58 protein-coding genes and 2 tRNA genes (1 of these 60 running past the window's edge) are annotated in these 56,060 nt (G+C 64.4%); 26 read left to right on the plus strand and 34 right to left on the minus strand.

Annotated features, from left to right (window positions below; translation table 11 throughout):
• Positions 1–251: 251 nt before the first annotated feature.
• The 9 genes from rlxS (at position 252) to A7X12_RS15695 (ending at position 7,532) form a co-directional block, all read left to right on the plus strand.
• Positions 252–2,213, plus strand: a complete 1,962-nt coding sequence (gene rlxS / locus A7X12_RS15655; RefSeq protein WP_064312573.1) for a relaxase/mobilization nuclease RlxS — start codon at positions 252–254, stop codon at positions 2,211–2,213.
• A 75-nt stretch (positions 2,214–2,288) separates the two neighbouring features.
• Entirely contained in the window at positions 2,289–2,714 is a 426-nt protein-coding gene (locus tag A7X12_RS15660) for a hypothetical protein (protein ID WP_064312478.1), read from the plus strand.
• Positions 2,715–2,725: 11 nt separating this feature from the next.
• A complete protein-coding gene (locus tag A7X12_RS26725; RefSeq protein ID WP_084445581.1) occupies positions 2,726–3,145 on the plus strand; it encodes a helix-turn-helix domain-containing protein in 420 nt (139 codons plus the stop codon).
• A 386-nt stretch (positions 3,146–3,531) separates the two neighbouring features.
• Positions 3,532–4,626, plus strand: coding sequence for a hypothetical protein (locus tag A7X12_RS15670; RefSeq protein ID WP_198162049.1), 1,095 nt, complete (start codon positions 3,532–3,534; stop codon positions 4,624–4,626).
• Positions 4,623–5,204: a 3'-5' exonuclease gene (locus A7X12_RS15675; RefSeq protein WP_064312480.1), complete on the plus strand. Its 582-nt coding sequence runs from the start codon at positions 4,623–4,625 to the stop codon at positions 5,202–5,204. The genes A7X12_RS15670 and A7X12_RS15675 overlap by 4 nt, the downstream gene beginning before the upstream one ends.
• On the plus strand, positions 5,201–5,788 hold the full coding sequence (locus A7X12_RS15680) for an AAA family ATPase (protein ID WP_084445559.1): 588 nt from the start codon (positions 5,201–5,203) through the stop codon (positions 5,786–5,788). Before A7X12_RS15675 ends, A7X12_RS15680 begins: the two co-directional genes overlap by 4 nt.
• A complete protein-coding gene (locus A7X12_RS15685) occupies positions 5,785–6,723 on the plus strand; it encodes an aldo/keto reductase (RefSeq protein ID WP_084445562.1) in 939 nt (312 codons plus the stop codon). The genes A7X12_RS15680 and A7X12_RS15685 overlap by 4 nt, the downstream gene beginning before the upstream one ends.
• A 53-nt stretch (positions 6,724–6,776) precedes the next feature.
• Positions 6,777–7,193: a hypothetical protein gene (locus tag A7X12_RS15690; RefSeq protein ID WP_157105620.1), complete on the plus strand. Its 417-nt coding sequence runs from the start codon at positions 6,777–6,779 to the stop codon at positions 7,191–7,193.
• Positions 7,194–7,322: 129 nt separating this feature from the next.
• Positions 7,323–7,532, plus strand: a complete 210-nt coding sequence (locus A7X12_RS15695) for a hypothetical protein (RefSeq protein ID WP_064312482.1) — start codon at positions 7,323–7,325, stop codon at positions 7,530–7,532.
• A gap of 39 nt (positions 7,533–7,571) precedes the next feature.
• On the opposite strand, the gene tcmP is transcribed toward A7X12_RS15695, so the two are convergent.
• Together tcmP and A7X12_RS15705 are read right to left on the minus strand one after the other, a co-directional pair.
• Complete coding sequence (gene tcmP / locus A7X12_RS15700; protein WP_064312483.1) at positions 7,572–8,735, minus strand: three-Cys-motif partner protein TcmP; 1,164 nt, start codon at positions 8,733–8,735, stop codon at positions 7,572–7,574.
• Positions 8,735–9,505 carry a DUF5131 family protein gene (locus A7X12_RS15705; RefSeq protein ID WP_232318539.1) on the minus strand — a complete coding sequence of 257 codons (771 nt, stop codon included), beginning with the start codon at positions 9,503–9,505 and terminating at the stop codon, positions 8,735–8,737. The genes tcmP and A7X12_RS15705 overlap by 1 nt, the downstream gene beginning before the upstream one ends.
• A gap of 152 nt (positions 9,506–9,657) precedes the next feature.
• Between A7X12_RS15705 and A7X12_RS15710 the strand changes: the two genes are divergently transcribed.
• A complete protein-coding gene (locus A7X12_RS15710) occupies positions 9,658–10,938 on the plus strand; it encodes a three-Cys-motif partner protein TcmP (RefSeq protein ID WP_064312485.1) in 1,281 nt (426 codons plus the stop codon).
• Between the two features lie 303 nt (positions 10,939–11,241).
• Here the strand turns inward: A7X12_RS15710 and A7X12_RS15715 are convergent, their stop codons facing one another.
• The 23 genes from A7X12_RS15715 to A7X12_RS15815 all read right to left on the minus strand — a co-directional run bounded on the left by A7X12_RS15715 (position 11,242) and on the right by A7X12_RS15815 (position 35,295).
• Positions 11,242–12,189, minus strand: coding sequence for a hypothetical protein (locus tag A7X12_RS15715; RefSeq protein ID WP_157105621.1), 948 nt, complete (start codon positions 12,187–12,189; stop codon positions 11,242–11,244).
• A gap of 491 nt (positions 12,190–12,680) precedes the next feature.
• Complete coding sequence (locus A7X12_RS15720) at positions 12,681–13,853, minus strand: hypothetical protein (protein WP_064312487.1); 1,173 nt, start codon at positions 13,851–13,853, stop codon at positions 12,681–12,683.
• A gap of 325 nt (positions 13,854–14,178) precedes the next feature.
• On the minus strand, positions 14,179–15,495 hold the full coding sequence (locus A7X12_RS15725) for a hypothetical protein (RefSeq protein WP_064312488.1): 1,317 nt from the start codon (positions 15,493–15,495) through the stop codon (positions 14,179–14,181).
• Between the two features lie 334 nt (positions 15,496–15,829).
• Positions 15,830–16,321, minus strand: coding sequence for a hypothetical protein (locus tag A7X12_RS25645; RefSeq protein ID WP_157105624.1), 492 nt, complete (start codon positions 16,319–16,321; stop codon positions 15,830–15,832).
• A 600-nt stretch (positions 16,322–16,921) separates the two neighbouring features.
• Entirely contained in the window at positions 16,922–17,440 is a 519-nt protein-coding gene (locus A7X12_RS25650; RefSeq protein ID WP_157105625.1) for a hypothetical protein, read from the minus strand.
• A 120-nt stretch (positions 17,441–17,560) separates the two neighbouring features.
• The gene (gene tnpC / locus A7X12_RS15735; RefSeq protein ID WP_064312490.1) at positions 17,561–19,210 is read right to left on the minus strand and encodes an IS66 family transposase; all 1,650 of its coding nucleotides are present in this window, start codon (positions 19,208–19,210) and stop codon (positions 17,561–17,563) included.
• 64 nt (positions 19,211–19,274) lie between these two features.
• On the minus strand, positions 19,275–19,628 hold the full coding sequence (tnpB, locus tag A7X12_RS15740) for an IS66 family insertion sequence element accessory protein TnpB (protein WP_064312491.1): 354 nt from the start codon (positions 19,626–19,628) through the stop codon (positions 19,275–19,277).
• Positions 19,625–20,089 (minus strand): IS66-like element accessory protein TnpA, encoded by a 465-nt coding sequence (gene tnpA, locus A7X12_RS15745; protein ID WP_064312492.1) that lies wholly within the window; start codon positions 20,087–20,089, stop codon positions 19,625–19,627. The genes tnpB and tnpA overlap by 4 nt, the downstream gene beginning before the upstream one ends.
• A gap of 734 nt (positions 20,090–20,823) precedes the next feature.
• Complete coding sequence (locus A7X12_RS15750; RefSeq protein WP_232318540.1) at positions 20,824–22,695, minus strand: P-loop NTPase fold protein; 1,872 nt, start codon at positions 22,693–22,695, stop codon at positions 20,824–20,826.
• Positions 22,696–22,898: 203 nt separating this feature from the next.
• A tRNA-OTHER gene (locus A7X12_RS25655) sits at positions 22,899–22,965 on the minus strand.
• 61 nt (positions 22,966–23,026) lie between these two features.
• A complete protein-coding gene (locus A7X12_RS15755; RefSeq protein WP_064312494.1) occupies positions 23,027–24,880 on the minus strand; it encodes an AAA family ATPase in 1,854 nt (617 codons plus the stop codon).
• A 562-nt stretch (positions 24,881–25,442) separates the two neighbouring features.
• Positions 25,443–26,654 (minus strand): tyrosine-type recombinase/integrase, encoded by a 1,212-nt coding sequence (locus A7X12_RS15760; protein WP_064312495.1) that lies wholly within the window; start codon positions 26,652–26,654, stop codon positions 25,443–25,445.
• Between the two features lie 162 nt (positions 26,655–26,816).
• Positions 26,817–26,892 (minus strand) — tRNA-Phe (locus A7X12_RS15765).
• Between the two features lie 31 nt (positions 26,893–26,923).
• Positions 26,924–27,106: a DNA gyrase inhibitor YacG gene (locus A7X12_RS15770; protein ID WP_064312577.1), complete on the minus strand. Its 183-nt coding sequence runs from the start codon at positions 27,104–27,106 to the stop codon at positions 26,924–26,926.
• Between the two features lie 5 nt (positions 27,107–27,111).
• Positions 27,112–28,062 carry a hypothetical protein gene (locus tag A7X12_RS15775; RefSeq protein ID WP_064312496.1) on the minus strand — a complete coding sequence of 317 codons (951 nt, stop codon included), beginning with the start codon at positions 28,060–28,062 and terminating at the stop codon, positions 27,112–27,114.
• Positions 28,055–28,624, minus strand: coding sequence for a Maf family protein (locus A7X12_RS15780; RefSeq protein ID WP_064312497.1), 570 nt, complete (start codon positions 28,622–28,624; stop codon positions 28,055–28,057). The genes A7X12_RS15775 and A7X12_RS15780 overlap by 8 nt, the downstream gene beginning before the upstream one ends.
• Positions 28,625–28,637: 13 nt before the next feature.
• Positions 28,638–28,856 carry a translation initiation factor IF-1 gene (infA, locus tag A7X12_RS15785; RefSeq protein ID WP_003049127.1) on the minus strand — a complete coding sequence of 73 codons (219 nt, stop codon included), beginning with the start codon at positions 28,854–28,856 and terminating at the stop codon, positions 28,638–28,640.
• A 177-nt stretch (positions 28,857–29,033) separates the two neighbouring features.
• Positions 29,034–31,223, minus strand: a complete 2,190-nt coding sequence (locus A7X12_RS15790) for a sodium-translocating pyrophosphatase (RefSeq protein ID WP_064312498.1) — start codon at positions 31,221–31,223, stop codon at positions 29,034–29,036.
• Positions 31,224–31,411: 188 nt separating this feature from the next.
• Positions 31,412–31,897, minus strand: coding sequence for a DUF1440 domain-containing protein (locus tag A7X12_RS15795; protein WP_084445565.1), 486 nt, complete (start codon positions 31,895–31,897; stop codon positions 31,412–31,414).
• Between the two features lie 67 nt (positions 31,898–31,964).
• The gene (locus A7X12_RS15800; RefSeq protein ID WP_064312499.1) at positions 31,965–32,885 is read right to left on the minus strand and encodes a TraB/GumN family protein; all 921 of its coding nucleotides are present in this window, start codon (positions 32,883–32,885) and stop codon (positions 31,965–31,967) included.
• Between the two features lie 62 nt (positions 32,886–32,947).
• On the minus strand, positions 32,948–33,784 hold the full coding sequence (gene fghA / locus A7X12_RS15805; protein ID WP_064312500.1) for an S-formylglutathione hydrolase: 837 nt from the start codon (positions 33,782–33,784) through the stop codon (positions 32,948–32,950).
• Positions 33,784–34,170: a VOC family protein gene (locus tag A7X12_RS15810; RefSeq protein ID WP_064312501.1), complete on the minus strand. Its 387-nt coding sequence runs from the start codon at positions 34,168–34,170 to the stop codon at positions 33,784–33,786. The genes fghA and A7X12_RS15810 overlap by 1 nt, the downstream gene beginning before the upstream one ends.
• A 12-nt stretch (positions 34,171–34,182) precedes the next feature.
• On the minus strand, positions 34,183–35,295 hold the full coding sequence (locus A7X12_RS15815; protein WP_064312502.1) for an S-(hydroxymethyl)glutathione dehydrogenase/class III alcohol dehydrogenase: 1,113 nt from the start codon (positions 35,293–35,295) through the stop codon (positions 34,183–34,185).
• A 164-nt stretch (positions 35,296–35,459) separates the two neighbouring features.
• Between A7X12_RS15815 and A7X12_RS15820 the strand changes: the two genes are divergently transcribed.
• From A7X12_RS15820 to A7X12_RS15865, 10 genes are all read left to right on the plus strand, one after another.
• Positions 35,460–35,921: a DUF4126 family protein gene (locus tag A7X12_RS15820; protein WP_064312503.1), complete on the plus strand. Its 462-nt coding sequence runs from the start codon at positions 35,460–35,462 to the stop codon at positions 35,919–35,921.
• Positions 35,918–37,294, plus strand: coding sequence for an FAD-containing oxidoreductase (locus tag A7X12_RS15825; RefSeq protein ID WP_064312504.1), 1,377 nt, complete (start codon positions 35,918–35,920; stop codon positions 37,292–37,294). Before A7X12_RS15820 ends, A7X12_RS15825 begins: the two co-directional genes overlap by 4 nt.
• Before the next feature lie 15 nt (positions 37,295–37,309).
• Entirely contained in the window at positions 37,310–37,954 is a 645-nt protein-coding gene (locus A7X12_RS15830) for a sulfite oxidase-like oxidoreductase (protein ID WP_064312505.1), read from the plus strand.
• A 155-nt stretch (positions 37,955–38,109) separates the two neighbouring features.
• Positions 38,110–38,490 carry a response regulator gene (locus A7X12_RS15835; protein WP_064312506.1) on the plus strand — a complete coding sequence of 127 codons (381 nt, stop codon included), beginning with the start codon at positions 38,110–38,112 and terminating at the stop codon, positions 38,488–38,490.
• Positions 38,487–40,253: a PAS domain-containing sensor histidine kinase gene (locus A7X12_RS15840; protein WP_064312507.1), complete on the plus strand. Its 1,767-nt coding sequence runs from the start codon at positions 38,487–38,489 to the stop codon at positions 40,251–40,253. The genes A7X12_RS15835 and A7X12_RS15840 overlap by 4 nt, the downstream gene beginning before the upstream one ends.
• Positions 40,250–40,867, plus strand: a complete 618-nt coding sequence (locus A7X12_RS15845) for a response regulator transcription factor (RefSeq protein ID WP_064312508.1) — start codon at positions 40,250–40,252, stop codon at positions 40,865–40,867. Before A7X12_RS15840 ends, A7X12_RS15845 begins: the two co-directional genes overlap by 4 nt.
• A gap of 96 nt (positions 40,868–40,963) precedes the next feature.
• Entirely contained in the window at positions 40,964–41,182 is a 219-nt protein-coding gene (locus A7X12_RS15850) for a hypothetical protein (protein WP_064312509.1), read from the plus strand.
• A 50-nt stretch (positions 41,183–41,232) separates the two neighbouring features.
• A complete protein-coding gene (locus A7X12_RS15855; RefSeq protein ID WP_064312510.1) occupies positions 41,233–42,018 on the plus strand; it encodes a PhzF family phenazine biosynthesis protein in 786 nt (261 codons plus the stop codon).
• Positions 42,012–42,422, plus strand: coding sequence for a GFA family protein (locus A7X12_RS15860; protein ID WP_064312511.1), 411 nt, complete (start codon positions 42,012–42,014; stop codon positions 42,420–42,422). The genes A7X12_RS15855 and A7X12_RS15860 overlap by 7 nt, the downstream gene beginning before the upstream one ends.
• A gap of 199 nt (positions 42,423–42,621) precedes the next feature.
• The gene (locus tag A7X12_RS15865) at positions 42,622–43,182 is read left to right on the plus strand and encodes a hypothetical protein (protein ID WP_232318541.1); all 561 of its coding nucleotides are present in this window, start codon (positions 42,622–42,624) and stop codon (positions 43,180–43,182) included.
• A 150-nt stretch (positions 43,183–43,332) separates the two neighbouring features.
• Here the strand turns inward: A7X12_RS15865 and A7X12_RS15870 are convergent, their stop codons facing one another.
• From A7X12_RS15870 to A7X12_RS15885, 4 genes are all read right to left on the minus strand, one after another.
• Complete coding sequence (locus tag A7X12_RS15870) at positions 43,333–43,740, minus strand: hypothetical protein (protein ID WP_064312513.1); 408 nt, start codon at positions 43,738–43,740, stop codon at positions 43,333–43,335.
• Between the two features lie 515 nt (positions 43,741–44,255).
• Positions 44,256–44,714: a GNAT family N-acetyltransferase gene (locus A7X12_RS15875; RefSeq protein ID WP_084445567.1), complete on the minus strand. Its 459-nt coding sequence runs from the start codon at positions 44,712–44,714 to the stop codon at positions 44,256–44,258.
• Positions 44,711–45,829, minus strand: a complete 1,119-nt coding sequence (locus tag A7X12_RS15880; RefSeq protein ID WP_064312514.1) for a M14 family metallopeptidase — start codon at positions 45,827–45,829, stop codon at positions 44,711–44,713. The genes A7X12_RS15875 and A7X12_RS15880 overlap by 4 nt, the downstream gene beginning before the upstream one ends.
• Entirely contained in the window at positions 45,826–46,437 is a 612-nt protein-coding gene (locus A7X12_RS15885) for a DUF4136 domain-containing protein (RefSeq protein WP_332308551.1), read from the minus strand. The genes A7X12_RS15880 and A7X12_RS15885 overlap by 4 nt, the downstream gene beginning before the upstream one ends.
• A 207-nt stretch (positions 46,438–46,644) precedes the next feature.
• Between A7X12_RS15885 and ykgO the strand changes: the two genes are divergently transcribed.
• The 4 genes from ykgO (at position 46,645) to A7X12_RS15905 (ending at position 49,629) form a co-directional block, all read left to right on the plus strand.
• Positions 46,645–46,770 (plus strand): type B 50S ribosomal protein L36, encoded by a 126-nt coding sequence (ykgO, locus tag A7X12_RS15890; RefSeq protein ID WP_010543750.1) that lies wholly within the window; start codon positions 46,645–46,647, stop codon positions 46,768–46,770.
• Between the two features lie 8 nt (positions 46,771–46,778).
• A complete protein-coding gene (locus tag A7X12_RS15895; RefSeq protein WP_064312516.1) occupies positions 46,779–47,399 on the plus strand; it encodes an HAD family hydrolase in 621 nt (206 codons plus the stop codon).
• 222 nt (positions 47,400–47,621) lie between these two features.
• Positions 47,622–48,695: a glycosyltransferase gene (locus tag A7X12_RS15900; RefSeq protein ID WP_084445570.1), complete on the plus strand. Its 1,074-nt coding sequence runs from the start codon at positions 47,622–47,624 to the stop codon at positions 48,693–48,695.
• Positions 48,696–49,014: 319 nt separating this feature from the next.
• A complete protein-coding gene (locus A7X12_RS15905; RefSeq protein WP_064312518.1) occupies positions 49,015–49,629 on the plus strand; it encodes a PEPxxWA-CTERM sorting domain-containing protein in 615 nt (204 codons plus the stop codon).
• 249 nt (positions 49,630–49,878) lie between these two features.
• Here A7X12_RS15905 and A7X12_RS15910 read toward each other — a convergent pair whose 3' ends face one another.
• On the minus strand, positions 49,879–50,748 hold the full coding sequence (locus A7X12_RS15910) for a class I SAM-dependent methyltransferase (protein WP_064312519.1): 870 nt from the start codon (positions 50,746–50,748) through the stop codon (positions 49,879–49,881).
• Positions 50,745–52,136 carry a threonine synthase gene (gene thrC / locus A7X12_RS15915; RefSeq protein WP_064312520.1) on the minus strand — a complete coding sequence of 464 codons (1,392 nt, stop codon included), beginning with the start codon at positions 52,134–52,136 and terminating at the stop codon, positions 50,745–50,747. Before thrC ends, A7X12_RS15910 begins: the two co-directional genes overlap by 4 nt.
• A gap of 148 nt (positions 52,137–52,284) precedes the next feature.
• Between thrC and mgrA the strand changes: the two genes are divergently transcribed.
• Entirely contained in the window at positions 52,285–53,349 is a 1,065-nt protein-coding gene (gene mgrA / locus A7X12_RS15920; RefSeq protein ID WP_064312521.1) for an L-glyceraldehyde 3-phosphate reductase, read from the plus strand.
• Positions 53,346–53,807 (plus strand): GreA/GreB family elongation factor, encoded by a 462-nt coding sequence (locus A7X12_RS15925; RefSeq protein WP_064312522.1) that lies wholly within the window; start codon positions 53,346–53,348, stop codon positions 53,805–53,807. Before mgrA ends, A7X12_RS15925 begins: the two co-directional genes overlap by 4 nt.
• A gap of 67 nt (positions 53,808–53,874) precedes the next feature.
• Here A7X12_RS15925 and A7X12_RS15930 read toward each other — a convergent pair whose 3' ends face one another.
• From A7X12_RS15930 to A7X12_RS15940, 3 genes are all read right to left on the minus strand, one after another.
• The gene (locus A7X12_RS15930) at positions 53,875–54,726 is read right to left on the minus strand and encodes a fumarylacetoacetate hydrolase family protein (protein ID WP_064312523.1); all 852 of its coding nucleotides are present in this window, start codon (positions 54,724–54,726) and stop codon (positions 53,875–53,877) included.
• Between the two features lie 283 nt (positions 54,727–55,009).
• The gene (locus A7X12_RS15935; RefSeq protein ID WP_232318542.1) at positions 55,010–55,312 is read right to left on the minus strand and encodes a hypothetical protein; all 303 of its coding nucleotides are present in this window, start codon (positions 55,310–55,312) and stop codon (positions 55,010–55,012) included.
• A gap of 61 nt (positions 55,313–55,373) precedes the next feature.
• Positions 55,374–56,060: the 3' portion of an efflux transporter outer membrane subunit gene (locus tag A7X12_RS15940; protein WP_064312525.1), read on the minus strand. The gene runs 744 nt beyond the window's last position; the window shows 687 of its 1,431 coding nt (coding positions 745–1,431); its start codon lies off the right edge, out of view; the stop codon is at positions 55,374–55,376.

The raw sequence follows: 56,060 nt of genomic DNA on the forward strand, positions 1-56,060 counted from the left end.
TGCGAACACCGGACGGTTACGAGGGGAGATAGAAGGGATGGCAAGATAAAAGCGGTGCCTCCAAGCGGCCCCGGAAGTGGCGTCTGCACGTCGTTTTTGATGGAGGCATACCCACGGTGATGCCTCCATCGGGAAGGCGCGGTCGCCTGAATGCCAGCATTTCTGCGGCTCTCCGGCTCCCCCGAATGGAGGCCCTTGAAGGGCTGCGCTGGCGCACCCTCATCTGGCGCTTTCCAGCATGGGACAGCGTCATGGCCGAGGATCCATTCGAGCTATGGTTGGGGCGGGTCGGCACGGATCGCCCGTTCGCGCACCAGCTCCGCAAGGCGACTAATCTGGCGGGCAGCGCGGGACGATCTTCGGCGGCGCGCGCCCGGCATTTCGATGGCAGCAGGATAGGGCGCGGTTCGGGCGTCGGCCGGGTGCTTGGGTCTTCCGATCGGTTTGCAGGAATTCGCGCGCGCCGCGTCGTCGTAAAGGCCCGCTTCGTGAAGCTGGCAGGGAAGGGGGCGAAGGGCGCTGCTGCGCACCTTCGCTATCTGCAGCGTGATGGCACCACCCGCGAGGGTGAGCGCGGCACGCTCTATGCTGCTGATCACGATGTTGCTGACGGCAAGGCGTTCCTCGAACGCGGTGCTTGTGACCGGCACCAGTTTCGCTTCATCGTCGCACCCGAAGACGGCGCGCAATATGACGACCTGAAACCGCTGGTGCGGCGCTGGATGGCGCAGGTCGAGCAGGACCTCGGCACGAAGCTCGACTGGGTGGCTGTCGACCATTTCAACACCGGTCATCCGCATGCCCATGTGCTGGTGCGCGGGGTCGACGATCGTGGCCAGGATCTGATCATCGCCCGCGAATATATCAGCCGCGGGCTCGCCGCGCGGGCGGCGGAGCTGGTCAATCTCGATCTTGGGCCGCGTACTGACCGAGAGATTTTCGAGGGGCGTCAGCGCGAGGTCGGCCAGGAGCGATTCACCACCATCGACCGCAGGTTGCTGATCGCGCGCGAGGCCGACGGGCTGGTGCCCTCCTGGCATGGTGACAGCATCGAGCAGGGGCTGCGCGCAGCGCGCCTGGGCACGCTAGCGCGGATGGGACTAGCAACCGAGGAGGTGAAAGGGCGCTACCAGCTCGCCGACGATCTGGAAGCAACGCTGCGTGACATGGGCCGACGTGGCGACATCATCGCGACCATGCACGCGCAACTGAAGGCGCGGGCGCCCGAGGTGCATCCGCAGGACTATGCGATCTATGACCCGGCCGTGGGCAATCCACTCATCGGCCGCGTAGTGGCCGCCGGACTGGCCGATGAGCATCGCGACCGCCACTATCTGATCGTCGCGGGGACCGACGGGCGCAGCCACTATGTCGAACTGGGCAACTGGTCGCTCTCGGAAGGGAGCGATCGCGCCGAAATGGTGCGGGTGACGCCGGTCGTCGCAGGCATCCGTGATGTCGACCGGACGGTGGCCGAGGTCGCTGCCGCCAATAGCGGCATCTACAGCGTCGACAGGCACCTGCGCCATGACGCCAGCGCCAGCCAGCGTTTCGCCGAAGCCCATGTCCGGCGGCTGGAAGCGATGCGACGGGGAGGGGGCGAGGTTGAACGCATGCCGGATGGCAGCTGGAAGATCGACGCCGACCATCTCGACAAGGTGCTGGCCTTCGAGCGAAGGGCGGCTGCGGCACGGCCCGTTGAGATCGAAACGCTTGCCGAGCGCCCGGTCCTGGAACTGGTCCGCCACAACGGCGTGACCTGGCTCGACGAGCAGCATGTCGCGAAGGAACCGGAAGTGCTGGGCGGCGGGTTCGGGGCACAGGTACGGCAGGCATTGGTGCTTCGCCGCCAGTGGCTGATCGAGGAGGACCTCGCCTGGCGCGACGGCGATACCGTCCGCTTTCGCGCCAATTTGCTGACCGAACTGCGCCGTCGCGAACTGCGCCAAGTGGCGGATCAGCTCTCGAAAGAGATGGGTCTCGGCTATGCCGAGCATCGCGGCGGCGCGATCGAGGGTATCTATCGCAAGGCGGTGCAGGTGGGCGCAGCGAAATACGCGTTGATCGAGAAATCGCCCGAATTCACGCTCGTGCCGTGGCGGCCAGTGCTGGAGAAGCAGATCGGTCGCACCGTTTCCGGCATCGATCGCGGCGGTACGATCAGCTGGACATTCGGTCGCCAGCGTACGGGGCCGGAGATCGGCGGGTTCTGAGATGCCCCGAAGAGGTACCTGGATTCCCCAGCGAGGCCCTGTATCGGAAGCGGGAACAGGCGGATTCTGCACGTCATGCAGACGCGAAAGACCCGCCACCAATTCTATCTTCCCGACGAACTGTCGGCGAAGCTCGACGCGATGGCCGCGCAGCCGGGATCGTCGAAGACCGCGATCCTGACCGACGCGCTGATCGCCTGGTTCGATCGCCGTGCCGGTCATGAACTCGACCAGCGCTTCGGCGCGCGGCTCGACCGCCAGAACCGCGTCGCCGACCGGATGGAGCAGAAGCTCGACTATCTGACCGAAGCCCTCGGGCTCTTCGTCCGCCACCAGCTTACCCTCACGGCGCACCAGCCGGCCTTTGATACCGAGACGCAGCGCCTCGGGCGGCTTCGCTACGACGCCTTCATCGAACTCGTCGGCCGCGCAATCGCCCGGGGCGACACGAACAACCGCATCGCCAACCGTCAATCCCCAGAACTGGGGAGGGACAGATGAAGGAGCGTCCCATGCGTCCTACGCTGAGCAAGCCGAACACCGACCTGTCGCCCATCACGCTGCGGATTGCTGATGCCTGCCGCATCACCGGCATCGGCCGGTCGAAGTTCTACGAGTTGATCAAGGCCGGCGAGATCGGGGTGATCAAGGTAGGCGCGATCACGCTCGTGCCGATGACCAGCATCGACGCGTTGCTTCAGCGTGACAGCCCCACCGCGGGCGACGCCGTCCGGCCAACCTTAGCCGAGGTGATGCACCCGTTCCTGGCCAACGCCATTTTGACGGCGAGCCTTGCCTCGACCCCCGAGGCGGTTCGGCGCGATCTTTCGTCGCCGGACGAGGGAAGCCGAGGGAAAGCGGAAGACGGCGTTGTCGAGCGCATGATTTTGGCGCTCTATGATCGAGACGGCCAGTCCGGCGGGGATCGTTGATACAGCTTTATGTCGTTTTGCTGTCCTAGCTTTGGCTCGGGTCGGAGCTTTGGAGCATTCCTAAAAGGTGCCGGCTAGACAGACTGAATTTGGGGTAAGGCCGTCGTTCCGATGCCGCAGGTTGATCGCCGGCTCTTGTCGGATGCTGACGTTCAGCGCTTGTCTGTGCGGCGTGGCGTTACGACTAAAGCTGATCCGTAAGGCGACTGACGACTTTAGGGCAAAAAACGTTGAAAGCCGCCGTGCGATCGCGGAAAGTAAGTTCGCAAGTCCGAAGTCGCTTCGCGATATAAAACCGACGCCTGTATTACTTCGATTGATCGCGTCGGATGCCTGACGCTAGTGGGGTGATGAGACTAATGTCACTGAGCATAGAAGCGCTGCGGATGGCGCCGGCGGATTTGCCGGCAACGCTGCGCGAAGTGGTCGAGTATCGAAAGTCGGGCCTGAGCCTAAATCATGTGGTCGGCTGCCCGCTAGACTGTGCCTATTGCATACGTCACGTGTTCGACAACTACGATATGAAGAGACCCCACCTCGTCATGGACGATGAGGCTGCGGTCGCCGCCCTCACAACTCACTGGGCGTTCCGACCGCATCGAACGCCTATCCAGATCTTCAATAGGGCGACGGATCCCTTCCTCCCGCGCGTCAAGGAACATCTCCACAGGACGCTCGAGCTTCTCGACGGCCAGGGCCTGACAAACCCCGTGCTGGTCATCAGCCGGTGGCGGGTCGATCGCGAGGACGTGAAGCGCATGGAGCGCCTCACCAGCCTTAAGCTGACCGTCCTCGTCACCTGGTCGGGCATCGACGACGATCGCATTGAGCCGATCGATGGCGCTGTGGCGGAGAAGTCGCTCGCGACGCTCGCCACCGACGCGGTCAGAACGAAGCGGATCCTCTACTGGCGTCCGATCATCGCCGGCATCAACGATTGCGACGACGTAATCGGACGAGCCCGTGAACTCGCCCGGCTTGCCGATGCCACTGTGTTCACCGGCCTCTTTCACAGGGACCAGATCAGGGCGCACATGCGTTCGATCGGTGTGCCCGACCTCTACGACAGCGCGCCCAGGCGCAAGATCATGCCGCGTCTCGTCGAGCGGAATATCCTCGACGGGTTCGGCGATCAGCCGATCTTCCGGAAGACGTCGTGCGCCGTAGCCTTTGCGCACGGTATCGCCGACTACAACGGCCACCTCGGGATCGAGAGCATCTGCGACATCTGTCCGAAGCGACAGGTCGACATCTGCGCGGCCGCACATGCAGAACCGTCGCGAGAGCGGATCGCCGCTCTGGCGCGCGAAGCCGGGCTCGCCACGGGAACGATCGAGATCGCGAACGGGCGCATCCTCGTCGACGACAGCACTGAGCAGCAGCGCTACTTCATCCAGCACGCCACCGGCTTCCAGGTGCACGACAGGTCGCACCCGCACCTGCCGGGAAGGCATGGACGCGCCGAGGAGGGATGGGAATGAATAAGCGCATGTGGGCGGTCGACGTGGAGGGCAACGGCGGATCGCCGCCCGAGATCGTCGAACTCGCTATCGTGGAGATGGAGGGGCTGCGACTGACAGGCCGCCACAAGCAGTGGCGGTTCAAGCCGAAGGGCGGGATCACCCCCGTCGTTTCGCGGATCCACGGCATCTGGGAGCGCGACGTTGCGGACGCACCGGAGATCGAGGACGTCATCGACGACGTTCGCGAATGGCTAGAGGATACCCCCATCGTCGGACACAACGTCCGCGTCGAACTTGAGACCATCGGGAGGGCGATGGGGGACTGGCAACCTTCGGCCGCCTTCGACACGCTCCGTATCGCGCGCCGACTGCTGCCCAACGAGAAGAAGCACGGCCTTGAGCACCTCGGAAGCACGCTAGGGTTGCTCGACGCAGCAGGTACCGCAACGGGTGGGGGTTCTCACTCCGCCCCGTTCGACGCAGCCCTCTCGGCAATCCTGCTCGAACATCTTCTCGCACCGCTATCCGAAGCCGAGCGCCAAGTCGTCATGGACGACGCCGACATCCTCCGCGTCCAGCAGGGCTCACTCCTGTGACATCCCGCCCATGCAAGATCGCAGTTGCCGGTACGCACTCGACAGGCAAGACGACCTTCCTGCGCCGGCTTGAGGATGAGCTCGCCCACCGGGGATTCTCGCCCGGATACGTTCACGATAGCGCGGTCAACGCCCGTGACCTCGGCTTTCCGATCCTCAGGGATCACACCTTCGAGAGCACCGCGTGGATCATGGCCGAGGCGATCCGGCTGGAGACGGTCGCCTCCCTCTCCGCCGACGTCATCCTCGTTGACAGGCCGGTGCCCGACGCACTGGGTTATCTCGTCGCCGCGCTTGAGGTGACTGGCCGAAGCCTGGCGCCCGGACGCCTAGAGCGTCTCGAAACTATGTGCACAGGCTGGATGGGCGAGTACGACCTCACGTTCGTGACTCAGCTGGACCAAGACATCCCCATCGGCCCTGGCCGCGACGACGATCACGAGTTCCGCATCGCGGCAGGCGTCGCCGTCTCCCGCATCCTGAGCCGGGTCGCACCGCACGCAAAGGTGCTCGGGGCACACGATGCAGACGACGCCCTCGCGCTCGCGATATCGTTCGCCGAACGGCATCGGAGCGGAGCGTGAATCCGTACGGCAAAGGCACCGACGTGGCCGCATCCGCAGCCGGCCCCACCAGGATCGGTCTGGGCTGCATGGCACTCACCGGCATCTACGGCGCCATTGACCGGGATGTGGCCCAGGCCACCATCCACGCGGCGCTCGATTTAGGCATACGGGTCTTCGACACCGCGGCCCTCTATGCCGACGGTTCCAATGAGGAGCTGCTGGGACGAACGATCGGTGACCGCGACGACGTTTTCGTCGTCACGAAGTTCGGACTAGCCGCCGGCGGCAATGGCACCCTGGTCCGCGACAGCACCCCGGCAGCGATGCGCGCATCCGTGGACGCATCGCTGCAGAGACTTCGCAAGGAGCGGATCGACCTGCTTCTCCAGCATCGACCGGATCCAAGGACAGACGATGCAGTCGTCGCAGGTGTCGCAGCCGATCTAATGCGAGAAGGCAAGATCGCCGCATTCGGTCTCTCGGGAAGCGCGCCGGAGCGCGCGGAGGAGTTCGGACGGGCCATTCCCGTAGCGGCGATGCAGAACGAACTCTCCCTTGCGAGTCCGGAGCGGCAGAACGAGCCCGCGATCCTCGATCAAGCTGGTGCGATGTTCATGGCGTATGCTCCGCTGGGACGCGGGCTGCTCACCGGCAGGTTCAGGGACCTTTCGGTGCCGGGCGACCTCCGCGAACGGATGCCTCAGTTTCAAGACGATGCCGAGAAGGCGAACTTGGAGCGTCTTGCCGTCGTGGACGAGATCGCCGCGAAGCATGCGACCTCGCGGGCGGCCGTCGCCTTGGCGTGGACACTTAATGCCGGCAGTAACGTCGTGCCCATCCCTGGCGCGCGAAGCCCGAAACAGATTACGACGGCCATCACAGCCGCCGACTTGGCACTTACCCCTGATGAGATGCTTCGCCTCTCCGAAGGCGCGCAGCAGATGACATCTTAGCAGCGGCGATTACATGTCTTGTCCTGATAAGCGTGCTGCGGCAGCAAGGCGACATGACCTACGTCGCCGCATCGGGCACCGCACGCATCCAGCATGCCGACACCAGGGAGGTGTTCGAGATTGATGCCGACGAACTCGACTTCGAGGCGATCGGCGCCGATGAACGGAGCATGGGTCCCGAGATCCATCACCAGGCGGAACTTGAGCATCCGGAGCTAGGCACTTTGACCTGGGGTCTCTGGGAATATCCGGTCGGCATCGAGAATATGACCGAAACCGAGATCGGTCGGCACACCATTCTCGAAGACATCGAATATGGCCTGCGTCACGAGCCCGACGAGGACGAGCCACCCAAAGACGACGAGCCGGATCTTCCGGCTCTGCGCAGGCAGCTGCCTGCGCAGATTGATGCGCTCGATCAAATCCTCGGACAGTTCGCGGACCTGCAGCCTCGGATCGGCCACAATTAGCCCCCGGAGGAGCATCGGTTCACCCTCACCGATCTGGAAATCGGCGAGATCCGGGCAAGTCTCGACGAATTGCGCGCGCAGGCTGTTAGGCCGAAAGCGATCACGACCGCAGACCCTACAACAACCCAATTGGCGCAGACTCGCCTGTCGAAGCTGTCCTCGACGCTCGCAAAATGGGGCAAGATGTCCACCGGCGCTCTGGCGCTCGGTGTCCTTGGAGGTTTGGGAAAGGGCGCCGGCGAACATGTCTGGCAGCAGATGCCAATGCTGCACCATCTCGTCGACGTCATTCAGCACACGCTGACCGTGTGGATCCACGCGCTGATGGTGCTGTTCTGAGCGAATTCCCAACGACGACGGGCCGGACGTGGTGACGGCTCAGCGCGTGACCCGGTAGCTCTCGTCCGGAACCTGCTTCCTCGGCGCCCAGTCGAGAAAGCGAATTCGACCCGCCGCCTTCAGTTCGGCCGCCATCCTTCCGAGCTTCACCTTTCGGACGCCATGCTTCGCAAGAATCTGCGGCCACAGCTTACCGTAGGTGATGACGGCGGGGTCGGCCGGCACGATGTCCAGGACCGCGGACACCGCCCCCGCCTCTTGCTTCGCCATCCACCGGGCCGCGAATTCGTTGCTGCCCAGGGTGGGACCGAACATGTCCGTCGTGCCGAAGGCCTCGTCGCGCCTGCTGGTCTGCAACGCCGCACGCACCACGTCCTGCGCCTTCAGGGCATCGTGCTGGCAGTCCCGGAACACTTCGACGCCCTTGGTGCTGCGCGTCGCGTAGATCAGCGAATAGTAGGTCCTGTCCTTCAGGGGGAACAGGACCGGCGTCTCCATGACGTAGGGAAAGTTGCCGAGGCCACCGATGACATCATTGATGCACGAGACGAGGATCTCCTTGCGCGCCTCCGCGGCGTCCTCGCCGTCGACCGCCACCGCCCCGAGGCGTCCCTTCCAGTCAGTCCCCGGCATGAGGGCGTCGAGACTGGCCTGAATTGCCGGGCTGCTCATCGAGGCCGACCAATTGATCATCGTGAACATGAAGTTGAACACGACCTCGGAATTCGGACGACGCAGGAGTGGGCCAACGGCCTTCAAATCGATCTTCCAGCCCTTGGGATCCATCAGCACGAACGAGAACGCCCGCTGCGGGATGGCACGGAGAAGGTCGGGAATCGCCTGGACGAAATCGCCGTTGAAGGTCTTGATTGCGATGTCGGGGTAGAGTGGGATGATCTCCTGAAGGCGCGCATACGCCGCCGCATTCCGTTCGACGAGCAGCGCCGTCATGCGCACGTCAGTGCGGCCGAGCTTGGCCCACGCCTCCTTCGCCCGCCGAAGGGCCTCCAGCGCGATGCCGAACGACGTGTCCTCGAAGTTCTCGCCCTGATCCTTCCAAGGCCCCGAGTAGCCGTCGACGTAGACGACCTCTTGGTATGCGCTGGCCACTTTGAAGACGAGCCGCTCCACATAGTCGGCGAGGAAGTGATGCTTGACGTATGCCTGCTCGCGGCCAGCGTAGTTGGCAAGATCGGGCCTCATCAGGCTGCCCGCGACGCGATAGCGACCGGAAGCTCATTCCACTCTCGCCCGTCGAGATCGCGTCCGCCCGTCTTCGGGCGAATCCCGCCCCACTGCTTGAAGAAGAAGGCGACACCCTGCGCAGCGCACATGTCACGAATCTCGCGCGCCCACTCGATCGCCATCGGACGGGCGCCGGGACCGCTCTCGCCGCCCGCGATGACCCAGTGGATGCCCGACAGATCGACCTGCCCGACCGAGCCGATCAGCGGTTCGACGGAAAGGAAGCGAACGCCTGCGGGCGCCCGGCGGAGATGCTCGATGCGCGCCCGAGAACGCGAATCCTCTACCGACACCCCGAGCCAGATGTGGGCTGGCGGCGCCAAGTCGCGATAGCGACGCTTCAGATAATCGCGCATCACCGAGCTGCGCTTGGTCAGCACCTGGAAGACGTGCCAGTCCGCCTTCTCCATCGTATCGAAGACACTGTCGATGAAGGTGCGCGGCACCTTCTTGTGAAATAGGTCGCTCATCGAGTTCACGAAGATCATCCGCGACCGCTTCCATGCCAGCGGCTGCGCCAGTCTCTCCGGACGGAGCGTGAGGTCGAACCCGTTCTCGAACGGATGTCCGGGCACGCCGCGCCAGCGTTCGGAGAACCTTTCCGCATAGCAGTTGTCGCAGCCGGCCGTGATCTTCGTGCAACCCGTGACCGGGTTCCACGTCGCATCCGTCCACTCTATCGCACTGCCATCCGCCATGGTTACCCGCCCCGATCTAGAACGAATCATGAATCTCGCATATCACGATTCGCCGCGCAACGGATTTGCGTCCTGATCAAACGAAAATCCAGCAAGCAGACTCGCTTTCGGCTGGACAGGCGAATCAAATGCAATTCATATTCTGCAACCAACGGGGTAGTCCCCGCGGGGGCAATCGACAGATGGCGAACGGGCTCGGCTACGACTGGATCCTTGGCGGCGAGCTTCCGACGCTCGGCCGGCATAGTGTCGCGAAGCACGAGATCTTCGACCGCTATGTCGAGGCATACATCAGGACGCTGACGAAGAGCCACCTTACCCGCGCTCTGAACCTGACCATAGTCGACGGCTTTTGCGGCGGCGGCCGATATACTCTCGACGGGGTGGAGGTGGACGGATCACCTCTTCGAATGCTCGCGTCCGTGCAGCGGGTGCAGGCGGAGATCACCGCCGTGCGTACGCGCGGGATCGCCATCAACGTTGACTTCGTCTTCGTCGACGCCAATCCTAGGCACATCGAGTTTCTTCACGAACTGCTTCGACAGGAGGGACACAGCGCGCGCATTGGCCGCGACATCCACATCGTCGGCTCGAAGTTCGAGGAGGCTGCCGGCGACATCATCGCACGCATCAAGTCTAAGGGCCGAGCGCACCGCTCGCTCTTCTTCCTCGATCAGTACGGCTGGAGCGCCGTCACCTTCGAGACAATCCGGAAGATCATGGCGCAGCTGCAGAACCCCGAGGTGGTCCTGACCTTCATGGTCGACCATTTGGTCAACCTGCTCAACGACCGCATGATCGACACCGCCGGGCTGGCCGCCATCGACCTCAACCGCAGCGACGTTCGCGACATGCTCGAGATGAAGCAGATGCGTGGCTGGAAGCGTTTCATTCAGAACACGCTCTACGAGCACATCCAGCGGAATACCGGCGCCGATTACTACACTCCCTTCTTCATCCACCCCGATGGCACGTCGAACCGGGACTATTGGCTGCTGCATCTCTCCAAGCATCACCAAGCCCGCGAGGAGATGGGGAAGATCCACTGGATGATGGAGAACACCTTCGAGCACTTCGGCCGGGCCGGCTTCAACTCGCTGGGCTTCGTGCCGGGGCAGGACGTGCGCGCCGACATGCTTGAATTCGGGTTCAACGACAACGCTCGCACCCGTTCCGAAGCGGCGGTCGTTGAGCAGCTGGCCAGGATGCTTCACGCCCGGGCGGTCGCGGGCGAGGGTCCTCTAACGAAGAAGCTGCTCTTCGCCTCCCACTGCAACGAAGCTCCGGTTGTAGCGAGCATCGTCGATGCTGCGCTCGTAGAGCTCCGTGCCGCAAAGGATGTCGTGATAAAGGCTCCTGACGGTGCATTGCGGCGCTCGGTGAGGCAATTCACTTGGGACGATGAGATATCGCTTTCCCGGCAACCAGGCTTGTTCTCAATTTTCGATCAGCAGGTCGCCTAACTCGAATTCAAACTCGCGAAAAAACGGTCTCCCGAAATATCAGCCCCACTACGCGGATAATCAATTCAGCGAGCGTGCGGCACGCTCACCCGGTCGACGCTCCGCTTGGAAACGGCAGCAAAATCCTACCGTCAATCTTCCCTGACCCCGATTGCCGCCGGATGAACGGACGACGATTTTCAGGATCTCGCCACTTCGGTCTCAACGGCGATATTGGAGCGCGAAGCTGATAGGGTGGACGCCCCCGAGGGTATCGATGTACCAGAGTGGAGGAATTGATCCTCCCACGCGAGCGCTCGATGTTCAGCCGTCTCGGCTGGGAGATGTCTCCCCGGGGGCGGTGTCTTCTTGAGCTTCGACCATCCAGATCTTCCGGACACCGTAGCGTTCGCCCTCGACATCGATAGATATCAGCGACTTTCGAAGCGGCATATTTACGTCCCAGAACCAGTCAGCGATGATCTCGGTCTTGGTCGGCAGGCCGCCGTCTAGCACGCGCCGCATGCGATCCTCCCAAACCGCCACCTTGCTCAGCCGGGTCGAAATTTCCGAAAGCATGCCGGCGGCAAGATCTGGGATGGCGCACAGATCCTCATAGTCCCGGAACGCCGGATCTTGGCCGGTTGTGTTCAATCGATATACGCCCATCGGAAATGGCGAGTAGAAAGACGAAAAGCGTGCCGCCGCCAGCAAGGCGTCGTCATGTCGGACCTCGTTGGCGACGAACGCATCCTCGTCGGTGATCCAGGTGACATTAGTATAAGGACGCGCCCAAAGCGAGATCAGGATGCCGGCAAGATGAACTTTGCGTGCCATCGCTTCGAAGGCGCGCGGATTCCAGTTGGCCCTCAAGCCGAGCGACTGGCGAAAGTCGTCGGCCACGTCTGGCGCCGTCGACAGCCATTTCTTCTTCTTGTCGACTGCGACTGCCACTAGATGGCCATCAAGGTTGGCGGCAGCGGCCAGGAAGGATATCAAAGCCTGCTGGCGCATCGGGTCGCCGAGCTTCTTGTAAGACATCGTCCGGCCATCGCGCAGGAATTTGGCGCGCGCGTCCCGTATTACCTCGGACCAGTCGGCAAACCCGCCCCGGATTACGAGATAGCAATAGACGAGGTGACTGGACCCCGCATGCTCGCCGCCGAAGTCCGAAGCGATCAGCAGCTCGCCGGCGTCTCGCGGTCGCGGCTCCCCGGCGCTCACCTGCTGCTGGATGGAATAGCCCCAGGCCCAAAGCCGTCGCGCCGCCACATTCTCGGGCGTGAGGAGCTGCCAATGATCGTGATGGGGGCCGAAATCCAGCATCACGCCACTTTAAGGCAACCAAGCGCGGGTGCCAGCGCGCAAACCGCGAAGGCTATCCGCAGAGACTGATCAAAAAAGGCACGTCGGCTATTGGTGGCGCCGATCGTCGCAAGGAAAAAGCCCCTTCTTGTGAGCGGAGCGGTCATCATCACGATCATGGACGAACGGCCGCTTTTAGGCGTTCTGGTTTGAAGCTGAAATGTTTGAGGATGGGGCGCAAAGCCGACCGGCTGGTTTGCGAAACACGAATGGCGGATTTCAGGAAGAGCCGCCGCTTAGGTCAACGACACTGAATGGCTTGAGCTGGTCGACTGCTGCCGGAAACATCGACCTGCGCTTTTTGGAACGAAATAGCCGTCCAACGAAGCGACTGTGAACGTGCGACTGCGCCGAATCCGGACGACAACGAACCTGCGACGAGCGTCTAAGTGTGTTCCCTAGCCGAGGTGTGAGCCGGCATCACCGAGCCGCGTCAGGATTTCCCTTAGTGCCTGCTGCATGCGTGAGGCAAAGGCGATGCTCTCCTCCTGCATCTTGCAATGGAAGTCGATCGACCGCCGCATCCGTCCCACCTTCATCGACATCAGCGCACGATACCGTTCGGCAAGGCTGCGCTCCCTCGCCTCGTATTGGCTGCGGAGGGCCTGGATGTCGATGTCGGGAGTCGCCGAGCACGATTCCAGCAGGTTGCGTTCCATCTGGCGGCTGTCGCTCGCGACGATGTCGGTGTAGAGTTCCTCGATCGCGCCGTCGGCCTGCTGCGCAGCGATGGCGTTGTCGAGTTCGGTAATCGCTCGCAGGAAGTCGGAGCGTCTGCCTTCGTCGATCCTCGGCGCGGAGGCGTCCGCGTCCAGGATCAGGAGTAGCATGCTGAAGTAGGTGGTCTGCCGCTCAAGGCCGGCTTCCGGGAACATGCTGACGAGCCGTTCGGCTTGGGGCAGCGCAGCCTTCGCGTAGCGCTGGAACGTCTCCGTTTGCGGTGAGGAGGGCGTGGGGGCGTAGTCCCCGTCCAGGGCTGTCATGGCTTCCACGTTGCGCGGGGCAAGCGCGGGTTCGAAGATGACGTCCGTGATGTCGATCAGGCGCCCAATGTTTTCGATGGTGGCGGGAGTCGTCCGTTCGATAGGCACTACCGTGAACTCCGCAGCACCAGCCAGGGCAAATGCCTCCGCGACGTAGGCCGAGCAGAACGTGCCATCGTCGCCTGCCGACGCCTTTCCTGTTCCGAGCGGGAGGACGCTTTGCCGCGCTTGTCGAAGCGAATACTCGCGTCCTACGCCTTTCTGCGCGTGGGACGCCGCCCTTCTTGCGACGGACTCGTCCGGATGGCGGAGCACCCTAAGGTTTTCGATTGCGTGGACGAAGCAGTTGGCCAGCGAGAGTGAGCTCACGCCTTCGTTTCCGGCTTCGGCGAACGTCGGCGGGCTCGTGCAAATCAACACGTGGCTGAAGCGGCTTCCGGCGGCCTCGCGCACGCGTCGCGATATTTCGAGCGCGCGTTCGTCTTGCGACTCCAGGGTCGAAGTTAGGATGATGTCACCCGGGCGCAGCAGCGAGACGTCCGGGAGGAACACCATGCATCCATCGTATCGGGTGTTCTGGTCACCCATTGTAGACTTCCATTCTCAACGCGTCATATCGATTCGACGCGGGCCAGCCACTTTATTTATGCTGGCACCGCAATGATGGTCGTCTCGGGGTGAGTTCCAAGGTCAGTATGCATTCTCGTCCGATGATTGAAAAGCAGTTGATTACCCAAGGGCCACCTGACGGTAAAGGCGTTGAAGACCATTTCGGAAATGCGGAACCTACGCAACCGCGCTGCTCACAATGCCGAGATCATGGTTACTGACGCCCTGCGGTTTGATGAGCTTGCCCGAAGAATGAAGAAGTTTCTCGACGACTAGGGCTTGTCCGCGTGCTGGGCGTAATACCCTAGTTAGATGACGAATCATGTACGAACAGCACCTCGGAATCGCTGCGAAGCCAACGACGCTCGCCAAACATATAATTATGCATCTGCTTGACATCGACCTCCTGGAACGGGCCGTAGGTGTCCATCATCATCGCACGGGATGACTCCAAACCCTCTCGCTGGCTGTCGGCGATCCACGACAACGATACGAACTCATACGCAACACGCGCGACCAACTGCTGGGCGATGCCAATCACGACCCCCGATTCGTGAACGCAATGAAGAGCATAGTCGCTCGAGGGGGCGAATTCGATTTGCCAACCGGGCGCGGCCATCTGCCTGCACAGTTCGTCCATGCTCGCCCCGACGATGATGAAGATGTTGCCCTCGATAAAATCTAAGAGATGCTGGGGCTCGCGGATGGTCAGGATGAAGGGTGTGTAGGGCGCCCACGCAAAGTCGTTCTTGTCGCCGTTCAGAGTCCAAAACACGCACCGCTCGTGAGCGAGCGGCTCAAAGATCGCTGCGTAGTCGGGCCGCCCACCAGCTATTGCCGCGAAAGCAATGCCCGGTTCCGGTCGAGAAATCGCGAACCCTGTCCTTTTGGCTTCAGCGATGCACTCGTTCAGCGCGTCGACATTAGTGCGTTCAGGGAGGGTGACCGCTTGCCGCATCGTCTCACCAGGCGCCCCTCGGTAGCCGACCGCACGATCAGTCTCCAAGAAGCTGCGCAGCTTTTCCATCTTCTCGGCCTGCCGCCTACCCCGACTACTTTGTTTCGGGCTGCTTTTCACCTCGATAGGCACGGGATCGGAAGCACCGAGCAGACAAACATCGCCATAGCGAATGGTATTGGTAATGTCGGAAAGGACTGATGGCACCTGATGCTCAAGGGCACTGAATAGGCACGTCAACTCGCCAGCCAATCCCTCTTTGCCACGGATCATCCCGGCATCAGGTTTTATAGCAAAGCGGTCGGTGTCATAGTAAGCGTGCTTGATAGCAAACTTGTCGAGATAGAGGAACGCGAGCGCGTCCCCACAGCATTTCCAGATATAAATCTGCTTGGCGTATCGGTCGATGAACCCCGCCGTGCGCTTGATCTTTATCTTGAGCGCCTTGCTGATTTCCTTCGATCCCCGGCCTGTTTTCAACTGCCGGTTCAGTTCCCTGTGCGCAGCGCGATGCTCGTCCTGCTTACGCTCTGCGCGAATGACCTCCTTCAAGACGAGGAGGTTTAAGGCTTTGATCGAAGCGAAATCGTCGCGATCGGCTTCAATCGCGCGGAGCAGCCGTATCATTTCAAAGAATGGCTTCTGTCGCCGACCGACCATCATTAGCGTTGTTCCGACCTCAGGTTAGAAGCGCCGCTATCCCCCAGCATCGCATAATAGCGATTGCGGAGGCGGCAAAGCGGTTCCGATGCGCTGCGATGTCCAGCTTTGCGGGCTGGTCGACCAAAAGTTGCCACTCAGTTATCGGCTCAGTTCCTTTCGGTCTATGACTTGGTTGGGGGTGTAGGCTGAACGTCCTCTTGTCACAGAAGCTGCCGTTCCGCAGGTCGCGTGCCCATGACCGCTTTGTCCCAGACCCGGCCGCCTAAGCCGTCTGGAGACGCCGTGCGCTTTCAGGCAATCGGCGGGCGAACCGCGATGACCGACATTTAGGCGCTTAGCTGTCGGCCGGATATACGTAGTTAGTGATTTCAACTGGTTTCGTTAGTGATTGGGCAGTTCCACCGAGCAAGGCGGCGGTAGATTCAAGTCGCTCAAAGTAAAGGACTGCCTCCTTCCAGACTTGAACGGCACTATTAAGACGCTTGAGGCGCTCTGATTTATCCCGACCCGTACTGTCGTTCGTCACTTTGTCTTCGGAGCGATAAATCTCTGAAATGCGTTGATTGATCGCGTACACTCGGCTGCGGAGACGTATGAAGTCAGCGAGCATTGTTGCGGGAAGAGTCGATGTATCTATTTCTCGCATTGCCGCGACCATTTCATTTGTCCGCTCCCCGCGCAGCCGATGGGTAGGATAAGCTCGACTAGGCTTGAGGATGGCCACAAGGCGTTCCGTCAACGTTTCGAGGGCGTCGTAAGCCAGTAGATGGGCAGCGCGGCCGCGCTCCGCTGTTTGCTCAAGTGCATGAGCCTTCGAACGACTCACCGTAAGCGTCCGTCCAGGACCGTCTGAGGAAGAAGTGGCCTGTCCGTCCTGGCGCCACTATGGGCCCACCTAATGGGGACTATGAGGGCGATGATCTCACCGGCAGGCTGGTTGAGGTTGAACGTCTACCAGTTGCGGAAATCCTTCATGCTGCTAAATTATAACAATGAGGCTTTTGAAACGTGCTCTCCTAGCGTTGTTTTCAGCAGGCTGGATTGTTCCGTTCTGCATGAGCCACTGGCTGTCACAAGATTTCATGACAGGTGTAGTGGTCCCAGCTGTACGGGATGGAGAGCTCTGGCGAGGCGGGTCGTGGGGTCCCTTCAAGCTCATCGATCAATTGTTCTACACATCGATGGTCTGGCTGGCGGTTGTGATCGTAACGTGGAGCCTGTTCCTGCCGGTCACCAAAGACCGGTAACCACTACTCTCGGTTACTCAGCCTAGCGGTCGGGCCGAAAGCCGTCATTCGGCGCTGGCCTCAGGCCAACGGCCGCTTCTAGCGCGAACCTTCTCGGCGGCAACAATCGGTGGAAAGCCGTCGCTCCTCCCCGCTTTAGGAAGCCCAGTAGCTATCAATGGCCACTTGCTTACCGCCGATCAGTGCACTGGTATAAGCGGTGTCACCGCGCCAACCCCATAGCCGCTCTGCGTTACCGTACGTCCAAATTTGTCGATAAAACTTGGAGCGCCCATTCCCGGCCTATTGCCAGAGGCGCCGCTAAGCCGCTTCATGATCACGCTGACGTCGGCAGTGTAGCAGCGGTTTGACTTGCCCGATCGGCATGCCACAGGGTTTGTGGGCGTCTGAACTGGTCGGGCAAATAAGGTCGCACGCTGATCACCCATCCGGTTTTCGCCCTCTATGGCGTCGTGGATTTCGACGTATTTACTCCCCGCGCTTTGGGCCATCTCGGCCGCTCGATAGATAGCGACATCAATAGCCAGCATCTGGCGCCCTCGCGTGGCGCCTTCAATTCGCCAAAAACCATCGCTCGTCGTTTGATCTTTGTAACCCTGCCCAGACTTCATTGGCCCGTAATATGTGGCCGTAGAGGTAGCATTTGCACCGCTGGCTTGCGCTACAAAGAGAAGCCCGATCAGAATTCCGACGCGCATAAACAGCTCCCCGAATACTATGGTTCAGCCGACTACAGGTGAAGGGTGAACGGCTGATTACGACGCTCGGAACGTTTGTGTGAATGGCTGAATTTGGGGCGCGAGCTGCCGGTCCGCTTTTCACGCATTTTCGGACGAAGAGGCTTTTGGGTCGACCCAATTCCAGGGCAGCAGTTCGTCCGTACGGTTGATGGGGTGACCTCGGCCAATTCGATCGAGGACGTCGGCGAGCCAGATCTGTGGGTTGATCCCATTCAGCTTCGCCGTCTCGAGCAGGCTGTAGATCGCTGCTGCCCGCTCGCCGCCGCAGTCGGCACCGGCAAAGAGCCAGTTCTTCCGACCCACGGCGATCCCGCGAAGCGCATTCTCGGCCAGGTTGTTGTCGATCTCTAGCCTGCCATCCTCCGTATAGGCGAGAAGCGCCGGCTTCAGACGAACGGCATAGCGCAGCGCCTCCGCCAGCGGAGACCGCGCCGACACCTGGGCGAGCACGCCGTCTGCCCATTGGAAGAAGTCGAGCGCCTTCAGCTTGGAGTATTTACGTGCCTTCCGCCGATCATCATGCGGATCCCGGGTGATCCGCCGCTCCACCTCATAGAGGTCGCCGATCAGCACCAGCCCTTCACGGGCGACGGAGCGGGCGTCTGCGTCGAGCACATCGTGCAGCTTGCGACGTACGTGCGCCCAACAAGCGACCGGCCTGATCAGCCCCGGCTGTCGATCGGCCGCGTAGAGCTTCTCGAACCCGGCATAGGCGTCAGCCTGCAGAAAGCCGGCGAACGTCTTGAGGTGCTCGCGCGGGCGTTCTCCCTTGCGATCTGGGCTGTATCGGTAGAGCGCCGCGGGTTTGTCGCTGGGGCGCCATCGTCGATTGTCGCGCACGTACACCCACAGCCGCCCCGTTGCCGTCTTGCCGCTACCCGGCGACAGCACCGGAACAGGCGTGTCGTCGGCGTGGAGTTTCGGGCTGGCCATCACCTGCTCGACTATACGGTCGACCAGTGGCTGGAGAAGCCAGCTGACCTGGCCCATCCAGTCTGCCAGCGTCGATCGGCTGATCTCGACGCCCTCCCGCGCGAAGATCTGCGATTGGCGGTAGAGCGGCAGATGGTCCGCGAATTTCGAGATCACCACATGCGCCAGCAGACCAGGACCTGCGCGGCCGCGAGGGACCGGCAGCGAAGGTGCCGGTGCCTGGCTGATCGCATCGCAGCGCTTGCAGGCCAGCTTCGGCCGCACATGCCGCACGACGTGAAAGCGTCCCGGCACATATTCCAGCACCTCGGTCACGTCTTCGCCCAACCGCGCCATGGCGCCGCCGCAGCTGGTGCAGCCGTCCGCTGCCGGCGCCGGATGCAGCACCTCGTCGCGGCGGAGATGCGTAGGGAGCGGCTGACGGCGAGGCTGGCTGCTTTCTGGGGCAGGTTCCTTGGCTGTCCTGCCGGCGATGACGCAAGTGGCATGCGCCTGCGCGGCCTCCAGATCCTCCAGCGACAACTCCAGCTGGTCCGCCAGCAGCAACAGCCGTTCCGAAGACTGGCCGAACTTCATCCGGCGCAGGCGGGCAAGCTGGACCTTCAGCTTCTCGATCTGCAGCGTGGTCAGCTTGATGGCATTTTCGGCTGCGGCGAGCTGCTGCCGGGTTTCCTGATGCGCAGATCGCTCCGCCGCCAGCGCCTGCTCGGAGGCTGCGAGTTTGGCCTGCATCGCCGCCAAAAGCGCCTTCACCGCATCAGGATTGTCGGGGATGTCCAGCGCATCGGAAGACATGGCTTTTTATACCAGAACAGAGACTCCCGCCCAAGCAAAATGCTCTGTTTTCTGCAGCTTTCCGCTATATCTGGACGGGCAATCGAGGCGCCTCCGGCGCCACCGTGCGACGCCAGTCCATCGCCTCGATCAGCAGGGCGAACTGCGCCGCGCTCAGCACAACGCCGCCATTCACCAGCGGCGGCCAGACGAAGCGATGACGCTCAAGGCGCTTGGAGAACAGGCAGAGGCCGGTGCCGTCCCAATAGAGCGCCTTGAGATAGCTGCCCTTGCGGCTGCGGAAGAGGAAGACGTGCCCGCCATAGGGCTCCTGGTCGAACAGCGGCCGCACCAGCGCCGCCAGGCCATCGAAACCGAGCCGCATGCTTACCGGCTTGCTGGCGAGGTACACCTTGGTGCCGGGTGCGAGCGAGATCACGCCGTTTCCCGCAGCGCCCGCAGCACGCGGGCCAGTGCCTTCTCGTTGACATAGGTATCGACCGACAGGCGCACCCCACCGGGCAGGTCGATGTCGATGCCGCCGGGCCGCAAGCCTGGGTTCGGCCGTATCAGCTCCTCCTGCGTCGTCCTTGTCTCGCGCGCCGTGGCACGGGATGACGCAGCAACCTCGGTGTCCCGGAGCGCCGCGAGGGGCTCCGCAGCAGATCCGCTCGCCACTTCACCATATGGTACAAACTGGAGCGGCTCGCTCGTCAGCAGCGCCATTTCGCGCTGCCGCTTGCGCCAGCCATGTATCAGGCTGGGCGACATCCCGAGCTGCCGAGCAACGCCAACGATGGTCGCCCCCGGCGCGTCGCATTGCGCCAGCACAGCGGCCCGCTCCGCGTCTGAATAGCGTCGCCGGCGCTCCGCGCGGGTGATGACCTCCATTCGCGCCATCCGCACTCTCCTTAAGGAGTGCGAAAGGACACTCCTGAGTGCTCCCCGCCTCGCGTAGCAGAAGTTGCCACGCAATACGGGTCAGGGCGGACGCTTACACTCACCTGATAGAGAACGCCAGCGAAACCGACCAATATCGCTAGGACAGATCCGATAGCCTGCGCCCAACCAGCATCACCCTTAGCGCCATCTGGGACGGCGTTAATTACATGCGAGCCCCAGAACGACAGTGCAAAAATTGCGATTGCCGACACGAGCAATGCCACTGCAAAGCCGAGGATTCGTAGCACGCCCATGTTGCCCCCCCACCAATAATGTAGCCGTGACAGCTAGGCCAGACGCGAACTTCTAAGGGTTCATACCTGTAGTGAAATTTCGCGATAGGACCAGTCTGTCAGTCCGCTTTCGGGATGCTGCGCCAGAACCCTGAAGGTCCGAAATTCGAGCGCGTTGCGGTCTGGCAGCTTCGTGCTCAGCGAACGGCAGGTTCGGGCCGTAGCTGCCGTTCAAAGCCCGATCCGCGAACAGCGCATTCTGGTCGGCAGCCGTCGGTGTCGAATCCCGCATTCTGGGTGGATAGCTGCCGTGACCGCTTTTGGTCAGCGGGAAGCGATAGCTGCCGTCCGAGCTGGGCAGCGTGACGACCGCTCACGACCATCACAAGCCGTTTCTATGAAAAGTTAGATTGTCGGCTTTTACCGCAATCTGCCATTCGCCGCGCTATTCTCGCGAGATTATCTGAGATCCTCTTTCTCCAACCCAGGGCCGATTGCTGACACGTCGAGCCCCAGATCCGGGCGGAGCGGCGTTAGGTTGCGAGCGATCGCAGCGCGCAGGCGTTCACGGCTCATTGGGCGCTGGTCTGGAAGCGCCGCGATCAGAATCTCCTCGACCCTAGTTACCCATGCGCGCTCGGTGCTGAGCATATCGCCATGGCGCAGTTCGTGCCGGCCGTGCAAAATCTCTAGCGCCCGCGATTGGATCTTCGGCGGCCAGCCGAGGACGCGCTCGACGAAGTATTCCGGCGGCAGGGCGGCGAGGACCGGCTGGTCCCAATATGGCGCCGAGCGCACATTGTTGACGACCATGTCGAGCAGAACGTCATCGGGTTCGTCTGGCAGTTGGCGCAGGAGCTCATGCGCGATCGAGAGGTATTTGGAGCGGCGCAGGCGTTGCGACGCCTCGCCATAGGCGTTCGCCAGGGTCCGGTATTCCGGTGTCGCCTCGTCGATCACCCGCGTCTGGAAGAAGGAGTTGTCGCGGTCGAAGGAGTTGCGGTCGATCTCGGCAACGTTGCCCGCCTCCTCAAGCGCGGCGATGTAGGTCATGCCCTCGTCGACGACCTGCTGGCGGTCGCGATCGATCAGCCCGAGCGTCGAGAACCACAGGCGGATCCCAAACAGGTGCATCAGCTCGCCCCGGTCCTTGACTGTTCGCGCGGCAAACACCTCCTCGACCTGCATGGCCACGGTATCGGCCTCGTCATCATCCTCGAAGAAGGTTAAGTGGGCGCGATGCCACAGCGGCTGCTCGCTCGGCTGGAGGAAATCGCTGCTCGCGTCGAGCCCGGCGCGGATCGCGTCGCCATCGACATCGCCGCGGAAGAGCATGCCCGCGATCACGCCCGTGGGCAGGACGATGTCGTCGAAGTCGATCTGCTTGTAGCGGGCGTCGATCTCGTCCGCCGCAGTCGTCTGGCCGGTCGCCTCCTTGCGGAAGATGCGGTGGAAGGTGCTGCCGACCAGCCGCGTCAGGTCGGCCTCGGTCATCTTGCCCGCGCGCCGCTCCATCGATACCGCCAGTACGCCCTTCAGCACCTTCGCCATGCTGGCCGGGGCGTCCCAGTGCCGCTGCTCGAAATGCCTGGACAGCTTCTCGAAGTCCCACATTGCGTGCTTCAGCGTGCGCAGGTTGCCGCGCCCGCCCTCAGCATGGACAGCGAGGACGACGTCGGCATGGGCCTCCAGGAAGCGGCGGGTCTGCTGGTCGCTGATTAGGGCCAGGAACGATGTGAACGCGGCCTCGGTCTCGGGCAGCACCTCCAGCGTCTGCCCGATCAACTTCTCTTTGACTTCCAGATAGGTGTCGTCGCCTTCCATCACCTTCGTCTCGTTCGCGACGATGATGGCCTTGAGCTTCTCGTGCTCGACATAGGAGTTGATGAAGCCGAGCACCTCGCCGACGGGGATGCGGCAGCGCTCCAGATCGTCGAAGACAAGCAGGCGGCCGCGCGGATCGTCCAGGCCGGTCCGCAGGTCGAGGTCGGGAATGGAGGGGCTGACTGTGCCGTCGTCCTTCCCGTCGCCGTTCAGGTCGATCTTGAACGCCCCCTTCAGCAACCCCTTGGTAACCGCACCGGCGAGCTTCATGCCTGGATGGGAGAGGATGGGGTGCAGCTGGCGGTAGAACTCCTCCTCGATCTGCGACACCGACGTCATGCCGTAGAGGCTGACGTAGAGCGGCTTGGCGCCCGTCCCGCCAAGGAACTTCTTGATGAGATGGGTCTTGCCCGAACCCCATGGTCCGCTGATCAGGACGGCATAGTCAAGCGGATGGGTGGGATCGACGTAATAGGCAAGGAATCGCTCGATCGCCGCGTTCACCACGCGCGAGTCGCGCTTCGCTTCTTCCGGTTCGTTGGTCGTGTCGCTCATGTCCAGGATATGGATATTGTGCGTCCGCACCGGAAGGTCGGCGAACACTTCGCAAGAACGATTCTGATATAAACGGAAACGGGGCGCTCGACCCGAAGGGAGCACCCCGTCTGCTAACAGTTCGCTGCTCTCCCGATTGAGCTACAGGCCCCCACTGGTGGACCCGACCGGGTTCGAACCGGCAACCTGCGAATTATTCCGCTAACTGATGAACCCTTCTACCGACATTCGACACCTGAGTCAATTACTATTTCATGTTCAATTTGAGAATTCGTTCGTTTCTCTAAACAGGTGGAGCATTGAATGCGTTTAACCAGTTCGGCGTGAGAAGATGATCCGAAGGAGTGTATATGCTGTTCTCGCAATCCTGAGTGGCGCCACCGACAAGTTGATGCACCCGCGGACGCAGGCCATCCATCAGTATCTTTCCGTGACTATGCTCAAACGCGACGGGCATTAGGCCGTTGGCGGGAAGGAAGCCGCCGACTGCCGGCGGATCTGCGGGCATGTTGCATTGAGCCCATTCGGGTTTCCCGCGCTTTCGCGGGCTGTCGTAGACCGTCGCGCGGATCTGGTCCCGCGCGGTGCGGGCCGCGGCGACGAGTTGGTCGCGTCTGAAGGCTGTGACGTCGGTGATCGCAGCGTCGACCAGCCCGGGCGCGAGCTGAGCGAACCTGGCTCCGAGGTGACCCGCCTGAGCGAACGAGTGCTCCACGTCGTTGAAAGGCGTGAACACCTCGGTCACGCGGGTGACGCCGTTCCGCTGGCGCTCGGCGGCGGCGGTCGCGATCTCGAAGTCCATCTCGGGCTGGGTGCGGAAGTCGCGGTCGCGGTGGAGGATGATCCGCGCGTCGGGCCGCATTTCGGTTATCATGCTGGCTAGCAGCCGGGCGGCCGGCAGGTTGCCGCAGCCGTTGTAGGAGATGACGGCGAGGTTCTGGGGCGCGCCGTTCGCGAGCGCCAGCGCCAGGACGGGCTTCGTCTTCTTGTCCTCGGTCATCAGGATGACGGGACGCCCGGGGTCGAAGGCGTCGGCGCCTGCCGACAACGCGCCGAGCGTCATCAGGATGGGGATCGCCGGCCGCTGCGCATCGTCGACGGGCACCTGGGCGCCGTCGCTCATCCAGACGACGGCGGCGTCGGCGTCATACATCAGCCGCTGGATCAATTGGGGTGAGTGGCTTGCGAACAGGATGCGCGTGTGGGTCTCAGCGGCGACGCCGCGCAGCGCTTCGTAGAGGCGTGACTGGCTGTCGGCGTGCAAATGGGCGTCAGGCTCGTCGAGCAGAAGGAGGGGCGGGGCGTAGAAGCAGGCGTAGGCGATAATCTGGATTACCTGGAGCATGCCGGTCGATGCCATGTCGAGCGTGACCCGGGAGTCGGTCGCCTCGACGTCGACCCGCACATAGCGGTCGCGCCTCGGATCGTGCGCCACGATGACGCGGGTGCCCGGATAGCAGCGGTCGAGCAGGGTGCAGAAGGTCTTCCACCTGCTATCGGGCAGCACGCCGATGTCGCGGTTATGGCTCCATGCGGCGCGCGCCATCTCGTCGAGGTCACGGGTGAACAGGTGGTCGAGCACGGTGCGGAGGTAGAGGTTCGCGTCGCCGTGCATGACGGCGGCGTCCATTGCGCCCTTCGTGCGCCACTCCTCGCGCATCGGAATGCCAGACAGGCCCGGGGTCAGGATTGAGAACGGCGTGTCGGGATCTGCGAGCACCGCTGCCAGGTCGTCGTCGCCGCTCCGGTTTATGGCTATGTTGGCGTTCTTGCCGCGCCGGACCTCGATCGTCAGTTCCTTGGCCGCGTCCGTGTGAAGGTCCACACCGGTGTAGGTGACGGAGTAGCCGAGCTTCTGGGTCGCTGGGTCGCCCCGGCGCAGGTCCAGCAGATGTTCGGTCGGACGGAAGAGGACGCTGTCGTTCGACACGGTGCCGGCGAAGTCGGGCGTGCCGTCGCCGCGGATTCCGCGAAGGGCGGCCTGTAGGATCGAGACGCCAAGCTGCGCTGCCTGGAGCGCGCTGGACTTGCCACTAGTGTTTCCCCCGACTAGCGCTGTGACGGGCTTCAGGTCGATGGTGAGCGCCTCGATCCGTTTGAAGTGTCTGATCGTGATCTGATCTAGCCGAATCCGCATGCATCCCCCAACCTACTGCGAGATTGGACCCTGTTTAGGCACCAATAGCAACGCTGGTTCTGACACCCGCGTGGCATCGCGGTTAACCGAGCTACGCGAGCAGAGATCGGATCGGACGGACCCTGCTTTCAAACGATGCTCCGGTTGCTGAATTTTGAACCGAACGCGGGTATTCTTGAATGACCGCTCGCGCCAAAAAGCGACATTTGCCACCATGGCCGTAAACGGCAGGTTTATCCCACTTTCGGCCCTTCCGCATTTGAACTGATTGCCGTTCGCGGCATCCGAATGCCGGCGTCCCAAGGCCGGAATGGCAGCGCATATTCCTCCGCCTCTCATCCACTCTTCCTGACGGTCCTGGGTGCGTTCAAAGCGGCAACCGCTCGGATTCGGACCGAGGCGTGCGCCCGCAACCGCAGGAGTCCGGAGAGGTATATTTGACGTATATTTGACAAGTTTGCTGCTGATCCAGCTAAGCCATTGAAAAATGGCGCACCCGACAGGATTCGAACCTGTGGCCTCTGCCTTCGGAGCAATGTAGCCGTCTCACCTCCGCCAAAGGCTAGGCGGGTTTCGACCTTCTGGCGTTGCCGTTGGCTTTCAAGCGGTCGAGATAATCTGACCAGTATTGCATCATCCGAACCCGCTCGTCCCAATGCTCGCCGCGGAGATATGCGCGGCGGACGTCATTGTTCTCCACGTGCGCGAGCTGCCGCTCGATCGCATCCGGGTGCCACTTCCTGCTCTCATTGAGGAGGCTGCTGGCCAGCGCGCGGAAGCCGTGGCCCGTCATCTGCGTCTTGTCGTACCCCAGCCGGCGTAGGGCGGCATTGATGGTGTTGTCGGAGATGGGGCGAGCGTCTGACCGGACGCTCGGGAACAGAAGTTTCGACCTGCCGCTCATCCCTCGAAGCTCCGCCAGAAGCGAAAGCACCTGTTTGGAAAGGGGGACCCGATGCGGGCGGCCCATCTTCATTTTTTCGCCGGGGATGGTCCAGACCTTTGCTGAAAGGTCGAACTCCGTCCACTCTGCAGCGCGTAGTTCGCCCGGACGCACAAAAACGTGTGGGGCGATCCTAAGCGCCAAGGCAACCGATGGCTGGCCCTCGTACCCGTCTATGGCGCGCAAGAGCGCGCCGACCTTGTCGGGCTCGATGATTGCGGCATGATGCTTGACCTTGGGCGTGATCAGGGCGCCCTGAAGATCGGCGGTCACATCTCTCTGCGCCCGTCCGGTGGCGATCGCGTAGCGAATGACGCTGCTACAGGTGCTGCGGAGACGTCGTGCCGTCTCATAGCGGCCCCGAACCTCCACGGTCCTCAATACGGTGAGCAGTTCGGGCGCGCTGATGTCGCCGATCGGCCGAGTGCCGATCAGCGGGTTGGCGAAACCGATCAGCCACCGCAGCTTCTCAAGGGTCTTCGCCGCTCGCCCCTCCGCCTCGATCTTCTTCAGCCATTCGTCGGCGACGGTGGTGAACGTATCTCCGGCCGAAATGCTGCCGACGCCGCGAGTCAGCTTGCCGTAGGAGGAGGGATTGATGCCCTTCTCGAGCAGCTTCCGAGCATTCTCCCGGCGCTCACGCGCCTCCTTGAGGGATACGTCCGGGTAGACGCCCAGGGCGACGGTGCCGCGTTTGCCGTCATGTCGATAGTCCCACCGCCAGTACCGACCACCGCTAGGCTGCACGAGGAGGTACATGCCGTGCATGTCCTGAGTCTTGAACGCTTTGTCGCGCGGTTTGATTCGACGGACGGCTGCATCGGTGAGCATGACGGTATCTCCTCCGCTGGCGCAGTGCTGATACCGTCAAATATACCGTCAGGTGCCGCGGGTTCCAATGGATCGATCCGGATTTGGGTGGATCAGATACCGTCAAAAACCACGCAAAACTGCGGATTTTTGGACGTTCTTGGATCTGTGCGGGAAGGTGGATGGTGCCCGGGGACGGAGTCGAACCGCCGACACTGCGATTTTCAGTCGCATGCTCTACCAACTGAGCTACCCGGGCACACCGGCGGAGCCGCCGGGGAGCGCGCCTGTTAGTCGGGGAATTCGTGGCTGTCCAGCCCCGATTGCACATTTGTTTGTGCCGGCTCGCCAGGGACGCGATAGCCCTCGCCCAGCCATTGCAGCAGGTCGCGATCCTTGCAGCCGCGGCTGCAGAAGGGCTTGAACTCGGCGGTGCTGGGCTTGCCGCAGATCGGGCAGGCGTCGCGGGGCATGCGGGTCACTCCTTGGGGGTCACGAACTGGACCGCGCCGCCCATGCGACGGGCGAGGGTCTCGGTCCAGTCGGGCTCGCGCGCCAGGCGGCGGGCGATTCGGCTGTCTACCATGTGGGTGGCCGGCACCGGCGGGGGAAGGCGTTCCAGCCGGCGCAGCTCGGCGCGCGTCGCCGCGCCCACCGGATCGGCGTGGAGCAGCTCGGGCAGCGAGGGGCGAGTGCGGCGGCGGACGATCTGGAGGAATCCGAAGCCGTTCACCGCGGTACGCTCGAAGGGCTGGGGCAGCGCGGCGTCGATCGCCTCGGCCACGGCATTGCGGGCGCCCTTGCTGCTCAGTGTCGGGAAATCGATGCCGATCGAGCCGCCGATGCCGAACCGCTCGATCGCGCGGGCGACGGCATGCGCGGCGGCGATCGCGAGGGGTTCGAGCGGGCCGCTGCCGTCGACGTCGAACAAGGTCATGGCGGGGGTGGGGGACATGCGCAGCGCGCCGCCGGGAAAGGCGATCTCGCCGCTATAGGCCTCGTCGAGCAGTTCGGACCAGCCCGCCTCTTCCAGCGCGTCCGCCTCGTGCGGGCGCAGCAGGCGGACCGGATGGTCGCTGGCGGTAATGCGGGCGAGCAGGTCCGGGCCGTCGCCCACGGGGGCCTCGGCGGGCGCGGGGACGGCCTTGGGGAGCTTGGCGCGGCCGGGCTCGGGGATCGCCTCGCGGACGATCTTCACCTTCAGCGGCGCGCCCTGGGTGATGCCCTTGGGGAGGGGATCGCACAGCGCCTCGCCGCCCTGGTCGAGCGTCACCTTGCCGGTGGATTTGTCGGTGAGCCGTGCCGTGCAGATCGCACCGACCTGGGGGCGGGTGCCCGAAAGCTCGATTCGCGCCTTCCAGATGACCCCGCGCGCGACGAGGGCGGCGCGGTTCTCGCCGATCCCCGCCTCGTACAGCCACTCAGCCAAGGGGATAGCCGGCGCCGGCCAGCAGCGCGCGGGCCTCGAACACCGGCAGGCCGACCACGCCCGAATGGCTGCCGGAGAGGAAGCGCACGAACGCCTCGGCCTTGCCCTGGATGGCATAGCCGCCCGCCTTGCCCATGCCTTCGCCGCTGGCGACATACCAGTCGATATCGGCGTCGCTGAGGCGCTTGAAGGCGACCACGGTGTCGGAGACGCGGGTGCGGGCCTTGCCGTCCGGGCCGATCACGCAGAGCGCGGAGAGGCAGTGGTGGCGGCGGCCGGAAAGCAGCGCCAGCATGCGGCGCAGATCGGCCTCGTCCTCAGGCTTGCCGAGGATGCGGCGGCCGACTGCGATGGTGGTGTCGCCGGCAAGGACGATCTCGTCCGCGGCACGCGTCACCGCATGCGCCTTGGCGGTGGCGACGCGCAGCACATAGGGTCGCGGCAACTCGCCGGGGCGGACATCCTCGTCCACATCGGGCGCGGCAACGCGATCGGGCGCGGCGCCGATCCGGGTGAGCAGATCGAGCCGTCGCGGCGAAGTGGAAGCGAGCACGAGCCGCATGGGCGGCACCCGCTTACTTGAAGCGGTAGGTGATGCGGCCCTTGGTCAGGTCGTACGGGGTCAGCTCGACGAGCACCTCGTCGCCGACCAGCACGCGGATGCGATTCTTGCGCATCTTGCCGGCGGTGTGGCCGAGAATTTCATGATCGTTCTCAAGCCGGACGCGGAACATGGCGTTGGGGAGAAGCTCCACAACCTGTCCACGCATTTCAAGCAGTTCTTCTTTGGCCAAAAAATGCCTCTCAGGGATTAGCGCGCGTAAAAGTGCGTCGCCCTTACAGCGCTGGAAGGAAAAAGGGAAGGTGGCGCGGCACGGGCGCGCGTCTTCCTTCGGGATGTGGGGCATTGGGAGGGGGAAGGCAAGGGAGGCACAAATCTCCCCTCCCGCAAGCGGGAGGGGGATTTCAGGTCAGTGCGCGCCGCCGCCAGCGAGCGCGGCGAGCAGCAGCAGCGCGACGATGTTGGTGATCTTGATCATCGGGTTCACCGCCGGGCCCGCCGTGTCCTTGTACGGATCGCCCACCGTGTCGCCGGTGACCGCGGCCTTGTGGGCGTCGCTGCCCTTGCCGCCGTAATTGCCGTCCTCGATATATTTCTTCGCATTGTCCCAGGCGCCGCCGCCGCTGGTCATCGAGATGGCGACGAACAGCCCGGAGACGATCACGCCGAGCAGCATTGCGCCCACCGTGGCGAAGCCCTGTTCCTTGCCCGCCACCGCGGCGATCAGGAAATAGACGAGGATCGGGCTCAGCACCGGCAGCAGCGAGGGGACGATCATCTCGCGGATCGCCGCCTTGGTGACGATGTCGACGGTGCGGGCATAATTGGGCCGGCTGGTGCCCGCCATGATGCCAGGATTGTCGCGGAACTGCGCGCGGACATCCTCCACCACCGATCCTGCCGCACGGCCGACCGCGGTCATGCCGAACGCGCCGAACAGATAGGGGAGCAGCGCGCCGAGCAGCAGCCCCACGATGATGTACGGGTTGGAGAGCGAGAAATTGACCGGCGCGGTCAGCCCCAGTGCGTCGTGATAATGGTCGAGATCGGTGGTGTAGGCGCCGAACAGCACCAGTGCCGCCAGCGCCGCCGAGCCGATCGCATAACCCTTGGTCACCGCCTTGGTGGTGTTGCCTACCGCGTCGAGCGCGTCGGTCTTGTGGCGGACCTCGTCTTCGAGCCCTGCCATTTCGGCGATGCCGCCGGCATTGTCGGTCACCGGGCCGTAGGCGTCGAGCGCGACCACCATGCCGGCCAGCGCGAGCAGCGAGGTCGCCGCGAAGGCCACGCCGAGGATGCCGGCGATCTGATAGGTGGCGATCACCGCGATAACGATCACCAGCGTCGGCAGCGCGGTCGATTCGAGGCTGATCGCGAGGCCCTGGATGACGTTGGTGCCGTGGCCGGTGACCGAGGCCTTGGCGATCGACTTGACCGGGCGGAAGTTGGTGCCGGTGTAATATTCGGTGATCCACACCAGCAGGCCGGTGACGACCAGGCCGATCATCATGCACCAGAACAGGCCCATGCCGGTGACGTTCGGCATCGCCGCCGCGGCGGCAACGGCGTCGGCCGAGAGCGCACTGCCGTCAAGCAGTGCGGAGGGCTCGCCGAGCGACGAAATCGAGTCCTGCATCCGGCCACCCAGCACATAATGGGTGGCGCCGTAGATCGCCGGGACCGACAGGATCACCGTGGTCCAGAAGCCCTTGTAGAGCGCGCCCATGATCGACTGGTTGGCGCCCAGGCGGACCATATAGGTGCCGAGGATCGAGGTGATGATGCACACGCCGCCGACCAGCAGCGGCAGCGCCATCAGCCGGGTGAGCAGCGCCGTATCGACGCCGCGCATCAACAGCGCGATCGTCACCATGGTGAGGCCGAGCGTCACCACATAGGTCTCGAACAGATCGGCGGCCATGCCGGCGCAGTCGCCGACATTGTCGCCGACATTGTCGGCGATCACGGCGGGGTTGCGGGGATCGTCCTCGGGAATGCCGGCTTCCACCTTGCCGACCAGATCGGCGCCGACGTCCGCGGCCTTGGTGAAGATGCCGCCGCCCAGCCGCGCGAAGATCGAGATCAGCGAGGCGCCGAAGGCGAGCGTGGAAAGGGTGAGCACGACGATGCGATCGCCCGGCGCACGGTGCGCCACCTCCACCAGATACCAGAACAGCACGGCGATCGAGAGCAGCCCCAGGCCTGCCACCAGCATGCCGGTGATCGCGCCGGAGCGGAAGGCGAGGGTGAGCCCGCCCTGCAGGCTGCCGCGCGCCGCCTCGGCCGTGCGCACATTGGCGCGCACCGAGATGTTCATGCCGACGAAGCCGGCCACGCCGGACAGGATCGCGCCGATCAGGAAGCCGAGGGTGGGGATCAAGCCCAGCGTAAGGAACAGCACGAGTCCGACCACGACGCCGACCACGGCGATGGCGGTATATTGCCGCGTCAGATAGGCCTTGGCGCCTTCCTGGATGGCGGCGGCGATATCCTGCATCTTGGCGTTGCCGGCCGGCGCACGCAGCACCTGCTGGCTGGTGATAAAGCCATAGGCCACGGCGATCAGGCCGCAGACGATGGCGAAATAGACGATCGTCATAGAGTGACATCCTCCCCTGCTATTGCGGGTTGCGGCGCTCGCCGGGTCTGTCCAGTCTCGTCCGCAAGGCGGGAGGGTATAGCAATAAGGGGTTAGCGCAAGGCGATTGGGCAGGGGGACCCACCCGGCGCGATGGCTACCACCCTGCCGCCGCCAGCAGGCGGGGCGGGGGATGGGAAGCGCGGAGCCTACCGGGCGCCCGCGATGATCCGTCGCACGCCCTCCAGCACCATGCCGTAGACGAGGTGCGAGGCCGCGCCATAGGCATGAATCGAGGCCGGCGTTTCGGCCGGCCCGCTGCCGAGCCCCAGCGCCGGCACCGCGCCCTCGTCAAGCAGCGCGGACGTGACCACGCCATAGGCGCCGCCGAAGCCCGATGCCGCTTCGGGCCGGTATTCGGTGATCAGGCCATAAATGCCGCCGAGCACGCCGCCGACGATATAATGCACGGCCTGGCCAGAGGCTTCGCGATACGGCTCCGGCACCTTGTCACCGGTTGTCGCCTCGACCACCATGTCCGCTGCCTTCACCGTCGCGGGATCGCCGTTGCTCTGGTCTTCCTTCGGGATCAGCTTGCTCGCCTGGTTCTGGAAGGCGGCCATCGCAGCCGATGCGACCAGGCCGGCGGTAACGCCTGCGAGAAGGCCAATCAGGGGGCGGGGATTCGATGCCATTCGAATTGCTCCAAAAGGGATGCGGCGGGGCGCCGTATCGGAGAAAGGATGCGCCCCGCCGGTTGGGTCAGTAGCGGACGCGCTCCGCCTGCACCTGATCCCTGGCAAGGAACGCCTGGACACTCTCGGTACCGGCAAGATGGCCAGCACCTACCGCCAAGAACACCGTTCCCGGCATTTGGAGCCGTGCCTCGATCCATTTCGCCCAGCGCGCATTGCGATCGGTCAGCAGAATCTTCGCCAGCTCGGGCGTGTCCCGCATGCCTTCGTTCATCGTGGCGCCCAGTGCCTCGGGATCGCCTGCGGACCATTGGTCGATCATCTTGCCGAGTTCAGTACCGAGCTTCGGATAATCCTCCACTGCCGAGCCCAGGAAGGCGAGCTGCAGCGCCGGCGACATGCCCGAGAAATAACCGAGCTGCTGCTCGGCAGTTTCCAGGCCCACGATCGGCTTGCCCGAGGCCTTGGCGGCAGCGGTCAGCACCTTTTCCGCGCCGCTGGCCGGATCATAGCCGAGCTTCGGAAGCCCTGCGACGCTGAGCGTGATTCCCGCGACCCACGGCTGGAGCATGTCGAAGGCGGCAGGGGGGACGCCGATGTCCGCCATTGCCTTCAGATACGCATCGCGCTTGTCGGCGGGAAGTTGCTCGGCAATGGGTTTGGATCCGGCCGGGGCCATCGCCGTCTTGACCAGCAGCCCCTGCATCGCGGCAGGATCCGGCTCGATCAGTTCCAGCACCAGCGTGTCGCTCTTGTCGAATGCGGCCTTGACCGCCGAATCGAACCAGCTGAGGCCGGGCTTGAGCACATGGACAGTGCCGAAAAGATAGATGGTGGTGTCCGCGTCCTTCACTACCCACAGCGCCGGATCCGCGGGGCGGCTCTGCACGGCGGGTGCGGTGGCCGGGGCGGCCTGGCACCAGGCCGGCGGGCTGAACAGCAGCGCCAGTGGCGCGGCAGCAACGGCGAACAGCGACTTCAACTTCACGCCGGAAACTCCCCCGAATGGACCCGCGCGGCCCCGCGCCGCGCAGGTGTGGTATTCCTATATCACGCTTTCAGTCGCGCCGCATGCCACGCGACATGCTCGGCGAGGAAGGTGGAAACGAAATAATAGCTGTGGTCATAGCCCGGCTGGAGCCGCAGCGTCAGCGGGATGCCGGCGGCGGCGCAGGCATCGGCGAGCAGCTGCGGGCGCAGCTGGTCGTCAAGGAAGCTGTCGGCATCGCCCTGGTCGACCAGGAGATCGGGCAGGCGCGCGCCGTCTTCAATCAGCGCGACCGCGTCATGGGTGCGCCAGGCCGCAGGGTTGTCGCCCAGATAGCCGCCAAGCGCCTTCTGCCCCCAGGCGACCTGGGAAGGCGCGACGATCGGCGCGAAGGCGGAGACGCTGCGGAAACGCTCGGGATTGCGTAAGGCGATGGTGAGCGCGCCGTGGCCGCCCATCGAATGGCCGGTAATGCCCTGTCGCGTCAGGTCGGCCATGTGGAACTCGGTTGCGAGCAGCGTGGGCAACTCGTCCTCGATATAGCTGCGCATGTGGAAATGCTCAGCCCAAGGCGTCTGGGTGGCATCGACGTAAAAGCCGGCGCCCTGGCCGAAGTCATATTCCGGCACATCGATCACGCCTTCGCCGCGCGGGGACGTATCCGGCGCGACGAAGATCACCCCGGCCTCGGCGCAGGCGCGGCGATACGCGCCCTTTTCGGTGACATTGGCATGGGTGCAGGTGAGGCCGGAGAGGTACCAGAGCACCGGCAGCTTCGCATCCTCGGCATGCGGCGGCACATAGACCGAGAAGGTCATGGGCGTGCCCGTCGCGGTGGAGGCGTGGCGATACACGCCCTGCATACCGCCATGCGCCTTGTGCGCCGACAGCGTCTCCATCAGCTGCGGACCGGGTGCACGGCGCAGAGCTTGTTGCCCGCCGGATCGCGCAGATAGGCGAGGTAGAGCTTGCGGCCGCCGGTCGCCTCGCGGATGCCGGGGGGATCCTCGATCGCGGTACCGCCATGCGCCAGGCCCGTTGCCTGCCAGGCATCGACCATTTCGGGGCTCTTCGCATGGAAGCCGATGGTGCTGCCATTGGCGCAGCTGGCCGGCTGGCCGTTGATCGGACGGGTGATCATCAGGCGGCCGCCTTCATAGGCATAATGCACGCGCCCGCGCTCATCCACCACGCCGGCGGGCACGCCGAGCACGGTCAGCGTCGCGTCGTAAAAGGCCTTTGCGGCGTCGATATCATCGGCGCCGAGCATCACATGGGTGAACATGGTCCCGTCTCCTCAGTACACGACGACGCTGCGGATGCTCTCGCCGGCGTGCATCAGGTCGAAGCCCTTGTTGATTTCTTCGAGCGACAGGACATGGGTGATCATCGGATCGATCGCGATCTTGCCTTCCATGTACCAGTCGACGATCTTCGGCACGTCGGTCCGGCCCTTGGCGCCGCCGAACGCGGTGCCGCGCCAGTTGCGCCCGGTCACCAGCTGAAAGGGCCGCGTCGAAATCTCCTTGCCCGCCTCGGCCACGCCGATGATGATCGATGTGCCCCAGCCGCGATGGCAGGCTTCGAGCGCGGTGCGCATCACCTCGGTGTTGCCGGTCGCGTCGAAGCTATAGTCGGCGCCGCCGTCGGTCAGTTCCAGCAGCTTGGCGATCGTCTCCTCGCGCGAAAGGCCCTTGGAGTTGAGGAAGTGGGTCATGCCGAACTGCCGGCCCCAGGCCTCGCGCTCCGGGTTGATGTCGACGCCGATGATGCGGCCGGCACCGGCCAGCTTCGCGCCCTGGATGACGTTGAGGCCGATGCCGCCCAGGCCGAACACGACGACATTCTCGCCCACCTGCACCTTGGCGGTGTTGACCACCGCACCGACGCCGGTGGTGACGCCGCAGCCGATATAGCAGCTGGTCTGGAACGGCGCGTCCTCGCGGATCTTCGCCACTGCGATCTCGGGCAGCACGGTGAAGTTCGAAAAGGTCGAGCAGCCCATATAATGGAAGATCGGCTGGCCCTTGTAGCTGAACCGGGTCGTGCCGTCGGGCATCAGCCCCTTGCCCTGGGTGGCGCGGATCGCGGTGCACAGGTTGGTCTTGCCGCTGAGGCACGACTTACACTGGCGGCATTCCGGCGTGTAGAGCGGGATGACGTGATCGCCGGGCTTCACGCTGGTCACGCCGGCGCCCACCTCGCGGACGATGCCGGCGCCTTCATGGCCGAGTACCGAGGGGAAGATGCCTTCGCTGTCGAACCCGTCGAGCGTGTAGGCATCGGTATGGCAGATGCCGGTCGCCATGATCTCGACCAGCACTTCGCCGGGCTTCGGTCCCTCCAGATCGAGTTCGACGATCTCCAGCGGCTTCTTGGCTTCGAAGGCGACGGCGGCGCGAGTCTTCATGGCCGGTTCTCCTGTAGGGCTTGGTCGGCCCGCCTGATCCTTCAATCGGTGGCGGCTTGCAACCCGTTGCGGTTCGTTTCGTTGGCGGCGGGACCATACCCAAGTCCAGTTGCGCGTCCGGGCCGAAAGGCGCTGGGGTCGCAACGCTTATGGGAGACCCGTTGATGCCGCCCCTCGTCCTCGCGCTGTTGATCGGCATCGTCGCCGGCATGCGCACCATGACCGCGCCGATGGTCACCGCCTGGGCCGCCTATGCCGGCTGGTTGCCGCTGGAAGGCACCTGGCTCGGCTGGCTGGGCTGGTGGGGCACGCCCTGGATCTTCACGCTGCTCGCGATCGGCGAATATGTCGCGGACAAGCAGCCGACCACGCCCAGCCGCAAGTCGCCGCCGGGGTTTATCGCCCGGCTGGTTTCCGGCGCGCTGTGCGGCGCGGCGATCGGGCTGGCGGCGAGCGCGTTGCCCTATTGCATCCTCGCGGCACTGATCGGTGCGGTGATCGGCACGCTGGGCGGCTATGCGGCGCGAATGGGCCTGTGCCGCGCCTTCGGTACCGACCTGCCTGCCGCGCTGATCGAGGATCTCGCGGCGATCGGCATCGGTGCCTTTGCGGTCGCCTCGCTATGAGCCGCCGGTTCGATGCGATCATTCTGGGCGCCGGCCAGGCGGGGACGCCGCTCGCCGGGCGGCTGAGCGAGGCCGGCATGTCGGTGGCGCTGGTCGAGCGGCATCTGCTCGGCGGCACCTGCGTCAATACCGGCTGCAAGCCCACCAAGACCTGGGTCGCCAGCGCCTATGCCGCACACATGGCCCGTCGCGCCGCCGATTTCGGCGTGACCATCCCCGGCGAGGTGGGCATCGACTTCGCCAAGGTGCGGGCCCGCGCAGAGAAGATCACCGTCGATTCCCGCGCCTCGCTGCGCCGGTGGATCGATGGCATGGCGAACTGCACCCTGTTCTTCGGGCATGCCCGCTTCGAATCGCCGCACCGCGTGCGCGTGGCGGACGAGGTGCTGGAGGCGGACCGGATCTTCCTCAATGTCGGCGGCCGCGCGATGGTGCCGGACATGCCCGGCGTGCAGGACGTGCCGTTCCTCACCAACAGCAGCATGTTCAAGCTGGACGCGGTGCCGCGGCACCTGGTCGTGGTGGGGGGTAGCTATATCGGGCTGGAGTTCGGCCAGATGTTCCGCCGCTTCGGCGCCGAGGTGACGATCGTCGAGAAGGGCCCGAAGCTGATCGGCCGCGAGGATCCCGAGATTTCCGACACCGTGCGCGACATTCTCGAGGCGGAGGGGATCGCCGTGCGCACGGGCGCGGAATGCATCCGTTTCGCATCGGCGGGTCCGGACGTGCTGGTCGGCGTCGATTGCCAGGACGGCAGTCCCGAAGTGCTGGGCAGTCATGTGCTGCTCGCCGTCGGGCGGCGACCCAACACCGACGATCTGGGGCTTGCGGCTGCGGGCGTGGAGACGGATGCGCGCGGCTATATCCGCGTCGACGAGCATCTGCGCACCACCGCGCCGGGCATCTGGGCGATGGGCGATTGCAATGGTCGCGGCGCCTTCACGCACACGGCCTATAACGATTTCGAGATCGTCGCCGACAATCTGCTCGACGGCGCGGACCGCAAGGTGACCGACCGTATCCCGGCCTATGCCCTCTATACCGATCCGCCGCTCGGCCGCGTCGGCATGGGCGAGGCGGAGGCGAAGAAGGCGGGCCACCACATCCTGGTCGGCCGGCGACCGATGACGCGGGTCGGCCGCGCGGTGGAAAAGGACGAATCGCTCGGCTTCATGAAGGTGGTCGTGGACAAGGACAGCGGGCGTTTGCTGGGCGGCGCGATCCTGGGCACGAGCGGCGACGAGGCGATCCACGGGGTGCTGGATCTGATGGTGAAGCAGGGCACCGCCAAGGACTTGGCGCACGCAGTGCATATCCATCCGACCATATCCGAGCTATTGCCTACGATCGCCGGCGAGCTGAAGCCGGCCTGACGCGGAAAGAGGCCCATGGACGAGGACAGCAAGCTCACCCGATCCAAGCGTGCCTGGGCGGAGCAGGGCAAGTTCCTCACCGGACGCACCGCCCGGCCCGAGGCGGACCGGTTGCCGCCCGGGCAGCATCTGGTGACCAACTGGCCGGTACTCGACCTCGGCCGCCAGCCCGAGGTGCGGCCCGAACGCTGGCGGCTGACGATCGACGGCATGGTCGACCGGCCGCTGACGCTCGACTGGCCGGGTTTCGAGGCGCTCGCCACGGATGAGCGGATGAGCGACATCCACTGCGTCACCAGCTGGTCGCGCTACGACAATCGCTGGGCCGGCGTGGCGACGGCGCGGCTGCTGGAGATGGTGGAGCCGCGCGCGGAGGCCGAGGCGGTGATGCTGCACGGCTATGACGGCTATACCACCAACCTGCTGCTCGCCGATTTCGCCGCGCCCGACGCGCTGATCGCGCATCGCTGGGAGGGCAAGCCGCTCCACCGCGATCATGGCGGCCCGGCGCGGCTCGTGGTGCCGCATCTGTATTTCTGGAAGAGCGCGAAATGGATTTCCCGCATCGAGGTGATCGGCCGCGATCGGCCGGGGTTCTGGGAAGTGAACGGCTACCATCTGCGCGGCGACCCATGGGCCGAAGAGCGCTATTCGCACTGAATCGGGGGGCGCGGGCGGCAACGCGAAACCTGGCGTCGAGCATGCTGCCAATACGTACCAATCCGCATGACGCCGGCGTTCGAGGCTTCCTATCCTGGGCCCATGCGTTTCAGCGTCTGCCTCGTCCCTGTCCTCATGCCGCCCGTGCTGCGCGTATGAAGGAGGGCGTCCCCATACCGAGCCGGGCCCTGCGTGAGCGCGTGCTGCTGGTCGATTCGCAGGACGATTCGCGCCGTGCCGTGCAGTTGCTGCTGCAAGGCTGCGGCATGGACGTCCGCGCCTTCGCCTCCGCCGGTGCGGCGCTGGCGGAAACGGCGCTGGACCAGATCCGCACCCTGCTGATTTCCCGCGAGCTCTCCGATGGCGATGCGATCCATCTGCTGCGGCAGCTGGCGATGCGGGGGTGGCGGGGGCGCGCGATCCTGATCGGGCGGAGCCATGCCGAACTCGATGAGGAAGCCCGCGCCGCGGGGTTCGCCAGCGTGGTGAAGAAGCCGGTCGGCAGACTTGAGCTTCTCGGCGCGCTGGCGCGATGAACTTCCCGCTGCCGCAGTTCGAGGCGCCCGCGCGTCCGACGCTCGGCGATCGGTTGCGGTTGCGCATTCCCGAAGCGCTGGCGACGCTGCTGCTGCTCGTCTCCGGCCTGGCGCTGGCGCCGCTCGTGTCGCGCGGCGAACGCTATGTGCTGGTGGGCGTCCTGCTGGCCTGGGCGGCGGCGATTCTGTTGCTGGCATCGTACAGCCGGGCGCTGCGCCGCCGTCTGCGCGCCGAAGAGGCCGATGCGCGCCACCGCGCGGACCGCGCCGACGAACTCGCCGCCGAGCTGAACCTGCTGATCGACGGGGCGGTCGGCTATGCGATCTATACCGTCGATCCCAAGGGCCGCATTTCCTTCTGGAACGAAGGCGCGCGCCGGCTGAAGGGCTGGAGCGAGGACGATGTGCTGGGACGCGACATGGCGCTGTTCTACCCGTCCTCCGCCGTCGCTGCCGGCAAGCCCCAGGCCGATCTCGAGGCCGCGCTGCGTGACGGCAAGGTCGAGGAGGAGGATTGGCGGCTGCGCAAGGACGGCAGCGAGTTCCTGGCGCAGGTGCTGATCACGCCGCTGCGCGGACCCGATGGCCGGTTGCGCGGCTTCGGCAAGGTGATCCGCGACATCACCGAGCAGCGTGCCAGCGAACGCCAGGCAACCGCCGCCGCCAACCATCTCCGCTCGATCCTGGCGACCGTGATCGACGCGATGGTGATCATCGACGAGCGCGGCAACATCGTCTCGTTCAGCGCCGCCGCCGAGCGGATGTTCGGCTATGCCGAGGACGAGGTGGTCGGCGCCAATATCCGCCTGTTGATGCCGGCGGGCGAGGGTGGGCGGCACGACGGCTATATCCGCCGCTATCTGGACACCGGCGAGAAGCGGATCATCGGCACCGGCCGCACCGTCACCGGCCGCCGCCGCGACGGCACGACGTTTCCGATCGAGCTTTCCGTGGGCGAGGCGATCACCGAGGGCGAGCGCGTCTTCACCGGCTTCATCCGTGATCTGAGCGACAAGCAGCGTGCCGAGCAGCGCATCGAGGAGTTGCGCTCGGGCCTGGTCCATGCCGCGCGGGTGAGCGCGATGGGCACCATGGCCTCCACCCTGGCGCACGAGCTCAACCAGCCGATCACCGCGGTGGTGAACTATGTGCGCGGCGTGTCCAACCTTGTCGGCGCCGGCGATCCGGAGGATCTGCCGATGATCCGCGAGGCGCTGGCCGATACCGCGCAGGAGGCGCTGCGCGCGGGCACGATCGTGCGGCGCTTGCGCGAGTTCGTCGCCCGCGGCGAGGTGGAGAAGAGCGTCGAGAACATCGCGGATCTGGTGGACGAGGCGTGCAAGCTCGCGCTGATCGGCGCGCGCGAGAAGGGCGTGGTGGCGGAATTCCTGTTCGATCCCGCCGCCGGGCCCGTGCTGGTCGATCGGATCCAGATCCAGCAGGTGCTGATCAACCTGATGCGCAACGCGATCGAGGCGATGGCGGCCTCGCCCGAGCGGCGGCTGACCGTTTCCAGCCGCGCCGAATCGGCCGGATTTGTCCGGGTGACGGTGGCCGATACCGGCCCCGGCGTCGCGCCCGAGGTGGTCGAGGACCTGTTCCGCGCCTTCCACAGCACCAAGGCCGACGGCATGGGGCTGGGCCTTTCGATCTGCCGCACGATCGTGGAGGCCAATGGCGGCCGCATCTGGCTGGAGCCGCGCGAGGGCGGCGGCAGCTGCTTCCACTTTACCCTCGTCCAAGTAGAAGGAACCCTTCCGTGACCGACAAGCGCCTCGTCCATATCGTCGACGACGAGGATGGCGTCCGCCGTTCGGCGAGCTTCATGCTCAAGACCTCGGGATTCGCGGTGCAGACCTGGCCTTCGGGCGTGGCGTTCCTCAAGGAGGCGCGGCATGTCGATCCCGGCTGCATCCTGCTCGATATCCGCATGCCGGAGATGGACGGGCTGGAAGTGCAGCAGGAACTGCATGCGCGTGGCATCGCGCTGCCGGTGATCGTGCTGACCGGCCATGGCGACGTGTCGCTCGCCGTGCGGGCGATGAAGGCCGGCGCAATCGACTTTCTCGAAAAGCCGATGGAGAGCGAGGCGCTGATCGACGCGATCAACCGCGGCTTCGACCGGCTCGAGGCGGCCGAGGACGTGAAGGCGCGTGCGGCTGATGCCGAAACGCTGCTGGGGGCGCTGACCGTGCGCGAGCGCGAAGTGCTGGAAGGACTGGCGCAGGGCTTTCCGAACAAGACGATCGCCTATGACCTCGGCATCTCCGCGCGGACGGTGGAGGTCCATCGTGCGAATGTGATGGCCAAGCTGGGCGCGAAGAGCCTTTCCGAAGCGCTGCGAATCGCCTTCGCAGCGGGTCTGGGCGCAAGCTAAACGATTGCAGTACCGTGCATTCCCGGAGTTTGCATGGTATGGTGAGTGGGACTCGGGGGAGTGCGGGATCGACCTAGCGAACAGGGAGCGGGAGCGATGACGACGCGATGCGAACCGAAGCTCGCCATGGGCATGCTGCCGGAGGCGGAAGAGAGCATACGGGCTTGGTCGTCCGGTCTGTTCACGGCATGGTGCGACGCGGTGGTGACGCCGTGGAACCTGGTACCCGATCCGACGACCCACCAGCGCGACGCTGGCGAGCGATTGCCGATTCCCGAAGCGCTGGAGAGCGGAGCGCTATCGCTGTTCGCGTGAGGATCATGTGGGTGCTGGCCGGGCGCGTGCCGAGCAGCTAGCATCCGCACATGGAAGCACGTCTTTTTCAGCTCGCCTCCTTCACCGCGGCGCGTTTCGCAGGCAACCCGGCCGCTGTGATGCTGTTCGACAGCGATCCAGCGACGGCGCTCTGCCAGGCGCTGGCGGCGGAGAACAACCTGGCTGAAACCGCCTTCCTCGTGCCGCAAGGCGAGGATTTCCGGATCCGCTGGTTTACGCCCGCGGTCGAGGTGCCGCTCTGCGGCCATGCCACGCTTGCGAGCGCCGCCGTCGTGCTGGAGCGACTGACGCCGTGGCGCACGCAGGTGGTGTTCCACTCGGCCAGCGGCCCCCTGACGGTGCGCCGCTCCGATATCGGCTATGTCATGGACTTTCCGGTGCGCCGCTGTGCTCCGGGCGCAGCGCCCGAGGGGCTGGCGGATGCGCTGGGCGCGACACCCGAGGAAGTCGAATGGGACGGCTTCAACTTCGTCGCTCGCCTCGCTTCGGCGGACGAGGTGCGGCGCCTGGATCCGGACATTGCCGCGATCGCGCGCTTGCCGGCAGCCGGCGTGATCGTGACGGCGGCCGGGGACGGGGACTATGACTGCGTCAGTCGCTATTTCGCGCCCGCCAGGGGCATCCCGGAAGATCCCGTGACCGGGGGCGCCCATTGTGCGCTGACGCCCTTCTGGGCGGAGCGCCTGGGCAAGACCGCGTTGCATGCGTTCCAGGCGTCCCCGCGCGGCGGCGAAATGTGGTGCCGGCTGCGGGGGGATCGCGTGGACCTGGAGGGCGCGTGCCTGTTCTATCTGGAAGGCGTGGCGCGATGGTGACGGTGCATGCCGGTTCCTGCCACTGCGGGGGCGTGCGCTTCACCATCGCCCATGATCCGGAAGAAAGGACGACCTGCGACTGCTCGCTGTGCGTGAAGCGCAATGCCGTGATGGTGAAAGTGCCGGAGGCGGCGCTGCGGATCGAAGCGGGCGAGGACCTGCTCGCCACCTACCAATGGAACACGATGCGGGCGAAGCATCATTTCTGCACGCGCTGCGGCATCTATGTGTTCCACCGCAAGCGCGCGGCGCCGGATTACTATGGCGTCAACGTCTTCTGCCTGGACGACTTCGATGCCTCGGCGCTGCCGGTACGGGCGACCGAAGGAGTGGGCATGACATTGGTGGGGGAGTGGCCCCGTCCCGAATGGCCGGGCCCGCGCGTGGCTGCGTCTCCGGCATAGGGAAGGGCGGTGGCGTCTCTTTCTTGTTGGGATGCTGGGGGAGGGGCGTTCTCTTCCCAGTTGGGGCCACGCTGCTTTTCTCGACGGCTACGAGAGCACGGCGCGGTTCAGGTAGCATTCGCACAGCTTGATATTGAGGAAAGATTCTTCCCAAGCTGTCGCCGAAACGGCATGTCGTTCACCGTCAAGGAGGAAGCAGGTGAACGTCTACTTGGTAGCGATGGCGCTAATTTGCATGATCCCCGCCAAGGCCAGCGGTACCGGACAGAATCTGCATCGTACCACAAACGCCGAAATGACCGCCATCTTCACCGCCGACCAAGCTGCCCGCGACAACCCTGCCAAAATTGACTGGGAAGCTCTGGATCGTGCGGACAAGGAAAGAAGGGCGCGCACCCAGTTTTTGATCGAGAAGGGGGCGCTGGACAGCGGTGATGACTTCTATCACGCCGCCTATGTTTTTCAGCATGGTGATGATCCTGCGGACTTTCTTAAGGCCCATGCACTGGCAATCGTTGCGGTCGCTCGCGGGAAGAGCGAAGCGACTTGGATCGCCGCGGCGACGCTGGACCGCTATTTGCAAAACATCGGCCAGCCGCAAATTTACGGCACCCAATTCAGGCATCCGCCCAAGCAAAAATGGACCCAGGAACCCTATCGACGGGATCTGCTTCCGGACGCGGTCCGCAAAGCGAGCGGCGTTCCCCCGCTAGAAGAGCAGGACAAACAGCGCGAGGACTGGGAGAAGGCGTTGCCATAGATCGCCCACCGGTCCTTTTCGCATGTCGACTTTCCACCCGAAATCAAAATTCCGCCTTGGCGGCTCCCGCCCAAGAGCAGTCGTTCAGCAGCGGCCGAGAATTGCCTGAAAGCCGTCATCTATTCAGTGCTCGTGCCGGTCGTTTCCAATTCAATGTGCAATGGATACGAGGAGGTGCTTCGCAAAGATCCAGACAAGCCCAAACACCAGGCAAGCGATCATTGTCCTATAAACCCGCGGCAACCTCTTCCTCGCCTGATATATCAGGTAATTCTTTATTTCTTTGAGGTGCAGCGAGACAAAGGTAAATCTATCATGATGATCGGAAGGATATTTCCTAATAAACTGCAAAACGTCTACCAGATGTGCGGACCAAAATTCTTCATCAATATCAGGATATTTCGCCTCTGAGGGCGATAAGATATATTCTACCTCGCCCTTAATGCTGCTAAAGCGAAGCCGAACGCCTTCCTTTTCAATCTGAGCCTCTGTGACATAAGCTCCAATTCCTGACGATGTAAGGAGATGCCACTGGGCGTTTTCGACTAAATCAGCCATTCTTGGCGATATGTCTCGCAAAGGCTGCGGAACCAACTCCATCTGCAATCAACCGAATAAGGGAAGGGAAGCTCGAGATGCGCTTTTCGCAGGTTTTGCCTGCTCAACGGTAAACGGCAGCTATCAAGCCTTGAGTTCCCGGTAGCTGCCGGTCCGCTTTCCACCAATAATTGACGAAGATCACGGCTGGGGCCCGCTACCGCAGCCGCGGTGTTGCGAGCGGCGCAACGTTCCTTACATGTTGAGTTCCCGCCACCTGCAGGCGCCCGCTCTTTGATCCTGTTCGAAAAGGTCTGCGCGCGAAGTTGCCTGCACCTGCGTATCGGCGGGAGGTGCGCGCCGAAGCTTCACCCGCCTAACGTTGCATGCCGTCGACGATCGATCGCATGGCCTGTCGAAACGCGCGAACGGCCTCCCTTCCTTAACGTCGGTCCGCCGCTGCTACGTCGGGGTGGCGGGTCTTCCCCCACGCCACCTCGGCACGCGCTGCCCGCGCGGTGGGCGGCGCTTTCGGCCTACAGCGCCAGCGTCAGAAACCGGCTGTGCGGGTCCTCGCGGTAGTCGCCGAAGGGTGGGCAGGGAAGGAAGCCGTAGCGGGTATAGAGCCGGATCGCCGGGTCGAAGGCCGGCGCGGTGCCCGTCTCCAGGCTGAGCCGCGACAGCCCGCGCGCCCGGGCGGTGGCCAGGATATGCTCCAGCATCGCCGCACCCACGCCTTTGCCGAGATGTGCCGGCACGGTGCGCATCGACTTCACTTCGCCCTGTACGGCATCGAGCTGCTTGAGCGCGCCCATGCCGAGCAGGTCCTCGCCCTCCCAGGCGCTCCAGAAGCGGACGTCCGCCGCCTGGAGGCCCGACAGGTCGAGAAAGTGGCAACTCTCCGCCGGTGAGCTGGCGAGCATGCCCGAGGCGTGCAGGCGCAGGAGATCCTGCACCCGCATATCGTCCAGCCCGCCTTCCCGGATCGTGATCACAGCGTGTCGATCATCCCCGCCAGCGTCTCCAGGCAGGCATGGGCGAGCAGCTTGCTGCGGATCGGCGACCAGCCGAACTCGGGGTCGGCGTTCGCGTCATGGTCCTTGAACGGCATTTCCAGCGTCATCGACACCGCGCCGAAGCGCTCGGCGAGCTGGTTGGTCGACATCGCCAGATTGGCCTTGCCCGGGGGCGATTTGTCATAGCCCAGCTCGGTCTGGAAATCCGGCGTGTGCGCGGCGAGCCGGCGGCCGAATTCGTAGAATTTCTCGCCGAGTTCGTCGGTCCAGCTCGGGATGCCCTCGAACCCGGCGAGGAAATTGGCCGGGATCGCCTCGTCGCCATGGACGTCCATGGCGAAGTCCACGCCGGTGGCGTCCATCGCGTTGCGCACCGCCAGCACTTCCGGGCTGCGCTCCGGCGTGGGGGTGTGCCATTCGCGGTTGAGGTTCACCCCCGCCGCGTTGGTGCGCAGATGGCCGCGGCGCGATCCGTCCGGGTTCATGTTGGGCACGCAGTGGAAGGTCGCCTTGCTGCGGAGCGCCTGCGCTACCGCATTGTCCCCGTCGGTGAGGAACTCCAGCGCGCCTTCCATCCACCATTCGGCCATGCTCTCGCCCGGATGCTGGCGGGCATAGAGCCAGACCTGCTTCGGACCCTCGCCCATGGTCAGGCAGTCGATCGGCTGGCCGTCCAGCGTCGTGCCCAGTTCGCGGTGCGTCACCCCGTCCCGCAGCGCGATGCGGCTGACGAGATCATGGTGCCGCTCCATCGAATAGGGCGCGAAATAGGCGAACCAGGTGAGGTCCGTCTGGAAATGGTGGGTGAAGCTGAGGATGCCGCCGGCATAGTCGGTCTCCGCCATCCGCCACGATTCGCGGTCGGCCGACCAGCGCGCCTTGTAGCCGGGCCAGCCGAAGGGATAGGCCGAACTGCCCGCATTGAGGATGCGGAAGGTCAGCGTCCGCCCCTTCGCGCCGGCGACGCGGAAGTGGAACCACTGGAAGAAGTCCGACTGGTGATCGAGGACGATCTCGCAGTCGACCCGGTCGCCTTCGATGGCGACCACGCGGATGTTGCCGCTGTCGAACGCGGCGTTGATCTGAATGCTCATTTGACCGTCGTAGTGATCCCGGACTCGCCGGGGAAGTCCTTGAACAGCGCAGTGGCGAGGCGCTGGGCGGTGGCGGCGGGCTGGTTGTCCTTGATGCCGATGCCGGTCGTCTCGGCGCGGCCTTCCCAGATCACGTTCTCGCCGGCGCGGCGCCGCAGCTGCACCCAGAGCTGGGAAACAAGGATTTCGTTCTGCTTGCGCTTGCCGAGCCCGAAGGAAATGCCGCCGCCCAGGCCGACACCGCCGCCCCGGCCGCCGCCAAAGCTGCCGCCGCCCAGGCCGATCGACACCGGTGACTGCTCGCGCACCACGCCGCGCGAACTGCGGGTGAAGGACACCGAGGCGATATAGCCCGCCGGGCGATCGCTGGTGGCGGGGACATAGCCCTGCTTGCTGAGCTCCGCCTGCACCGCATCCGCATAGGCGCGGAACTCCGGCGTGACGTCCATCGCGCCGGACATCGGCACGACGCTGACGGTGGTACGCTCGAACGGCTCGTTCAGATGATAGCGCGTGACGTCGATCGGCGGACGGGCGCCGGTGGAGGTACATCCCGCCGCCAGCGCGGGGAGGGTAGCGAGCAGGGCAAGACGCAGATACTGATTCACGAACACGCACTCCTGTTTCGTGGGCGCAACGGGTGTATCGCCTCAACGCCGGCCGGGTCGAGCGGATTTGCGGGCCACATCGGGGGTGAAACGTTCGAGGTCGGCGATCGGCTGCATCCGGCATGCGCGGCCTTGACTTCCCGGCCCCGCGCTTATAGGCGAGCCGCTCTTTCCGGCATTCCAGATAATTTGAGAAGCGAATCGGTCATGAAGATCGTGAATTCATTGAAGTCGCTCAAGGGGCGGCACCGCGACAACCGCGTGATCCGCCGCCGTGGCCGGATCTACGTGATCAACAAGACGCAGAAGCGTTTCAAGGCACGCCAGGGCTGATCGCCCGGGTGGGAACCGCGCCGCACGCCGTCATCTTCGACGTCGGCAACGTTCTTTTTCCTTGGGAACCGCGGCGTTTGTACGAGCGCCTGTTCGCGAACGAACAGGCGCTCGACGCTTTTCTGTCGCAGGTCGCCACCAAGGAATGGCACTTCCAGCACGACGCTGGCCGCCCCTTCGCCGAGACATCGGTGGAGCTTAGCGCGCTGTATCCGGAGCATGCGGACAAGATCGCGCTCTGGGGGCCGCGCTTTGGCGAGCAGCTGGGCCCCGCCTTTCCTGACATGGTCACGCTGATCGAGGATCTCGATTCGGCGGGCGTGCCGCTGTACGCCATCACCAATTTTTCCGGCGAGTTCTGGCGTGCCTGGATGCCGCAGGTGGAATGGCTGTTCGGCCGTTTCCAGGGCATCGTCGTGTCGGGCGACGAGAAGCTGGTGAAGCCGGATCCCGCCATCTACGCGCTGGCGCTGGAGCGATTCGGGCTCAAGGGGCCGGATGCGGTGTTCGTCGACGATATGCCGGTGAACGTGGCGACGGCGCGCGCCTTCGGCATGCACGGCGTGGAATTCATCGGCGCCGGCGCGTTCCGGGCCGAGCTCGTGCACCTCGGCGTCCTCGCCGGCTGAGGCCGGCCCTTTTCTCTCGCCGCATTCGCTTTGGCCCGTCCTCCCTCCGGGGCGCGCAGGCGCCCGGATCGCACCGTTTCGAGCGGTGGGGCGCCGGTCCGCGACATGCTGAACGTCGCCGTAACCTCCGCGCGTGCGTATCGTCTATAACGAGAGAGAGAAGCGTGCCGTGGTTGCGGCATGGGCACCTGTTCGTGCCGTGGGGACCGGGAGTTCGGCTGGATGACGCGTCTGGCGCTGGTGATGATCGTCAAGAACGAGGCGCGGTGCCTGGCCCGGTGCCTGGAGAGCGTGCGCGGCCATGTCGACCGGATGATCGTGCTCGACACCGGCTCCACCGACGATACCGTCGCCATCGCGCAGCGGCTTGGCGCGGAGGTCCATGCCTTTCCGTGGTGCGACGATTTCGCCGCGGCGCGCAATGCCGCGCTCGACCATTCCGATGCCGACTGGAACCTGATTCTCGACGCCGACGAGTGGTTGGAATCGGGCGCGGCGGCGCTGGGGGCGACGACGCTGCCGTCGCTGGGGGGCGCGCCGGCGGCATTTCTCGGCTGCGTCCATCTCGTCAATGCCGGGCGGCGCGAGGAGGATCCGGGCCAGCGCATCCTGCTGCCGCGCCTGTTGCCGCGCGGCGTGCGCTACCAGGGGCGTGTCCATGAACAGCCGGATAGCGGGCTGCCGCTCCACCCGTTGGATATCGTTGTCGGCCATGACGGCTATGTGCCGGACCAGCTCGCCGCCAAGCGGGGCCGCAACGAGGCCCTGCTCCACGCGGCGCTGGAAGCGAACCCGGAAGATGGTGCGATGTGGTACCAGCTGGGACGCGAACTTTTCGCCTATGACGACATTGCCGGCGCGCTCGATGCGATGCTGCACGCCTATCGGTTCGTCGCTCCGGATTCGATCGAGCGCCTGTCGGTCGTGATCTATACCGTTCTGCTGCTGCGGCTGGCGAAGCGCCACGAAGAGGCGCTGGCGCTGGTCGATGCGGAGCAGGACCGCTGGGAGCACGCTCCCGACTTCTTTTTCGCGGTGGCGGAGCTGTACCTGGAATGGGCGTCGCTGAACCTCGAAATCGCGCAGGAGGAACTGCTGCCGGTGGTGGAAGCTGCCTGGCTGAAATGCCTGCAGATTGGTGAGCGCCCCGGCCTTGCCGTGACCTTCGAGGGCAGCGGGAGCTATCGTGCGGCGCAGAATCTGGCGAATTTCTACAAGGTGCTGGGGTTTGCGGATGAGGCTGCGCACTATGCGAAGCTGAGTGGCGAGATGCGGGCCGCAGCACGGGCTGCCTGAGCGGGCGGCCGAGCGGTTTGCGCTGCGTATAAAAAATTTACTACGCCATGTCCCGAAATGGGTCAAAAAGGTGCGTGCCTGCCAGGCAAGTTTCAGGGCGCTCGGTTGTCCGATTGAAAGTCGCGGCAGCGAACTTTCCATAATCACGCCATAAATCCCGAAGCAGCCCGTAGGATGCTGCCTTGCTCCCCCGCCCGCCGCGGTGCGTGCGCGGGCCAATGACTCGGTTGCAGGCTTTCGTGATGCAGTGCACACTATAGCCTAACGAAAATAATCGGTTCCGGAGTCGCGACATTCTTCCAGTAGGGGGTTAGCGAATATGAAGATACGAACCATGTTGGCTGCTTCGGCAGCTCTTATTGCCTTATCGACACCTGCACATGCGGCCAAGATCATCGGCGAGCTTAGCTTTACCGGATTCGTTGCGCCGATCGGGTCGACCAAGCTGATCGATGCTACCGGGCTCGATTTCTTGCACAATAACGGCAAGGCAGGCTTCGGCACCATTCTCAGCTATATCGGTAGCAGTGGTGTTTTTGCGGGTGCGATCTGCACGAGCGGGAGCTGCGGCGAGATCGCCGATCTACCCACCTTCACCGGCGGTCCGATCAACGGATTCCTCAATTTCTACGACAGCCTGTACTTCGACTTGGCGTCGATCTCCTCGGTGCAGCGGGATCCCGATGCCGCCAACGGCAGCCTGAAGCTCATCATCAACGGTACGTTCCGTGCGCCCTATTATTGGGAAAACACGCCGGCGGTGCTGACGCTGACGACGCAGGGGAGCGGGTTCACCACCTTCTCCGCGACTGTGTTCGACTCCGCCGTGCCGGAACCGGCGAGCTGGGCGATGATGATCGCCGGCTTCGCTATGCTCGGTGGCGCGCTGCGGTACTCTCGCAAGTCTGTTCGGGTCGGCTACAGCCGCGGCTGAATCACGTCTCGGACAATCAGGCGCCCCGGCGGCCGCGCCGGCGGGGCGCTTGTTCGTCAACATCGCCGCCGCCGGAAGCGATTCGGATGCGGTGTGCATATCGGCTGCATCGCGGGGCCGGGGTGCCGCGGAACGCGCCGTCCGGGGCCCGGAACGCGCGGGCACCGTCGTCTGCGGCGATCCGCAGTCGCTGGAGCGCGATGCGGTGGCGCGTGGCCTTCGGGCTATGTCGGCTCTAGGTAAAAGGCCCTAGCGGCTCCACCGCGCGAAGATGGCGGTCGGCAATTCCAGTCCGCGCGCTTCCTCGCGTACCGTCAGCTCGCCTGCTTCGACCGTGCCGCCCTTGTCGGCCATGGCCTGGCGCACCAGCTCGCCGATTGCCAGCGCCGACATGCGCACGGCATAGACGGTGAGGAACAGGAAGCGCGAGTTCTCGTCGAGCAGCTTCGCCACGTCGTCGATCAACGAGGGCAGGCCTTCCTCCAGCTTCCACACCTCGCCATTGGGGCCGCGGCCCCATTTGGGGGGATCGAGGATGATGCCGTCATAGCGGCGGCCGCGGCGTACCTCGCGCGCGGTGAACTTCATCGCGTCGTCGATCATCCAGCGGATCGGCTTGTCGGCCATGCCGGAGAGCTGCGCGTTGGCCTTGCCCTCCATCACCGATTTCTTGGAGGCGTCGACGTGCGTCACCTTGGCGCCGGCCGCCGCCAGCGCCAGCGATCCGACCCCGGTATAGCCGAACAGGTTCATGCACTCGGGCTCGGCCATGCCGTCGATGCGGCCGCGCATCCAGTCCCACACCGGCGCCATGTCCGGGAAGAAGCCGAGATGGCGGAAGGGGGTGGTCTGCGCCGTAAAACGCACTTCCCGCCACGCCAGCGGCCATCCTTCGCGCGGGGTGGGCTTCAGATACTCCCAGCGGCCGCCGCCCTCTTCGTCGGAGCCGGGCACGAATTCGGCATGCGCGTCCCAGTCGGCCGAGGCCGGTGCCCACATTGCCTGGGGCTCTGGGCGGATGAAGCGATAGGCGCCGTAGCGCTCCAGCTTGCGGCCATGGCCGGAGTCGATCAGCCCATAGTCCGCCCAGGGCGCGCCGGTGAGAGTGACGAGCTTCACGGCCGGGCGTGCGCCCGCTCGGCGATATAGCCGGTAATCGCGCCGAACTCGGCGGGGAGGGTGTCGTAGCGCTCCTGGCGCTCGAACAGGTCGCCGATGCGGCCGGGCACGTGCGGCCGCATGCCGGTGGCGCGCTCGACGGCGTCGCGGAACTTGGCCGGGTGGGCGGTGGCAAGCGTCACCACCGGTACGTCCGGTGCGAGCCCGGCGCGCTGCGCGGCGGCAAGGCCGATCGCGGTGTGCGGATCGATGACCTGGCATGCTTCGGCACAGGCCCAGCGCATCGCCTCGTTCATGCCGTCGGCATCGATCGCGTCGCTGGTGAACAGCTTGGAGGCACCTTCCCGTTGCTGGTTCGTCAGCCGCATCGCGCGGCTCGATTCGAAGCCGCGCATCTGCTCGGCGACGGCCCCGCCGGCGAGATCGGCGAGCAGTCGCTCGAAGTTGGAGCTTACCTGGATGTCCATCGACGGCGCGGCGGTCGGCGTGACGGTGCCCGCCGAATAGTCGCCCGCCGAAAGCGCGCGGTGGAGGATGTCGTTTACATTGGTAGCCACCACCAACCTCGCCACCGGCAGCCCCATCCGCGCGGCGACATAGCCAGCGAACACGTCGCCGAAATTGCCGGTGGGTACCGAGAAGGCCACTGCACGCTCGGGCGCGCCTAGGCGGACGGCGGCGTAGAAATAATAGACCACCTGCGCCATCAGCCGGGCCCAGTTGATCGAGTTAACCGCGCTCAGCTGGAAGCGGCCGGCAAAGTCGCGATCGTTGAACATCGCCTTCACCAGCGCCTGGGCATCGTCGAAGCTGCCGTCGATCGCGATATTGTGGACGTTCGGCGCGAGCACCGTGGTCATCTGCCGGCGCTGGACGTCGGATACGCGGCCCTGCGGGTGCAGCATGAAGATGTCGACGCCGATGCGGCCCGCCACCGCATCGATCGCGGCGCTGCCGGTGTCGCCCGAGGTCGCGCCGACGATGGTGAGGTGCTGGTTGGTGCCGGCCAGAAACTTCTCGAACAACAGGCCGAGCAGCTGGAGTGCTACATCCTTGAAGGCGAGGGTAGGGCCGTGGAACAGCTCGAGCAGCCAGTGTTGCGCATCAAGCTGGACCAGCGGCGTCACCGCGGCATGGGCGAAGCGGCCATAGGCCTGGGTGCAAAGCGCGCGGAGCTCGTCTTCGCTCAGGTCCGGCGTCACGAACGGCAGCATGACGCGCACTGCCGTCTCGACATAGGAGAGGCCGCGCATCGCGGCGATATCCTCGGCCGAGAAGCTCGGCCATTCGGTCGGGACATAGAGGCCGCCGTCGCTGGCGAGTCCGGTGAGGGTGACGTCGCGAAAGCCCAGCAAGGGCGCGGCGCCGCGGGTGCTGTGATACTGCATGGCCTGCCGCGTTACCCGGCAGTAACGGTCGGGACAAGATAGCTGTCCTTGGGGGCTGCTTTCCATTGTTCGGGGCAGAGGGTGTTCCGTGCGGGACCCGCGCTGCGTATAGGCGCGTTCGACCAAGCATTCCCGATGGAGAGACACGATGGCCTATCCCCAGCCCTGGCACGCCGATGCCGATCGCTATGACGGCCGAATGCCCTATCGCCGCTGTGGGCTTAGCGGGCTCGACCTGCCGGCGATCAGCCTCGGGCTCTGGCAGAATTTCGGCGGTACCGACGTGTTCGAAAATGCCCGCGCCATGCTGCGCCGGGCGTTCGACCGCGGCGTGACGCATTTCGATCTCGCGAACAATTATGGGCCGCCCTATGGCTCGGCGGAGGAAAATTTCGGCCGCGTACTGGCGGCCGACTTCGCCAGCCACCGCGACGAGCTGATCATTTCGTCCAAGGCGGGCTGGGACATGTGGCCCGGGCCGTACGGCGATGTCGGCGGCAGCAAGAAGTATCTCATCGCCTCGTGCGACCAGAGCCTTAAGCGGATGGGTCTCGACTATGTCGACATCTTTTATTCGCACCGCGTCGACCCGAAGACGCCGCTGGAGGAGACGATGGGCGCGCTCGCCCAGATCCACCGTCAGGGCAAGGCGCTGTACGTCGGCATTTCGAGCTATTCGCCTGAGCTGACGCGCAAGGCCGCCGCGATCCTCGCCGAGTACAAGGTGCCGCTGCTGATCCACCAGCCGAGCTATTCGATGCTCAACCGCTGGATCGAGGAAAGCCTGCTCGACACGCTGGAGGATCTCGGCACCGGCTGTATTGCCTTTTCGCCGCTCGCGCAGGGGATGCTGACCAGGAAATACCTCAACGGCGTGCCCGAGGATGCACGCGCGGCGAAGGGCGGCACCTCGCTCGACACGCGGCTGCTGTCGGACGAGAATATCGCCCGCATCCGCGCATTGAACGCGATCGCCGAGAAGCGCGGCCAGACGCTGGCGCAGATGGCGATCGCCTGGGTGCTGCGCGATCCGCGCGTGACCTCGGCGCTGGTCGGCGCGCGGACGGTGCAGCAGCTCGACGATTCGCTCGATGCGGTGAAGAACCTCGACTTCACCGCCGAGGAACTTGCCGAAATCGACACCCATGCAACCGAAGGCGCGATCGATCTTTGGAAGGTATCGTCCACGCTTGAGGATCTGCCGCAACGATGAGCGTCGCCTTCCGTCGCGAGAGCGACGAGGAACACAAGGAACCCAAGTTCGAGCTGCCGCTGCCGGCCGGGCCCAACCTGGTCACTGCGGCGGGCCCGGCGTTGATCGCGGGCAAGGTCGCGGCGCTGGAAGCGGCGATCGAGGCCGAGGGCGATGCCGAAGCCAAGGAAGGGCTGAAGCGCGAGCTGCGCTACTGGAACACCCGCGCCGCCACCGCGCAAATTGCACCCCCGCTCGAAGACGGCGTTGCCGGCATCGGCGCGCGGGTGCGGATTCGGCTGAATGGGCGCGAGCGGATGATCGAAATCGTCGGCCATGACGAGGCCGATCCCGCTGCCGGCCGGCTCGCCTTCCAGGCACCCCTCGCGCATGCGCTGCTCGGGGCGGAGGAAGGCGAGCGGATCGATTTCGGCGGCAAGGCCGAGGCGATCGAGGTGCTGGCGGTGGAGGCGATCTAGGGCGGACCTCTCCGCTTCTGTGCCCCGCTCCCCCTTGCGGGAGGGGGATTAGAAAGAAGGGCGAGGCTTACCCTTCCAGCTTCGCCAGATCGAACGCGATCACGTCCTGCCGCTGGGTGCCGAGGCCGGCGATGCCGAGCTCCATCACGTCGCCGGGCTTGAGGAAGATCTTTTCCGGCTTCTGGCCCTCGCCGACGCCCGGGGGCGTGCCGGTGATCAGCAGGTCGCCCGGATGCAGCGTGATGAAGCGGCTCATGTACGCGATGCATTCCGCGACCGGGAAGATCATCGTCGACGTGTTGCCGGTCTGCATGCGCTTGCCGTTGAGGTCGAGATACATGTCGAGCGACTGGCAGTCGGCGACTTCGTCCGGCGTGACCAGCCACGGGCCGACGGGGCCGAAGGTGTCGCATCCCTTGCCCTTGTCCCACTGGCTGCCGAGCTCCTTCTGAAAGGCGCGCTCGGACACGTCGTTGGCGAGGACGAAGCCCGCGACATGATCCAGCGCATCGGCCTGCTCAACATGGCGGCAGGTCTTGCCGATAATCACGCCCAGCTCGACTTCCCAGTCGCTCTTCTGCGAGCCCTTCGGGATCATCACCGGATCGTTCGGGCCGCTGAGGCACGAGATTGCCTTGGTGAAAAAGATCGGTTCGGGCGGGGGCTCGAGGCCGGCTTCGCGGGCGTGATCGGCATAGTTGAGACCGATCGCGAGGAACTTGCCGATGTTCGCCACCGGTACGCCGAGGCGGACATCGCCTTCGACTAGCGGCAGGGTGGTGGGATCGACTGCGCGGATCCGTTCGATCACATCCACGGTCAGGTCGGGAACCAGGCCGGTCAGGTCGCGGATACGACCATCAGCATCCAGGATGCCGGGCTTTTCGGCACCACGCGGGCCATAGCGAAGCAACTTCATGCAAGTGTCCTCATTCAGGAAAGACAGACGGTTGCGCACTAGCGCGCATGCCTGGCTTGCCAAAGCGGGAATTGCCGATTTGTCAGATTATTGGAACCGCAGCAGGGACGAACGGAGGGTCCCTGTCGGCAGTGGTAACGCCTTTTGTGTAAATCGCCATCGACTCGGCAGAAGCCGGGGTCCGCACGCCGCAAGGGCGCGGCGAGCACCCGCACCTGGACCCCGACGGATCCCGGCTTTCGCCGGGATGGTGGCCGGGGGCGGGGCCGGCGCCTCTAAACGCTCAACTGACCCGGCGCAGGTGCTTGCCGCCGTAGCGTTGGCCCAGATAATCGGCGAGGCGGTGAAGATAGCTGCGCGCGTTCGCCGCCTTGTCCGGGCAGCAGGGCAGCGGGTTCTTGCTGATCCCCTGCGCGCGGCGATCGACCTTCTGGCACAGCAGCTCCAGATCCTGGCGGGTGAGCAGGTTCTTTTCCCGCATTACACACAACAGGCTCTCGAGGATGATCATGGACTCTTCCGCGGCCTGAACCGGAATCTGGGGCAGGGCCTGATCTTGCGTGGGGTGCACTCCGTTCAGCGACACGACACCTCTCCTTCTCCTATTGGATCCAGAGAGTATGCCGATTTTCGCAAGTGGCAAGCGTCTAGTCGAGTCCGCCGCCTAAGGATCTGTACAGGGTTACCAAATTGCTCGCGCGGGTCAGCCGGGTGGTGACGAGGCTCTGCTCGGCGGCATAGGCACTGCGCTGCGAATCGAGCACGGTGAGGAACGAATCGACTCCCGCCCGGTAGCGCGCATCGGAAAGGCGCGCAGCGACTTCCGCCGCATTGGCCCGCGCACTTTGCGCCCGGAGCTGCTCGTCGATCGTGCCGCGCTGCGCCAGCGCATCGGCGACTTCGCGGAAGGCGGTCTGGATTGTCTTCTGGTAGGTGGCCACCGCGGCCTCGCGCGAGGCCTTGGAATAATCGAGGTTCGCTTGATTCTTGCCGAAGTTGAAGATGTTCAGCGAGGCGGAGGGCGACACCGTATAGGTATCGCTGTTCGATCCGAAGAGCTTGCCGATCGTCGAGGCGATCGAGCCGACCGTCGCGGTGAGCGAGATCCTCGGGAAGAAAGCCGCACGCGCGGCGCCGATATTGGCGTTTTGCGCGATCAGCTGGTGCTCTGCCTGGAGTACGTCCGGGCGGCGCAGCAGCACTTCGGACGGCACGTTGCCGGGCAGCGCGTCGATCGTCGCCTTGGCGTCGCCCAGCGTATCCGGCAGCAGCTCGGGTGCCACGGTGGCGCCAGTGAGCAACTGCAGCGCGTTGATGTCCTGTGCGATCCGTGT

The sequence above is a fragment of the Sphingomonas sp. TDK1 genome, assembly GCF_001650735.1.
Classification (GTDB): domain Bacteria; phylum Pseudomonadota; class Alphaproteobacteria; order Sphingomonadales; family Sphingomonadaceae; genus Sphingomonas.

Excerpts from the sequence above, each read along its gene's own strand:
- rlxS (WP_064312573.1), top strand. The coding sequence starts at position 252 with ATGGCCGAGGATCCATTCGAGCTATGGTTGGGGCGGGTCGGCACGGAT.
- A7X12_RS15660 (WP_064312478.1), top strand. The coding sequence starts at position 2,289 with ATGCAGACGCGAAAGACCCGCCACCAATTCTATCTTCCCGACGAACTG.
- A7X12_RS26725 (WP_084445581.1), top strand. The coding sequence starts at position 2,726 with ATGCGTCCTACGCTGAGCAAGCCGAACACCGACCTGTCGCCCATCACG.
- A7X12_RS15670 (WP_198162049.1), top strand. The coding sequence starts at position 3,532 with ATGGCGCCGGCGGATTTGCCGGCAACGCTGCGCGAAGTGGTCGAGTAT.
- A7X12_RS15675 (WP_064312480.1), top strand. The coding sequence starts at position 4,623 with ATGAATAAGCGCATGTGGGCGGTCGACGTGGAGGGCAACGGCGGATCG.
- A7X12_RS15690 (WP_157105620.1), top strand. The coding sequence starts at position 6,777 with ATGACCTACGTCGCCGCATCGGGCACCGCACGCATCCAGCATGCCGAC.
- tcmP (WP_064312483.1), bottom strand. The coding sequence starts at position 8,735 with ATGAGGCCCGATCTTGCCAACTACGCTGGCCGCGAGCAGGCATACGTC.
- A7X12_RS15705 (WP_232318539.1), bottom strand. The coding sequence starts at position 9,505 with ATGATTCGTTCTAGATCGGGGCGGGTAACCATGGCGGATGGCAGTGCG.
- A7X12_RS15710 (WP_064312485.1), top strand. The coding sequence starts at position 9,658 with ATGGCGAACGGGCTCGGCTACGACTGGATCCTTGGCGGCGAGCTTCCG.
- A7X12_RS15720 (WP_064312487.1), bottom strand. The coding sequence starts at position 13,853 with ATGGGTGACCAGAACACCCGATACGATGGATGCATGGTGTTCCTCCCG.
- A7X12_RS15725 (WP_064312488.1), bottom strand. The coding sequence starts at position 15,495 with ATGATGGTCGGTCGGCGACAGAAGCCATTCTTTGAAATGATACGGCTG.
- A7X12_RS25650 (WP_157105625.1), bottom strand. The coding sequence starts at position 17,440 with ATGCGCGTCGGAATTCTGATCGGGCTTCTCTTTGTAGCGCAAGCCAGC.
- tnpC (WP_064312490.1), bottom strand. The coding sequence starts at position 19,210 with ATGTCTTCCGATGCGCTGGACATCCCCGACAATCCTGATGCGGTGAAG.
- tnpA (WP_064312492.1), bottom strand. The coding sequence starts at position 20,089 with ATGGCGCGAATGGAGGTCATCACCCGCGCGGAGCGCCGGCGACGCTAT.
- A7X12_RS15755 (WP_064312494.1), bottom strand. The coding sequence starts at position 24,880 with ATGCGGATTCGGCTAGATCAGATCACGATCAGACACTTCAAACGGATC.
- A7X12_RS15760 (WP_064312495.1), bottom strand. The coding sequence starts at position 26,654 with ATGCTCACCGATGCAGCCGTCCGTCGAATCAAACCGCGCGACAAAGCG.
- A7X12_RS15770 (WP_064312577.1), bottom strand. The coding sequence starts at position 27,106 with ATGCCCCGCGACGCCTGCCCGATCTGCGGCAAGCCCAGCACCGCCGAG.
- A7X12_RS15780 (WP_064312497.1), bottom strand. The coding sequence starts at position 28,624 with ATGCGGCTCGTGCTCGCTTCCACTTCGCCGCGACGGCTCGATCTGCTC.
- A7X12_RS15790 (WP_064312498.1), bottom strand. The coding sequence starts at position 31,223 with ATGACGATCGTCTATTTCGCCATCGTCTGCGGCCTGATCGCCGTGGCC.
- A7X12_RS15795 (WP_084445565.1), bottom strand. The coding sequence starts at position 31,897 with ATGGCATCGAATCCCCGCCCCCTGATTGGCCTTCTCGCAGGCGTTACC.
- fghA (WP_064312500.1), bottom strand. The coding sequence starts at position 33,784 with ATGGAGACGCTGTCGGCGCACAAGGCGCATGGCGGTATGCAGGGCGTG.
- A7X12_RS15810 (WP_064312501.1), bottom strand. The coding sequence starts at position 34,170 with ATGTTCACCCATGTGATGCTCGGCGCCGATGATATCGACGCCGCAAAG.
- A7X12_RS15815 (WP_064312502.1), bottom strand. The coding sequence starts at position 35,295 with ATGAAGACTCGCGCCGCCGTCGCCTTCGAAGCCAAGAAGCCGCTGGAG.
- A7X12_RS15820 (WP_064312503.1), top strand. The coding sequence starts at position 35,460 with ATGCCGCCCCTCGTCCTCGCGCTGTTGATCGGCATCGTCGCCGGCATG.
- A7X12_RS15825 (WP_064312504.1), top strand. The coding sequence starts at position 35,918 with ATGAGCCGCCGGTTCGATGCGATCATTCTGGGCGCCGGCCAGGCGGGG.
- A7X12_RS15830 (WP_064312505.1), top strand. The coding sequence starts at position 37,310 with ATGGACGAGGACAGCAAGCTCACCCGATCCAAGCGTGCCTGGGCGGAG.
- A7X12_RS15835 (WP_064312506.1), top strand. The coding sequence starts at position 38,110 with ATGAAGGAGGGCGTCCCCATACCGAGCCGGGCCCTGCGTGAGCGCGTG.
- A7X12_RS15840 (WP_064312507.1), top strand. The coding sequence starts at position 38,487 with ATGAACTTCCCGCTGCCGCAGTTCGAGGCGCCCGCGCGTCCGACGCTC.
- A7X12_RS15850 (WP_064312509.1), top strand. The coding sequence starts at position 40,964 with ATGACGACGCGATGCGAACCGAAGCTCGCCATGGGCATGCTGCCGGAG.
- A7X12_RS15855 (WP_064312510.1), top strand. The coding sequence starts at position 41,233 with ATGGAAGCACGTCTTTTTCAGCTCGCCTCCTTCACCGCGGCGCGTTTC.
- A7X12_RS15860 (WP_064312511.1), top strand. The coding sequence starts at position 42,012 with ATGGTGACGGTGCATGCCGGTTCCTGCCACTGCGGGGGCGTGCGCTTC.
- A7X12_RS15870 (WP_064312513.1), bottom strand. The coding sequence starts at position 43,740 with ATGGCTGATTTAGTCGAAAACGCCCAGTGGCATCTCCTTACATCGTCA.
- A7X12_RS15880 (WP_064312514.1), bottom strand. The coding sequence starts at position 45,829 with ATGAGCATTCAGATCAACGCCGCGTTCGACAGCGGCAACATCCGCGTG.
- ykgO (WP_010543750.1), top strand. The coding sequence starts at position 46,645 with ATGAAGATCGTGAATTCATTGAAGTCGCTCAAGGGGCGGCACCGCGAC.
- A7X12_RS15900 (WP_084445570.1), top strand. The coding sequence starts at position 47,622 with ATGACGCGTCTGGCGCTGGTGATGATCGTCAAGAACGAGGCGCGGTGC.
- A7X12_RS15905 (WP_064312518.1), top strand. The coding sequence starts at position 49,015 with ATGAAGATACGAACCATGTTGGCTGCTTCGGCAGCTCTTATTGCCTTA.
- thrC (WP_064312520.1), bottom strand. The coding sequence starts at position 52,136 with ATGCAGTATCACAGCACCCGCGGCGCCGCGCCCTTGCTGGGCTTTCGC.
- mgrA (WP_064312521.1), top strand. The coding sequence starts at position 52,285 with ATGGCCTATCCCCAGCCCTGGCACGCCGATGCCGATCGCTATGACGGC.
- A7X12_RS15925 (WP_064312522.1), top strand. The coding sequence starts at position 53,346 with ATGAGCGTCGCCTTCCGTCGCGAGAGCGACGAGGAACACAAGGAACCC.
- A7X12_RS15930 (WP_064312523.1), bottom strand. The coding sequence starts at position 54,726 with ATGAAGTTGCTTCGCTATGGCCCGCGTGGTGCCGAAAAGCCCGGCATC.